Raw genomic sequence first — 51,928 nt, forward strand, 5'->3', positions numbered from 1 at the left:
CGGCCAGAAACAGTTTGGCAATGTTCTGTTCAGTCAGGATGGCATAGATCACCAGCACAACCGAAGGCGGGATGAGGATACCCAATGTGCCACCTGCCGCCAGCGTTGCAGTGGAAAACCCGCCCGCATAGCCATAGCGGCGCAGTTCAGGTAGGGCCACGCGCCCCATCGTGGCAGCCGTTGCCAGTGACGAGCCGCAGATCGCGCCAAACCCGGCGCAGGCACCAATTGCGGCCATCGCAACGCCGCCCCGACGGTGCCCCAGAAACCCCTCGGCCGCTTTGAACAGGGCTGTCGACATGCCGCCGAGGGTCGCGAAATACCCCATTAGCAGGAACATCGGAACGATAGACAGGGAATAGCTGGAAAAGGTCGTATAGGTTTCGGACTTTAGCCGGCCCAGCGGGATATTCAGGTTGCCCGTCACCATTACGATGCCAACCAGCCCGGTCAGGAACATGGCCAGCCCGATCGGCACACGGACAAAGATCAGAAACAGAAGCGCGGGAAAGGACAGCAATCCAATGGCAAGATCGCTCACGGCAGGATTTCCCTTCCGGTGACACATGCGCGGATGCGCATGACTGCCATGTAAATCCCGACGATTGCCGCGACGGCGGCGGCGCAAAAGCTGGCGGCATATCCCCACCAGACGGGGAATTGCAGGATAAAGGTGTTCTCGCCAAAGCGGAACTTGGCCAACATTCCGCCAAACAGCTGTACTGCGATCAGGACCAGAACGGCGGCAAAGACGATCTCGATCACCATCTGCAGTGCGCGGTTGATCCGGGGCGGCAGTTTCTCGGTAAAGATATCAACAACTGCATGGCTGGACGTCAGTTGGCAGAGCGGCAGGAACGCAAAGATAGCAAAAGCCACGCCTGCCTCGACAATCTCGAAGTCACCATTTATCGGGCCAACGCCTAGTTCCAGCGCCCATTCCGAGAAACCGGGCATCACCTGCCCAAGCCACCCGTGCAACAGCGTGTTCAGCGACCGACCCAGAACAGAGACGCAGATCATCACGATCAGCAAGGTCAGCACTAGCCCGCCGAGCAATGCCATGGCCCGTGCCAGTCTTTCGATAAATCGGTGCATTCCCCCTCCGAGACCGACGCCGCGCGACCGCAATCTGCGCCGCGCGGACCGTTTCGGTCAGGTCTTAACTTCCGTAGTCGGCCATAAGCGCCTTGGCCCGGTCAATCAACGCCTGACCGTCAATTCCCTTTTCGGTCATTTCCGCAAGCCAGGTGTCATAGACAGGCTGCGCGGCCTCGGCCCAGGCGGCAGATTGTTCGGCGTCCAGAGTAACCACGTTGTTGCCGCGATCCAGCGCAATTTCGCGCGCCGGTTCGTCATAGGATTGCTGGACTTCGCCTGCGAACATCGAAAATTCCAGTCCGGAATGCTTATCGATAACAGCCTTCAGATCATCCGGCAGAGCGGCGTACTTGTCTTTGTTCATCGCCAGAACAAAGGTAACGGTGTACATCATCGGGCCGGTAAATTCGGTATGGTTATCAACCAGTTCCGGTACCTTCAGAGCTTTTGTCACTTCCCAGGGGATGGTGGTGCCGTCGATCACGCCCTTGGACAGCGCCTCGGGGACGGCTGGTACCGGCATCCCCACTGGGGTTGCGCCCAGAGTGCTGAGCAACGCGTTTACCTGCCGCGATGCACCGCGAATTTTCATGCCATTGAAATCGGCGGGCGTCAGAACCTCTTTGTTGGCGTGGATCATGCCGGGGCCATGTACCCACCCGCCAAGGACTTTGACGTCGGAAAATTCACGCTCGGCGATGTTTTCTTCCAGCAAGGTCCAGAACGCAGCAGATGCGGGCTTGGCATCGTTTACCAGGAAAGGAAGCTCGAACACTTCGGTCGAGGGGAACCGACCGGGGGTATATCCGATCACGTTCCAGGTGATGTCGATGACCCCGTCGATCACCTGATCCAGCAATTCGGGCGGCTTGCCACCCAACTGCATCGATGGGTAGCGCGTGATCTCGATCCGCCCATCGGAATCCGCTTCGATCTTGTCGGCCCAAACATCGATGATCTGCGCCGGGATAGTTGCTTGTGCCGGCAGAAAGCTTTGAAGATTAAATTCGTACTCTGCCGCTGTGGCAGATGTTCCAAAAACAAGGGCCAAAGCGCCAAAGGCACCCTTCAGCGTTGGTGAAATATTCATCATTTCCTCCTCTGCACAGCATTTTGGATGCGATTTAATGCACGATGTGCATAATATCGCAATTATTTTGTTCGGTTCGCTGTGTTTTGCGCGATCACATCATCTCGATTTTGATGCCGGTTCCGGTTCGTGTGCAAGCCCTTGTTTTCGTGGTTTTCGCGGTACGCATCTGGATCATCGACCCACCGCATAAGCTTGCATCAGCCGTGGCGTCGCTGCGGCGCGCAGGGTGCCATCCGCCTCGCGCAGTGCAGCCGTCATGCGACCGACAGACCATGGGTCGGCCACGATCAACTTGTGCCCCCGGGCCCGCAGATCGGCGATGACATCTTGCCCCACATCCGGTTCGATCATCATTTCGCCGGATCTGACTCCGCGCGGAAAGAACGAGCCCTGAAAATGCGTTGTATGGAATAAGGGCGCATCCATGCAGGCCTGCAACCCCATTCCGAAATGCACAAATCGCAGGAACCAGATCAGCTGCCATTGATCCTGCTGATCCCCTCCCGGTGTGCCAAAGACCATGCGGACGCCGTCTTTTTCAGCCAGACTTGGTGACAGGGTAGTTCTGGGCCTGCGACCCGGCTCAAGCGCGTTGGGCAGGCCGTGTTCCAGCCAGAACATCTGCGCACGGGAATTCAGCGGAAAGCCCAGCCCGGGGATAACCGGGTTGCTTTGCAACCAACCCCCTGACGGCGTGGCCGCGACCATGTTGCCCCAGCGGTCGATCACATCCAGATGTACTGTATCGCCACGCTTTTCCGTCAGATGCGACATGGTGGGTTCCTGCGCCGCGACTTGACCAACGCCGAAATCACGCGCGCTGCGCTCGAGATAGGCATCGGCCAGATGCTCATACCCCGGCACGCGGCCCGGTCGCTGTTCCAGTGACGCCTTGGGCGTGATCAGCTTGCGTCGCGCGGCGTTGTAATCCTCGCTCAGCAGCACATCCATCGGAATGTCGCTGTGATCGGGGTCTCCATAGTACGCTTCGCGGTCGGCATAGGCGAGTTTCATGGCCTCGACAACAAGGTGCACGAAATCGGCACCGTTGGGATCCATCGCGGCCAGATCAAAGCCCTTGAGCAGGGCAAGCGCCTGCAACAGCACAGGCCCCTGACCCCAGGCATGGGTCTTTTTGACGGTCCAGCCGTGGTAATCATAGCAAAGAGGTGCCTCATAGCTTGCCCGCCAGTTGGCCAAATCCTCTGGCGCCAATACTGCCGAATGATGCGCATCGGAAACATCCATCACACAGGCATCCTTGAGATAGTCAAAGATGGCATCAGCAACAAAGCCTTCGCGCCACTGACGCCGCGCCTCGTCGATCTGCGCCTCGCGGGTGTCGCCGGTGCTGGCGGCCAACCGGTCATAGGTCGCAGCCAGATCGGGATTGCAAAACAGCGCATGTGGGTCCGGAGCTTCACCGCCCGGCGTCCAGACCTTGGCAGAGCTAGGCCATTCACGGGCAAAGAAATCCGCAAGCCCCGCTATCGTATGCGCAACGCGTGGCAGGACGGGATGACCGTCGCGGGCATAGTCGATGGCGGGCTGCATGACCTCGCGCAAAGACAGGCTGCCATGATCGCGCAGCATCAGCATCCAGCCGTCAAATGCGCCGGGCACCACCGTCGACAGCAGGCCCGATCCGGGGACCAGAGTCAGGCCCTGTGCAGCGTAATGTTCGACCGTCGCAGCGGCTGGCGCCACACCCTGCGCACACAGAACCTGTACCTCATCCCGGTCTGCAGAGTAGAAAATCGCGGGCATATCCCCGGCAGGCCCGTTCAGATGCGGCTCGACCACTTGAAGCGTTAGCGCACAGGCGACAGCCGCATCAAAGGCGTTGCCGCCCTTTTCCAGAATGGACATCCCCACCGCCGAAGCGATCCAGTGGGTCGAGGTAACAACGCCAAAGGTTCCTCGGATCTCGGGGCGGGTCGTGAAGTCAGACATGTTGGGGTTTGCGTTCCTTTGTTTGCTTCAACTAATTCTCAGCTACACAACAGCAAGTCTCAGATCACCAACACCCTGAATATGCCCATGCAGCCGATCCCCACGCGTGACCGGCCCGACACCCGAAGGTGTTCCGGTCAGAATGATGTCTCCTGCCCGCAAGGTGAAAAATTCGGACAGATACGAGATGACTTCGGGCACCTTCCAGATCATCTGGCTCAGATCGCCCTGTTGTCGAACCTCTCCATTAATGCTCAGCGAAATCGCACCCCTGTCCGGGTGCCCGATATCAGCCGTGGGCACCAGCGCACCGCAGGGGGCCGAGTGTTCGAATGCCTTACCAATTTCCCACGGCCTGCCCTGTTTTTTCATCTGGCCTTGCAGATCGCGCCGGGTCATGTCCAACGCGACGCCGTAGCCAAATACGCAGTTTAATGCGTCGCCCAAAGGAATGTTGTCGCCTCCAGACCCCAGCGCCACGGCCAGTTCGATTTCGTGATGCACATCGCCGGTCATCGGCGGATATGGAAAGTCATTGCCCTCGCGCAGAATGTTGTCCGGGTTCTTTTGAAAAAAAAACGGCGGCTCGCGGTTCGGGTCGTAACCCATTTCGATCGCGTGCGCTGCATAATTACGCCCAACACAATAGATCCGATGCACCGGGAACGCCGCATCCGATCCGCTAATCGGAAGCGCTGGCTGCTCGCGCGGAGGGAAAGCATAGTTCATTCTTGCATCTTTCAATTGTTATGGCCGGTATTGATCTGATCATTTGTGGCGCAGTGTGCAACCACTTGCCTGATCTGGCGGAAATGGCAAAGCTCCGCCTATTGGGCCCGGGGCATACAACTAATTAACTAAATCCAACTGGCCAAGCTACCGTGGGTTGTGTCGCGACGAGTCGCATTTCGGCGCGCCGCCGTACTATCGATCAAAAAAGAGAGACTGACATGCCGACTATTTTATCAGCGGGTGATATTGCGTTTACCGGGTTCAATTCTGACAATCCTGATGAGTTCACCTTTGTTGCTTTGACAGATATCGAAGCTGGAACCGAGATCAGATTTACCGACAACGGCTGGCTTGCAGCGGGTGGTTTCCGGAATACCGAAGGCATATTCATCTGGATCGCACCCGCAAATATCGCGGCGGGTACCGTGATTAATCCGGCGTTCTCAGGGCCGTCATTCTCGGCCAGTGGCGATCAGATACATGCCTATCAGGGGGATGAGGCCGCGCCGACTTTTGTTGCGTCTGTTCATTTCAACGGCAATGGGTACGAGGCTGACGCGACCTCGTCGAATACTTCAGCGCTTCCGACGGGCTTGACCGTCGGGACCAGCGCGGTTGCAGTGCCCGAGGCTGACAATGGCGTCTATTCCGGCCCCCTCAGCGGCACCAAGGCCGAGTTGCAAGCAGCCATTAACGATCCGGACAACTGGCAGACCGACAATGTGCGGATAGACGATATCGAACCTGCGTGTTTCACGGTCACGGACGCCACGCCCTCTGCCTCGGTCATCATCAACGATCTCGACCTTGCCGCTGACGAAGGCGGCTTGGCGGATTCCTACGAAGTCACCTTGTCAGTCGCACCAACGCAACCCGTGACGATTACCATCGCAGCAGGCCCGGATCTGGATGTCGTGCCCGCACAGCTAGTGTTTGATGCAAGCAACTTTGACCAACCGCAGCAGGTTGCCGTCACCGCCGTAGACGACGATCTGCCAGAGGCGGCCGAGGTTGCAGATATCGAACATACCGTCACATCCGATGACCCGGCATATGACGGTATCCTTGCCCCTGTTGTCGAGGTCTCAATCTCGGCCAGCGACATCGAAATCGTCGCAATCTACGAGATTCAGGGCGCGGGCCATATGTCGGAATTCGTGTTGCCTGAGGGGCAAACCGTTGCAGAGTTTTTTGATGACCTGCCCGCTGGCCCGTCGAGCATCCTTGGCGCTATGGTGTCGACCAGCGGTATCGTCACGGCGGTTGATTCCAATGGGTTCTATTTGCAGGATCCGGACGGAGACGGGGATGACGCGACTTCGGACGCGATATTCGTGTTCACCGGGTCCAGCCCTACCGTAGCCGTTGGGGACGCCATTACACTTGGCGGAACGGTTGCCGAATTCTTTCCCGGCGGAACGGGCAGTCGGAACCTGCCCACCACTCAGCTGACCAACATCTTCGATCTTGAGGTTCAGTCATCGGGCAACGCCCTGCCCGATGCCGTTCTGATTGGCAATGATCCGGGCGAACGGGCGGTTCCCAATCAAAGCATCGACGATGACGCTTTTGCCTCATTCGATCCCACCCAGGATGGCATCGATTTCTTTGAAAGCCTCGAAGGGATGCGCGTGACGGCGACCGATTTGCTGGCCGTCAGCGGCACCAGCCGGTTTGGCGAGATCTTTGCGGTCGCTGATCAGGGCAGCGACGCCACGGGTCTTTCCGAGCGTGGCACGCTGAACATCTCTCCCGATGATTTCAACCCTGAAAAAATCCAGATCGACGAAGACAGCGGGATATTCAACTTTGACTTTCCGACGGTGAATGTTGGGGACCAGCTTGGCGACGTCACCGGTGTTGTTGGCTATAGCTTTGGCAACTATGAAATCCTGCCAACCGAGGATTTCACGCCAAACATCGTAGCCGCCGGGTTGGAGCCGGAATCGACCGACCTTGCCGGATCAGCCAACGAGCTAACGATTGCCACTTACAATGTTCTCAACCTCGATCCAAACGATGACGACGGCGATCAGGATGTGGCCGATGGCCGGTTCGACGCCATAGCCGCGCATATCACCAACAATCTGGGCCGCCCGGATATCATTGGCCTGCAAGAGGTGCAGGACAACTCGGGCTCGGACAATGACGGAACCGTTTCAGCGTCCGAAACTTTGGCGCAATTGGCGGCGGCCATTCTTGCTGCCGGAGGTCCGGCTTATGAGGTGATCGACAATACCTTCATCGGCGATGGAACCTCGGGCGGTCAGCCGGGGGGCAATATCCGCACGGCCTTTCTGTATAACCCTGACCGCGTGGCGCTGGTTGAAGGATCGGTGCAAACCATCAGCGGACAAGGCCCGGGCGAAGCGTTCGAGGGCGCGCGCCTGCCGCTGGTCGCTGAATTTGCCTTCAACGGCGAGACCGTGACGGTGGTCAACAACCACTTTTCCTCAAAAGGCGGGTCCGCACCCATTCTGGGGACCGAACAGGATTTCACAGCCCGGCAAGAGGATGTCACAGTCAACGGCAGTCTCGATGAGCGGCAAGCCCAGAGTCAGGCCGTACAGGATTTCGTCAACGGTCTGGGCGACGGCGCCAATGCCGTCGTGCTGGGGGATTTCAACGAGTTCGAATTTGTCTCGCCCGTTGCTGATCTTGAAAACAACACCAGCCTCGTCAACCTGACCAACGACGTCCCCGAAGACGAACGCTATACTTTCGAGTTTCAGGGAAACAGCCAGTCACTGGACCATATTCTGGTGTCTGAAGATTTGTATTCCGGTGCGTTGGTGGACATCGTACATGTCAATTCCGAATTCGCGGCCACCAGTTCGCGGGCATCCGACCATGACCCGATGCTGACCAGCCTGTTTCTGCCGGACACGCAGACACTTGCGGTCGAGTTTGAGGCCGGGCGATGGTTCCGAACCGAGGCGATTGAAAGCATCGATGGCGAGGTTGTAGATGTCGACCGGCTTGGTCCTGTGCGCAAAAGCCTCAAGTTCTCGGACGTTGGTATTAAGGTCGATGCGATCGATCCAACGAATTTCGAACTTGTCGCCATCAAGCATGGTGCAATTGGCGTCTATTCGTTTGACGACCCCCTGTTCGGGCGCGCGGCCAGAACGGTCGATGGCGACGAAAGTCTGAGGATTGCGCTTGAAGACTCGGATTTTGAAGCGGTCGAGTTCATCTTCAGCTTTGGCGAAAGTCATGGCAACGGCGAGGTCGAAGTTGCCTTTTACGATGACGGTGATCTTGTGGGAACGATGACCGCGGATGCCGCCGACGGGGATTTCAACGGCTCGCTGGGTCGCACAACTTTTGACTCGGTAGAGCTGTCGGCAAGCGGAGACACCATGTTCACAGTCGATGAATTCGCGTTCGAGGTGATTGATCATAACCTGATTGCATGATGCAGCTCCGACACAGGTTGCGCGGGTTCGGTGTGCCGTCCGCGAAACCCTGCAAAAGGACGGAGGTATCCTGCATGATCTGTCGCTGACGAAGATTGGCCGGTCCTATGTTGCCATCGCATATTATGACCCCAACCGCCCGGTCCGCGCCGCTGAGACTGATCAGCTGACCCGAGCGCTGAATACCGATATCGGGCGTGGTTTGATTGGGGGCGGAACTCTGTCTGGTTGTCGCGTAGACCGACCGCACCGCGCACACGAAGGCCGGGGTATGAGCGATTGGGTTTGGCGAAATCGGAACATTCGCTCTAGGTATGGGGCAATCAATCTTTTTGTTACTCCGGGAACTTTGATGGCCAACCTAAGTGTATCGCGTGTACTGAACGTCACAGTGCCGACTTGCGTCACATCCAGCCATGGCAAGCTGACGACAAAGGTGAATGATGGCCGTGCTTGATGGAATTGCTGGCGCTCCGGGTTTGCTGATCCTACCTGTCGTTGCTTTTTTTGTGGCCGGGGCAGTCAAGGGGACGGTTGGCCTTGGTCTTCCGGCGACAGCATTGGGGATCCTGACGCTGACCGGAAACCCGAGGCAGGCGATTGCCTATGTTCTGGTGCCCATGATCGTGTCGAATGCCTGGCAGGCCTATCGGTCGGGCAAGATGGCGCGAACATTTCGGCGCTATCTGCCCTTTCTTGTCGCCATGTGTATTGGCGTCTGGCTGACCGTCAACCTAACGCAGAGCATCTCTGAACAGACCCTGATGGCCATTCTGGGGGTTGTCGTCGTCGTGTTCGTTTTCTTCAGCGCCCTGGATTGGGCCCCGGTGATCAGGGACGAGGTCGCCCCATACGCGCAGGTCGCATTCGGCGTGCTTGGCGGGATCATGGGCGGGCTCACATCGGTTTGGGCTCCGCCGATTGCAATCTATTTGTCATCGCGGCGGGTCGATAAGACAGAGTTCGTGCGCGCCAGCGGGTTGCTGATCTTCTTTGGCAGCCTGCCGCTGGCAAGCGGCTATATCTCGCAGGGTCTGGCCGACAAAGAGACATTCACGATCTCGACCCTTCTACTGATCCCGACATTTCTGGGGTACCACTTGGGGGAGCGGATCAGAAACCGGGTCGATCAGGACATGTTCCGTAAACTGTTTCTTGCGGCGTTTCTGCTGTTGGGCCTCAACCTGATCCGACGCGCGGTCATGTAGCCGAGGGTGATCGCCTTGCCGCTCTACTGTCAAGATCATCCGCTACATGGATCAGATGCATGAAATAGCTGACTTCAGATCACCTCAAGCAATTCGGAAATGGCGGTTTTGTACCGCGCCAGAATGGTATCGCGGTGGCGGTGCCGTCCTCTCTGAACCATATGCCGCCCTGCCGACCAGGTGTCAGTGACAACCGTGTCGGCTGCGGCAAAGCACAAACCGTCAAGCAATTGATCATCGCGCAAGGCACACAGCGCGGGATGCGCGCGGTCGATGGCCACCAGATCGGCCAGTTTTCCAACCTCGATAACACCCGCGTTACGGCCCAAGGCCTGCGCCCCTCCCATGGCTGCGCCGGTATACAGCGTGCGCCCGACCGACCCCTGATTCGCAACCATGACGTTGCGCGCCATGTCGCGCAGGCGTTGCGAGTATTCCAATGTCCGCAACTCCTCGGTCAGTGAAATACGGATATTCGAATCCGACCCGACACCGAATGCGCCGCCATGCTGCAGATAGGTGGGGCCGTTGAAAATACCGTCGCCAAGATTGGCCTCGGTAATCGGGCAGAGACCCGCCACCGCACCGCTTTTTGCCATGCCTGCGGTTTCTGAGTCGGTCATATGGGTGGCGTGGATCAGGCACCAGCGAGTATCGACCTCGACATTGTCCAGCAGCCATGCCACCGGGCGCTGACCCAGCTTCGCCTTAACATCGGCAACTTCTTTCAGCTGCTCTGAGATATGGATGTGCACCGGCCCCTGAGGTACAGCCTGCAGCACCCGCGCCAGATCGTCGGGCGAGGTCGCACGCAGCGAATGGGGTGCGATGCCGACGGCGGCATCGGCGGGCAGGGTTGCAAGGTTGCCGCGGCACGCTTCGACCAGTGACAGGAACTGGTCCACATCATTAGAAAACCGCATTTGTCCGCCTGCCAAAGGCTCCTGATTCACGCCGCCATAGGTATAGAGCACCGGCAAATGGGTCAGACCGATTCCAGTATGCGCAGCGGCGGTAAAAACCCGGTCGCTAAGCTCTGTCAGGTTTGCATAAGGCATACCGCCCGGTTGGTGATGGACATAGTGGAATTCCCCGACCGAGGCATATCCGGCCTCCTGCATCTCCATGAACACAAGCGCGGCGATGGCCTCGTAGTGTTCGGGTGTCAGGTGATCCAGAAACCGGTACATCAGATCGCGCCATGTCCAGAAGCTTTCTTTACCGGCGGCGCGGAACTCGGTCATTCCGGCCATTGCGCGCTGAAACGTGTGGCTGTGAAGGTTGGGCAGAGATGGCAGCAATACATCAACGGAACAGTCCGCACCCGCGGCACCTGTGCCGGAATCGATCCTGGCAATCCTGCCGTTGGTGCAACTGAGCGTGACGTTCTCCAGCCAGTCCTGCCCCACAAGCGCCCGGTTTGCGTGAATCTTCATCTTGCCCTCAATTTGTGTAGACATTATAATCTATCAACTATACCAAAATATCGAACGCCGCAACTTTGGAAATCTCTGATGAGCCCCAGAACCGTTTACCACCACGCGAATATTGCAACCCTGACCGAAACGGGCGCACCGTATGGGTTGATCCCTGACGCAGCGGTTGTGGTCTCGGAAGAACAAATCGAATGGGTCGGCCCACAGACTAATTTGCCCGCGAAATATCAGGGCGATGCGACCGAAGATCTGGGCGGGCGGCTGGTGACACCGGGGCTGATCGATTGTCACACACATGTGGTGTTTGGCGGTGATCGCGCCGAAGAGTTCGAGATGCGCCTGAACGGGGCAGGATATGAAGAGATCGCGCGCGCCGGGGGCGGCATCAACTCGACCGTCCGCGCCACCCGCGCCGCCGGTGTGGATGAATTGCTTACAACTGCCCTGCCCCGCGTCGATGCGCTGATTGCCGAAGGTCTGACCACCATTGAGATCAAGTCCGGCTATGGTCTGGATACGGAAACCGAGCTGAACATGCTGCGGGCCGCGCGTGAAATCGGCAACCGCCGTCCGATCACGGTGCAGACAACCTTTCTGGGCGCACATGCGACGCCACCCGAATACAAGGGTCGTGATGACGCTTATATCGATGAGGTGGCAATTCCCGCCTTGCGTGCCGCACACGCCGAGGGATTGGTGGACGCGGTGGACGGGTTCTGCGAGGGGATTGCGTTTCAACCTGCTCAGATCGCGCGGGTTTTTGACGTCGCCAAGTCGCTGGGCCTGCGGGTTAAGCTGCACGCAGAACAGCTGTCCAATCTGGGCGGGGCAAAACTGGCCGCGTCTTATGGCGCGCTGTCGGCAGATCATATCGAATATCTGGACGAGGATGGCGTGGCCGCGATGGCGCATGGCGGGACCGTCGGAGTAATCCTGCCGGGGGCGTTTTATACTCTGCGGGAAACTCAGGTTCCGCCGATTGATCTACTGCGCAGACATAATGTGCCGATGGCGCTGGCGACTGATTGTAACCCAGGCTCATCCCCACTGACCTCGCTGCTGCTGACCATGAACATGGGCTGCACCCTGTTCCGCCTGACGCCCGAGGAAACGCTGGCCGGTGTAACACGCAATGCGGCGCGGGCGCTGGGTCTGACGGATCGCGGCACTATCGCGACTGGTATGCGCGCCGATCTCGCGGTCTGGGACGTCGCGCGCCCGGCTGAGCTGTCTTATCGCATCGGATTCAATCCGCTGCACAAACGTATTTTCGGAGGTCACTCGTGACAACGCTCACTCTGGTTCCCGGGCAGGTCACGCTGCCGCAGCTCGAGGATATTTACTGGAACGGCGTGCCCGTCAGGCTGGATACATCCTGCCGCGCCGCCGTTGATCAGGCCGCGGGCCGCATTGCCGACGCCGCATCGGGCGATGTGCCGGTTTATGGCGTCAATACCGGTTTTGGCAAGCTGGCCAGCCTTAAGATTGCAACCGAAGATACCGCCACGCTGCAGCGGAACCTGATCTTCAGCCATTGCTGCGGCGTGGGTGAGGCAATGCCGCGCCGGATGGTTCGGCTGATGATGTCGCTGAAACTGCTTAGCTTTGGGCGCGGTGCGTCCGGCGTCCGCTGGGCATTGATCGAGCTTATGCAGGACATGCTCGACAAAGGCGTCACGCCGGTTGTTCCCGCGCAGGGTTCTGTCGGGGCGTCGGGCGACCTGGCCCCGCTGTCACACATGACCGCCGTGGTGATCGGTGAGGGCGAGGCGGAATATCAGGGTGAGGTTCTGCAGGGTGCACAGGCCTTGGCCAAGGCGGGCTTGTCGCCGATTGAACTGGGCCCCAAGGAAGGTCTGGCGTTTATCAACGGAACCCAGTTTTCCACCGCATACGCACTGGCCGGTCTATTCGAGGGCTGGCGCGCGGCGCAGAATGCACTGGTGATTTCAGCCCTGTCGACGGATGCGATCATGGGCTCTACCGCGCCCTTGCAGCCGGAAATCCACGCCTTGCGAGGCCATCGCGGGCAGATTGAGGCGGCCGAGGCCATGCGCGCGATCCTTGCCGGGTCGGAAATCCGCGAAAGCCATCGCGAGGGCGACACCCGCGTGCAGGACCCCTATTGCATCCGGTGTCAGCCGCAGGTCACAGGCGCGGCGATGGATGTGCTGCGGCAGGCGGCGCAGACCCTGCTGATCGAGGCGAACGCCGCCACCGACAACCCTCTGGTGCTGACCGAGGCAGGATTGATTGTTTCAGGTGGTAACTTCCATGCCGAACCGGTGGGTTTTGCCGCCGACATGATCGCACTGGCCCTGTCCGAAATCGGAGCCATCGCCCAACGCCGGATCGCGCTGATGGTCGACCCGACGCTCAGCTTTGATTTGCCACCCTTCCTGACGCCGGAACCCGGGCTGAACTCGGGCCTGATGATTGCCGAGGTGACAACCGCAGCACTGATGAGCGAGAATAAGCATCTGGCAAACCCGTGTGTGACCGACAGCACGCCGACCTCGGCCAATCAGGAAGATCACGTCTCGATGGCGGCGCATGGTGCGCGGCGGCTGACGCGGATGGTTGAAAATCTAAGCTATATTCTGGGTGTCGAACTGCTCTGTGCTGCGCAAGGGGTCGAATTCCGCGCCCCGCTTGTCACCAGCCCAACGCTGCAAGGGACCATCGCGCGGTTGCGTCAGGATGTTTCGCGCCTTGCGGAGGATCGCTATATGGCCCCGGATCTTGAGGCGGCCAAGGCGCTGGTCGCGGCGGCTGTGTTGCTTGATACGCTGGACGCGCCCTTGCCGGGGCTGGCGTGATGCAGGTCTTTGACGTCAAACCGGGCGACAGCCCCATCGTGCTGGGTCAACCCCATGGCGGCACCCATGTACCCGATGCCATCGCGGCGCGGCTGAATGCGACCGGAGCCGGATTGGCAGACACAGACTGGCACATCACGCGGCTGTATGATGGCTTGCTACCCGGCGCGACCGTGGTGGCGTCCAATGTCCATCGCTATGTGATTGATGCCAATCGCGATCCGGGCGGCGTCTCGCTGTATCCCGGTCAGAACACTACGACGTTGGTGCCGCTGACCGATTTTGACGGTCAACCGATCTGGATCGACGGGCAAGAGCCCTCGACGGATGAGATCGACGCCCGCCGCGTGGCCTATCACGCGCCGTATCATAACGCGCTACGTGCCGAGTTGGAGCGGGTGCGGGCAAAACATGGTGTGGCGATCCTGTTCGATTGTCATTCCATACGGTCCAACATTCCGTTCCTGTTTGATGGCAAGTTGCCGATCTGGAACACGGGCACCAATCTGGGCGCAACCTGTGCGCCGGGGATCGAGGCGGCGGTAGATGCGGTGGCACAGGCCTCGAGGATGGGCGCGGTGTTGAACGGGCGCTTCAAGGGCGGTTGGACCACGCGCCACTATGGCCAGCCTGAAACCGGCATCCATGCAATCCAGATGGAGACCGCGCAACGCGCCTATATGCACGAGACCCCGCCCTGGGATTGGGACGATGCCCGCGCCACCGCAGCCCGGCAGCATCTGCAGACCATGCTTGAAAAACTGAACGACCTCGCCCTGTCGGGCGCCATATGATCTGAAGGGAATGACCCATGAGCGATCCTCGCAAGAACACCCGTGACATCTATCCACCCACCGGCCCCGAACTGAACGCAAAAAGCTGGCTGACCGAGGCGCCGATGCGGATGCTGATGAACAACCTGCACCCGGATGTGGCCGAGAACCCGCATGAACTGGTCGTCTATGGCGGCATTGGTCGCGCCGCGCGGACGTGGAAGGATTTCGATCTGATCGTCGACAGCCTCAAGGGGCTTGAGGCGGACGAAACGCTAGTGGTGCAATCGGGAAAACCGGTGGCCATCGTGCGCACACACAAGGATGCGCCGCGCGTGCTGATTGCCAACTCGAATCTGGTGCCGCATTGGGCGAATTGGGATCATTTCAACGAATTGGATAAGAAAGGTCTTATGATGTACGGCCAGATGACCGCTGGCTCGTGGATCTATATCGGCTCGCAGGGCATCGTTCAGGGTACGTACGAGACCTTTATGGAGGCGGGTCGCCAGCATTATGGCGGCGATCTGAAAGGCCGCTGGATCTTGACCGGTGGTCTGGGCGGCATGGGTGGCGCGCAACCGCTGGCTGCGGTGATGGCGGGGGCCTGCTGTCTGGCGGTGGAATGCGACGAAAAATCCGCCGATTTCCGCCTGCGCACCCGCTATGTGGACGAAAAGACCCATTCGCTGGACGAAGCGCTTGAGATGATCGACCGCTGGACCAAGGCCGGCGAGGCGAAATCCGTTGCACTGATCGGTAATGCGGCCGACTTATTCCCGGAAATCCACAAGCGCGGTGTCAGGCCCGACATTGTGACCGACCAGACCAGCGCGCATGATCCGGTCAATGGCTACCTGCCGCAGGGTTGGACGGTTGCAGAATGGCGCGCCAAGGCCGAAACCGCGCCGAAAGAGGTGGAAAAAGCCGCCCGCGCCTCAATGAAGGTGCAGGTCGAGGCCATGGTGGCCTTCCACAACGACGGTGTGCCCACGGTCGATTACGGCAATAACATCCGCCAGATGGCGCTGGAAGAAGGGCTGGAGGACGCCTTTGCTTTCCCCGGGTTTGTCCCCGCCTATATCCGTCCGCTGTTCTGCCGTGGCATCGGCCCATTCCGCTGGGCGGCCCTATCGGGCGACCCCGAGGACATCTACAAGACCGATCAAAAGGTCAAAGAGCTGCTGCCTGACAACACGCACCTGCACAACTGGCTGGACATGGCGCGCGAACGGATTTCGTTCCAGGGCCTGCCTGCTCGTATCTGCTGGGTCGGTTTGGGGGATCGGCACCGTCTGGGGCTGGCCTTCAACGAAATGGTCAAAAACGGCGAGCTAAGCGCCCCTGTCGTGATCGGGCGCGATCATCTCGATTCAGGCTCGGTCGCGTCGCCGAACCGTGAGACCGAAGCAATGATGGACGGCTCGGACGCCGTGTCCGACTGGCCGCTTCTGAATGCACTGGTCAACACCGCCTCGGGCGCCACATGGGTGTCGCTGCATCATGGCGGTGGCGTCGGCATGGGCTTTTCCCAGCACGCAGGTGTGGTGATCTGCGCCGACGGCTCGGACGATGCCGCCAAACGGCTGGAACGTGTCTTGTGGAACGATCCGGCCTCGGGCGTCTGGCGTCATGCTGATGCAGGGTATGAGCAGGCCAAGGAGTGCGCCCGCGAACATGGGCTGCGCCTGCCGGGGATATTGGGATAACTCCCGCCCTGCCATCCAAACCTCGCGCTGCGTCAGCGCGGGGTCAAAGACACAAGGGCGCAGCAGGCATTATCACTTGCTTCGAACGCAGGCAGCGCTCCCTCGCAGATACAGCTGTCTTCGGTTCGCAACCGGATGCCATTTGCAACAGATACGTGACCTTCACGCAGATGCAGGATGGTCGTTCCCCCGCTGTCACCCGCAAGGTGCCGTATCGCCGGACCGCTGGCAATCGTCACATCAACCTGAACCCGATTTGGGTCAAAGATCAGATTGAAGTTTTCAATCGGGGTGCTGAGGCATTGCCCCTTGATTTCGAGATGCCCGGGAAATCGCACCGGCATAAACGGGCGGGCCTCAAATGTTGCATCGCGGCTGGACAAGCGCATCCCGTCGCCTTTGACGACGGTCAGAATCCGTTCAAAACCTGCAAAGTTCGAAAACGGACCATCGCGATCGACCCGCGCAAGGCCAAGCCGCCAAATCATGTCCTGACCGGTCAGACGGCTTGCGATTTCGCGGGTTGTACCCAAACCGTTTTTCCACGGTTTGCGAAAATAATCGTGGCTCCGGATGATCTGCATATCGCGCTTCACTGCTTTATGGGCATATGTCATATGTGCGCACTAAGGCCAAAGTCTGGGATTGGAAAGCCATATGACGCGACCTCATGACTACATGAGCTATCGGGACATCAAGCAGATCGTCTTAGACCGTATCCAAACCGGGGTCTGGGTTCCCGATTCCATCCTGCCAAGCGAGATGGACCTGGCGGCCGAATTTTCCAGCACCCGTACCACTGTCAACCGGGCGCTGAGAGAGCTGGCGGAAGAGGGCTATCTTGAACGCCGCCGCAAGACCGGGACGCGAGTTCTGAACGCGCCGATCCGCAGGGCCCGCTTTTCCATCCCGCTGGTCCGGGACGAGATCGTCGCATCGGGGGCCGGCTATCGCTATTCACTGGTGGACCGGCAGGAAATGCCCGCGCCCGCATGGCTTGCGGCGCGGCTGGACCTGACAAAGGATCAGACGGTTTTGCACGTGCGCTGTATGCATTACGCCAACAACGCCCCGTTCCAGTACGAGGTCCGGTGGATTGTCGCCGACGTGGTCCCAGAAGTTCTGGCCGAGCCCTTTGACACCTCGGGGCCAAATGACTGGCTGGTGCAGAAAGTGCCGTTCACCAATCTGGAACTCAGCTTTATGGCAACCAAAGCGGACGATACCATCGCAGGTTTCATGGATATGCCGCCGGGAGATCCGATTTTCACAGCCGAGCGCATCACTTGGCTGCGCGGTGCGCCGGTCACATACGCCAAACTGTATTTCGCCCCGGGCTACCGGATGACGACGCATCTGTAGGCACGGGCTGCCTAGAAGATGCTGTCCGGCAGCCAGGTTGCCAATATAGGGAACAGCCAGACCAGCAAAACGCCGACGGCTTGCAGACCGATGAACGGGATGACCCCCTGATATATGTGCCCTGTCGTGACCTCGGCCGGGGCCGCGCCGCGCAGGTAGAACAGGGAAAATCCGAAAGGCGGGGTCAGAAAGCTGGTTTGCAGGTTAATGGCGATAAGAATGCCCAGCCAGATCGGATCGTGCCCCATCACAATCAGCGTCGGCATGACCAAAGGCAGCACGATCACCGAGATTTCCACGAAATCCAGGAAGAACCCCAGCACAAAGATGAACACCATGCAGAACATCAGTGCCCCGGTCGGGCCGCCGGGCATGTTGTCGAGGATGTCCGCCACACGTTCTTCACCGCCAAGGCCGATGAACACTAGCGAGAACATGCCTGCCGCCAGAATGGTGGCAAAGATCATCGCGGTCATGGTGGTGGTGGATGTGACGGCCTCGTGCAGGATGCGTTTGCGCAGGGCGGCGCGCAATGCGACCAGAATGGCGATGCCACCGATAACGACCAGCACGGTATAGAATACTCCCAGCGCCATCTCACCGCTGCTCAGGTCATTGCGCTGCAGGCGGACCGGGGCCAGACCCGATAACACGCCCAACAGGATCAGGGCCGCAGCGCCCAATAGGATAAGCCGCTTTGGACCATGGGATGTCACTCCGGCCATCAGCAGCGCCCCGACCGCCCCGACCGAAGCAGCCTCGGTCGGTGTGGCGACGCCGCCCAGAATTGCACCCAGCACGGCAAAGATCAGCAACACAGGTGGAACTACCGCGCTTAGTATCTCGCGACCGGTGGGACGGGCCAGATCGGGCGGGGCAGAAGGCATGTCCTGCGGGCGCAATGCCCCACGAATGACAATGTAAAGCAGGTAGAGGACCACCAGCGTCAGGCCCGGTATCAGGGCTGCGGCAAAGAACTGGCCGACGGAAAGCGCCTCGACCGAGAACTTTCCTTGTTCATACTGCGCCTGCTGGTAGGCGTTCGACATGACATCGGCGAGGATGATCAGCAATGTCGAGGGCGGGATGATCTGGCCCAACGTCCCGGCGGTGCAAACAATGCCCGAAGCAACGCGCGGGTCATAGCCTGCGCGCAGCATTGTGGGCAGCGCGATCAGCCCCATCGCAACAACCGTCGCCCCGACAATGCCTGTCGAGGCTGCAAGCATCGCACCGACCAGAACCACCGAGATGCCCAGCCCGCCTTTCAACTGGCCGAACAGGCGGCCCATCGTGTCCAACAGATCCTCGGCGATACGGCTTTTTTCCAGCACCGCCCCCATGAACACAAAAAGCGGGATGGCGATCAGGACCTGGTTGCTAAGCAGGCCAAAGACCCGCTGCCCCAGCGCGCCCAGCAGTGTTATGTCCATGACCCCCAGCAGCCAGCCGAGATAGGCAAAGAAAATTGCCACCCCGGCAATGCTGAAAGCAACAGGAAAGCCCAGCAGGATCGCACCCATCAGGGTGCCGAACATGATCAGGTCAAGATAGGCGGTCATTCACGCGGTGTTCCGGTTATCAGACGTATCAGCAACGCCACAGATTGTAGAATGACCAGTATGCAAAAGGCGGGGATCAGGGATTTCATTAGAAACACCGCCTTGATCCCGCCCACCGCGATTGGCCCCTCGAAGATGGCCCAGGAATTGCGGACCGAAGGCCAGGACCAATAAAGCAGCGCGATCATCGCTGGCAGCAACAGAAACAGATGGCCAAACATGTCGATCCGCCGCCGGGCCTTTGCGCTAGCTTTGGCGTAGAACACATCGACACGCACATGTTTGTCGACCTGCAGGGTATAGCCCGCCGCCAGCATGAACAAAGCCGCGTGCATATAAAGGACACTTTCCTGCGCCGCGATCGAATTGACGCCGAATACGAAACGGCCAATCACGATCCCGAACTGGACAAGGACCATCAGCAACGCCAGCCAGCGCACGCCAAGGATCAGACCGCGATTAACGCGGTCAAGCAAGGTGGCGATGTGCTCCATCCGGTTGGTCCCTGCCCTGTTGCTGAACCGCCGTTTAGTACCCCATGACCGCAGCGCGCGAGTTCATCTGGCCATTGTCGGCATAAGACATATAGGTGCCAACAAGATCCCGATGGGCGATGAAGCTTTCGGTAATCCGGCGCACCAATTCATCGTCGTCGTTGCGCAGGTCTTCGATCACTTCTTTTGCGGCCTCGCCCATAGCGGTGATGACGGAGTCGGGGAAGTTCTTGACCTGAACGCCTTCGTCATCGACCAGCTTTCTCAGCGCCAGCGCGTGCTTGGTCGTGTATTCGGTCCAGACCGGGTTGTAGAGGCTTTCACAAGCCAGAGACACCACCTGTTTCAAATCGTCAGGCAGACCGTCATACGCAGCCGCGTTGACGCCGCATTCCTCGGCCGAGGACGGCTCGCCCACGCCGGGCCAGTAGTAGTTTTTGGCAACCTGGAAATAGCCCAGGGCGCTATCAGTCCATGGTCCGATGAATTCACCCGCGTCCAGCGCCCCGGTTTGCAGACCCTGGAACATCGCCGGGCCGCTGGTTGCCTCGGCGGCCATGCCCAGCTTGGTCGCCATTTCCGAGGCCAGACCAGTGGTGCGGAACTTGAGACCTTTCAGATCCTCGACCGAGTTGATTTCGGTTTTGAACCAGCCGCCCCATTGCGGGCCGGAATTGCCACACAGGAACGGCTTGATGCCAAAACGCCCGTACATCTCGTCATAAAGCGCCTGACCGCCGCCGTGATACATCCAGCCAACCTGTTCGTCCGCACGCAGGCCAAAGGGTTGCGAACCGAATAGCAGGATACCCTTGGATTTCGATCCCCAATAGGCCGGCACCGCATGGTACAGCTCGGCCGTGCCTTCGCTGACGGCATCAAACACGCCGCGCCCCGGAACCAGTTCACCTGCAGCAAACAGTTTCACTTCGATCCGGCCACCTGACAGGGTGGTGATGCGATCCGCCAGCATCTGCGCCGCGACACCGGGTCCGGGCAGGTTCTTGGGCCATGCCGTCACCATTTTCCACTGACGAATGTCTTGCGCAATTGCCGGGCTGGCCAATGCCGCCGCGGATGCACCAATGGCCCCTGCTTTCAGGAATTGCCGTCTTTCCATAATACACTCCTCTGTCGGGTCGCTGGCGTTGTCGCCAGAATACATGCCCCGGTTTGGTCGTGACCGGGATCGTTATGACTCTGCTTTATATTGTTATGTGTTGACATATAGGTTGTCAACACTGAGAAAAAGCAAGCTTCATATCGCAGGTGGCTTGAGCAATTTTGGCCCCCGTCCCGCTGTTTGTGATCTCGGTGAAGCCGTGCGCGCACTGCCTGATCGGGGCATCGGCGCAAGGGGCGACCAGCCAAAGCGGAGCTTTGCAACAAGCGATCGTTCAAGCCACACAAGGCTTTTATGAGTTTACAACCGAGCGGCCTTTGGGCAAGAGCTAGGGATCGTTCGTCTTGTGCTGTCTATGGCGAACAGATGAGGCCATGATCTGTGGCCTGTCTAAGCCTTGATCGGAGCTGATTATGAGTATGTGGCGCATTGTTGCTGTTCCAATGCATCCCGAAGGGCGCAAGTTCGTTGCGATCTTCGCGGCGATCAGCCTGTTTCTGGGCTGGCTGTGGGCACCCCTGTTCTTGGTCGGTGCGGGGCTGACGGTCTGGTGTTACTACTTCTTCCGCGACCCGGTCCGGTCTGTGCCGCAGGATGACACGCTGATTGTCTCTCCGGCGGACGGGGTTGTGTCACTGATCACCGAAACGCCTGCCCCGGCTGAGTTGGGTCTGGGGGACGCGCCCCGCATTCGCGTTTCGGTCTTCATGAGTGTGTTCAACTGCCATGTGAACCGGATGCCGATGGCGGGCACGGTGTCCGATATTGTCTATCACAAGGGCAAGTTCGTGAACGCATCGCTGGACAAGGCCAGCGAAAATAACGAGCGTAATCTGCTGGCTATTCGCGCCGAGGCAGGGCACGATATCGCCGTGGTCCAGATCGCCGGTCTGGTCGCACGGCGGATCGTCTGTTTTGTCCGTCCGACCGACCGCCTGAACGCGGGTGAGCGGTTTGGCCTGATCCGGTTTGGCAGCCGGTTGGACGTCTATCTGCCGCCGGGAGTGCAGCCGCTGGTGACTCTGGGTCAGACCACAACAGCCGGAGAGACCATTCTGGCTCAGATGGGCGCGCCTCAGCAGCAACGCCAGGGAAAACCGATATGACGCAACCCAATAAGGGCAATGGACCCGGACGAATTGCCCGCAACATTCCCAACCTGTTGACGGTACTGGCGTTATGTGCGGGTCTGACCTCGATCCGCATGACGCTGGACAACCGGTGGGAGCTTGCCATCTATCTGATCCTGCTGGCTGTCATTCTGGACGGGCTGGATGGTCGCATGGCGCGGTTTCTGGATGCGGCGTCGGATTTCGGCGCCGAACTGGATTCTCTTGCCGATTTCTTGAACTTCGGTATCGCCCCGGCCCTGCTGGTCTATAACCAGATCTATCAAGGCACGCCTTATGCCAATCTGGGCTGGGCGGTGTGTCTATGTCTGGTGGTGTGCTGCATGTTGCGCCTTGCGCGTTTCAACACTGCCGAAGACGACGGCACATGCTCTTACTTTGTCGGGATTCCGGCCCCTGCGCTGGCGTTCCTGGCGTTGTTGCCGATTTATCTGCTGCAAACCCAGTTGGATTTCATTTCGGCCCATGTCGGCTGGATGGCCATCTATCTGCTGTGCGTCGCCGGTTTGGCGATCAGTACGGTCCGGACCGTGTCAATCAAACGCTGGCGACCCAAACCGCATCAGGTGCGGTTGTGCGTTCTGACCGGTGCGCTGGTGCTGATTTCGCTACTGACCTTCCTGTGGTACGCCCTGATCGTGGCCTGCCTTGCCTATTTGATGACCATTGTCCTGTCAGTTTCAATGAAACGGTTCGCCCAGGCTCATTCTGACCGCTGAACTCTGCCGCCGCGATCACACTGCCGTATGGCAATGATGGGTAAGGACGGAGCGATACTTGTATTAAAAAAACACACTGTATCAATATGATACGGAGTGTGAACTATTCGTAGCAAATGTAGCGAACGCGCAACATTTGCACCAAACTCCACGCGCATCCGGTAAATCCTTAAAATGTTAATTTGACGTTAATGTGCGGCCTTGTGCTTACCTTGCGTAAATTTTGAATCGCAAAGGTTACGAGTGAATGATGCAGTTCCGCGCATGGGGTTTCAAATGCAGATCGGCAACAGGTGCGGGTCTGTTTCTTTTGGTTCAGGCGTCGCAGGCTAACGCACAGGCAGTATGTCTGGATCACGATGGCCCAGGTGATCCGGTCAACTTGGCCCCTTGCGTCGTGCCCGACGGCACGACGCTGACACGCGTTGAATCCAGAGGTGATGGATCGACCATTGGCATCGAGGGAGACGTTACCGGCGGCGTTGTCACCTTTGATCCCAATTCTGGGGTAACAAACAACGGCGGTGGCGGGTTCTTCATCGCGACCCTGGGTGACAATTCTGACATCATCAACACCAGCAATACGTTTCCTTTTCGCTTCCCTGACCTCCGAGCGTTCGGCGCAGGATCGGACATTTTTCAACTCTGGGTCAGCCGCATTGCTGGAAAACCGCGGGGCTGGCGGCACCATCATCAACTCGGGCAGCGCGGCGACGGCTCAACTTGGGGCGCAGGACGGCTTGTTCAGGAATACAGGCAGTATTTCCTCGATCACCAATATCTCAGGGCAAAATTCGCGGTTCGAGAACGAGGGCGATGCCAATTTCATCGTCTTTACCGGCGAGGATATTACCTTTGTCAATTCAGGCACCACCGCCGCGCTGGAAGCCATCCCATTGGCCAACAATCTGCGGATCGAAAACACCAATCTGATTTCGGGTGATGTAGATCTGGATGGTGACGTAACCGTCGTTGAAAACGCAGGTACAATTGATGGGTCTGTGACCAGTATCGGAGACGATTTCGAGCTTATCAACTCGGGCACGATCTTCGGTTCTGTTGACACTTCTGGCGATAATACCCGGATTGTTAATAGCGACAGCATTGGCAGTTTTACCATCGCCCGAGGGGCCAATGCGAGGTTAACAAACTCGGGCACCGCAACACAGTTCAACGCGTTTGGCGACAATTCCATTGTCGAGAACTCCGGTACGGTGACAAGCATCGTCACGCGCGGCGTCAACTCAACCGTCAACAACGAGGGTCTGGTGACAGACTTCATCACCACCTTTGACGAAAACGGGATCGTGACAAATTCCGGTACGGTCAATCAGGGTATACAGACAAGTGCAGAGAATGCGGATATCATCAACAGCGGGAATGTTGGCCTCAATATTCTGACATTTGGCCGGAACGCTGACGTGACCAACACCGGATCGGTTTCGGACACGGTCTTCTCGTTGGGTGACAATGCTGTCGTCGACAACTCTGGCACGGTTGGCGCGAATATCCTGACTACTGGCGACAGCACCCAAGTCGTCAATTCGGGCCAAGTGTCCGGACAGATTGATGTGCGGGGCGAAAACACACGCATCAACAACTCGGGAGCAGCGGATTCAATCCTGGTGTCATCTGCAGCGACTGGGTCCAGCGTCGATAACACGGGCACAGTTGCGAACGACATATTTGTCGAAGCCAGCGGGGTCACGGTTGACAATTCCGGCACTGTCGGCGGCGCAATCGAGATGACGGCAGACAACGCCACCATCACCAATTCAGGCAGGGCAACCGCGCTGATTGCCGATGGAGCCGGTTCCGAGATTGTAAATTCGGGCATCGTTACCGAACTGGTGCGTGCCGATGGAAACGGCGCGCGTTTTATCAATAGTGGTCGCGCCGGGTCGTTTGTTGGTGCGGGGGAAAACACATCCATCGACAACTCGGGCCGGATCGATCTGATCGGCACCTCGGGCGACAATGTGCGTGTTCTCAATTCGGGTCGCATTGGCGGCGGTAACAGTGGCGACGGCATTGAATTTCTGGGTGCGAATGCGCGCCTGGAACTGCGGCGCGGCTCGGTGATCGAGGGCCAGATTTCGTTTCAGGGCGGCGGAACGCAAACGCTGGAAATCGGTGATCTGGGAGAGGTCAATTATACCTTCGACGGCACCCCGAACCGGGTTGTGACCAATGGTGCGCCTTATGTTCTGTCGGGCAACCGTTTGTCCATCATCAATACCACGGCGCTGTCCACGCAGGATGAACAACTTGCCAATCTGACAGGAGGTATTTCATCCGTCCTGGATGGCCGGTTTCAGGCACTGCGATCCCCTGCCCCCGACGCGGTGACACGAAACCGTGCCGCGTTCCCGTTTGCTGAACCGCAGGCCGACCATTCGGTCTGGCTGGACACGTTTGGATCGTATCGCAATCAGGACGCGGATGGGCAGGTCGCTGAAAATACCCAATGGGTTGGTGGGGTGCTTGCCGGCGTTGATGCGGTGGATATCAACGGGCTTGAAACCGGTTTCTTCATTGGTGGATCGCGCGGAGGCGTCGATGCCGATGACGTGTCGCAATCAGTTGACAACAAAAGTTATTTCCTGGGCTCTTATGCCTCGACCCGTTGGGGTGGAACGCTGATCGATATGGCCCTGACGCTTGGGTATTCCGAATTTGATCAGGAACGGCAGGCGGCCAACAACACCGTCAGCGGCGGGCGCGAGACGATCAGCGCGGATTTTGACGGTTGGTTTGTATCGCCCGCCGTGACGTTCACCCGACCCACGCAAATTGCCGGGCGCCAATTCGAAAGCAGCCTTGGCCTGCGATATGCCGGTCTGTTTCTGGACAGCTATACCGAGACTGGAACGACGTCTCCTCAAACGATAGACAGCCGCACGGTTCACGTGGGCGTTGCCCGGCTTCAGATCGCAGCCCCGCATCAAAGGATCACGGCAAGCGGATCGCTGTTGAAGTACCGCGTGCAAGGGGGGCTTGAGGCTCGGACGAATTTCGGCGGTGACAGTGTTGATGGCGTTCTGCTGGGTCAGGACATCCGCTTTGACACCGGAGGCGATGACAACGTGCTGGGTGGTTTCGTCAACCTGTCGGGCGAATACCAGACCCGGAACGGCCTGATCGTGAGCGCCGGGACCGAGGCGATTTACGAGACCTCGGGATCGTATCAGCTCTCAGCCCGCGCAGGGCTTGAGTTTCGGTTCTAAGCTTGGCGCCTTTCCGCGTCGCGGCTTGTAGGGCGTAGTTCAGAGGGTCAGGATCTCTGCTGTGTTGTGGCCCGATCGGGCAGTAGGTCCATAGCGGAGCGGGCACTGGCGCGCAGAGAGTCGGCAAAGCGGGTCACATCGATATCGGTGGCGATGAATGTGACGCCAAGATCGAGGCATTCCCGCTGCATCCCCGGGTCAAGGGTCAGTATGCCCGCTGCCTTGCCCGCCGCCACGATGCGCTGGATCGCGTCCAGAATAGCGGCCTTGACCTGCGGGTGGCTGGATTGGCCGACATATCCCATATCCGCTGCCAAATCGGCAGGGCCGATAAAAACGCCGTCCACATCGGTCGCCAGAATGTCATCCAGCGCTGCCATCCCAGCACGGTTTTCGACCTGGACCAGCAGACAGATCTGATCGTCGGCAGTGGTCAAATAGTCAGATACGCCCCCAAATCGTGAGGCTCGCGCCAGCGACGCTCCAACCCCGCGCAGCCCGTCCGGCGGGTACCGCACGGCGCGAACCATTTGCTCTGCCTGTGCGCCACTTTCGACCATCGGGATCAGAAGGCTCTGCACCCCGGCATCAAGGTATTGCTTGACCATCCAGACCTCGCCAATCGGCAGTCGGGCAACTGGCGCGCTGTTTGACGCCTCGATCACCCGGATCTGCGCCAGGGTAGACCGCAGATCGTTCGGGGCGTGTTCGCCATCAACCAGCAGCCAGTCGAATCCGGCGGTTGCCGTGATCTCGGCGGCATAGTCGTTCGCCAGACCGACCCAGCAGCCAATTTGCGGCCGCCCCTCGGCTAGCACCTGTTTGAAACGGTTAATTGGTGCAGGCATGATATGTCCTTACGCAAAGCTGATGTCGACCGACCCGAATGGGCCGAAATCGGCGTGAATGTCAGTACCGGGTGGGCATTCGATGGGGCGGATGAAACTGCCCGACAGGATGATCTGACCCGGTTCGACGGCCTGACCATACTGCGCCATGCGCCGTGCAAGCCAGACCACACTTTCGACCGGATCGTTCAGCACCCCTGCCCCAAGGCCCGTTTCCTCGATCTCGCCATCGCGAAAGGTCAGCGCCCCGACCCAGCGCAGATCAAAGGCGTCAACCGCATGGCGTTCGGGCCCCAGCACAACCCCGGCATTGGCGGCGTTGTCACTGATGGTGTCAAACACGGTGCGCGCCTTGCCGGTTTGCGGATCGACGCGTTGAATGCGCGTATCAAGGATCTCTATTGAAGGCGCCACATAGTCGGTCGCATCGATCACGTCCTTACGGCTCACATCAGTGCCACCAATGGGGTCTTTCATGACAAAAGCAATCTCGGCCTCGATCCGGGGTTGGATGAAACGGCCCGCAGGCACGGTATCGCCCGATCCGAAGGCCATGTCGTCAAACAGGATGCCGCTGTCAGGGATGTCGATGTTCAGCGCATATTGCATCGCCTTGCTGGTCAGCCCGATCTTCCACCCGATGACGTTGCGACCCCGGGCCAGCTTCTGCCGATAAATCGCGTTTTGCACGGCATAGGCGTCATCCATATCCATTTCCGGGTGGCGCAGGCTTAGCAAACCGATCTGTTTGCGGCTGGCCTCGGCCTCTAACAGGTCAGACGCCGCCTGAGTATGGTCTTCGGGTGTCATGAAACCTCATCCTTGATGCCATTGCGCAGGGTGCCGATGCCGTCGACTTCGATCTCGACCATATCTCCGGGTTTTAGGTAACGGGGCGGATCGAACCGAGCACCCGCGCCGGTAGGGGTGCCGGTGACGATGATGTCACCGGGCTGAAGGGTCATGAAGGTCGAGATATATTCGATCTCGCGCCGGATCGGGAACATCATGCGCGACAGCAAATCGTCCTGCCGGACCTCACCATTCACCCGTGTGACAATCCTGGCATCATCCAGCTGAGTGGCATCCGTAAACGGCACCAGCCACGGCCCCATCGCGCCCGAGCAGTCCCAGTTCTTGCCCTGCGTGACGTTGAACTTGGCATGGCGCACCCAGTCGCGGATCGTGCCTTCGTTGCACAAGGTCAGTGCTGCAATATGGTCATAGGCGTCAGCCTGCGGTATACGGCGGCCCGCTTTGCCGATGACAATGGCGACCTCGCCCTCATAGTCCAGTGTGTGGTTTTCCGGTGGCCGGATCAGGGGCTGTCCGTGCCCGGTAAACCCGCTGGCAAAACGGGGAAACAGCGACATGTATTTCGGCTGTGCGCTGCCATCTTTGTATTCGGCATTGCGGTCTGGAAAGTTCACGCCAACACAAAGAATGCGTCGGGCGTCGGGCATCACCATTTCATAGGTGAAGTTCGTATGAGTTACGGATTTGCCCGCTGCTGCTGCGGCCAGTTCGCTGAACCGTCCGGCTGCGATCACTTCATAAAGTGTCGCGCAATCGGGAAAGTCACCGTTCAGGGCGATCATGCCGTCATCGGTCACGGCCCCGTAGAAATTCTCGCCCGAAGCAGTGTAAGTTGCAAAACGCATCATCTTCTCCGGTTAGGGCGCAATGATCGGGCTGGCGGCGATGTCCGAGTCACTGGTTTCTACCCCGACAAACGGCGTGCCGTGTTCGAACCAGCTGCGTGGTGCCGGTGCGCCCCACAAGGTCTGGCGTTGGGGGTCTTTCAGATCCCATTTGATCGGCTCGAGATCGGGATCGACAGTCTGGTAGTCTGAACAATAAATCTCGATGCGGTGGCCATCCGGGTCAAGGATATAAAGGAAAAACGCGTTCGAGATGCCATGCCGCCCCGGCCCGCGTTCGATATTGTCGACATAGCCAGTGGTCGCCATCAGATCGAGCAGATCGATGATGTTCAATGGGGTCGGCACCCAAAAAGCAACGTGGTGCATCCTCGGTCCGGTCCCGTTGGTAAAGGCCATGTCATGCACCCCACCCTTGCGGTGCAGCCATGCCGCCCACAGACGCTTGCTGTCCTCATCCTCGGTATATTCCGTGACCCGGAACCCGAAGTCGGAATAGAAAGCCACGCTGTCATCCACATTGGGCGAAAAACAGTTGAAATGGTCGATCCGCAGCGGTTTGACCCCGCGATACAGCGCGTATTTCTGATGGATCGGCTCAAGCCTGTCCATCTTGTGATAAAATTCCAGCGGGATCCCGATATTGTCCGAGGTCAAAAGCGTCCGGCCCTGATAGGGGCGTTCAACCCATTGGGTGGGTCGATCCTTGGCTCTGAAATAGCTCTCGGCGCGGTTCAGGTCATCCTCGTCAAAGGTTTTGAACCCCATCACCTCGACAGTACCAGGCTGGTCGGATTTCTGCAGAATTACACAGTGATGCCCACGCTCTTCCATCGCGCGCAGATAGATGCGGCTGTCGCTTTCATCGCTCACTTGCAGGCCCAGTATATCGACATAGAACCTGCGCGAGGCGGCCAGATCGCTGACGTTCAGGCAAACATGGCTCAGCCGGATTGTGTTGAAGTCCGGATAAAGGTTCGGAGCGGGAACAGGCATTGGTTTCTCCTACTGAACTGGGGCGCGCGATTTCGATAAGTCGGGTCTTATGCGCCGAGGCGCATGATCTTGTGCTGACCGGTGGCAAAGCCAATGTGCTTTTGTTCCATGTAGAACTCAAAGCTCCAGTCGCCGCCGTCCCGACCGATGCCGCTGGACTTGACGCCTCCAAAGGGGGTGGGCAGATGGCGCACGTTTTCCGAGTTCACCCAGATCATCCCGGCCTCAAGCTGATCGGTAAAGCGCAGCGCCCGGGTCAGATCGTTGGTCCAGACATATCCGGTCAGCCCGTATGGGGTGTCATTGGCCAGTTCCAGCGCCTCGTCTTCGGACGAGAACGGGATCGAGGTCAGGACAGGGCCAAAGATCTCCTCGCGCGCGATGCGCATTTGGTTTGTGGCATTGGTGAACAGGGTCGGGCGAACAAAGTATCCGTCATCACCCAGTGTGACCCCGCCAGCCGCAACCGTCGCCCCATCCTCTTGGGCGATGTCGAAATAGCTGGTGACCTTGTTATAGTGCTCTTCGGTCACAAGCGGGCCGATCTCGGTCGCCGGGTCCAGCGGATGGCCGACCTTGATGTTGTTCACTCGTTCAATCAGCTTGGCTTCGAATTCTTCCTTGATCGTATCTTGCACAAGCAGCCGCGAGGATGACGTGCAGCGCTCGCCATTGATCGAATAGATCATGAAGATCACCGCATCCAGCGCCCGATCAAGATCCGCGTCATCAAAGACCACCACCGGGTTCTTCCCGCCCAGTTCCAGATGCATCCGCTTTAGCGTGTCAGCACCCTGTTTGGTAATCATGCTGCCTGTTCGGCTTTCGCCGACAAACGCAATGGCGCGGATCAGAGGGTGTTCGGTCAGGCGTTTGCCCGCATCGTGACCGTAGCCGTTGACGGTGTTCAAAACACCCGGCGGCAGCCCTGCTTCTTCGGCGATCTCAATCAGCAGACGCGCGGTCAGGGGGCCGTCTTCGGCGGGTTTGTGAACCACGGTACAACCCGCCGCCAAAGCCGGAGCGATTTTCCACGTCGAAAGCATGAATGGGGTGTTCCACGGCGTAATCACGCCAACCGGGCCAATCGGAACGCGGGTAGTGATGTTCATCAAAGTGGGCGATTTCAGATGCTGTCCGTCCCGTGCCTGCACCACTTGATCAGCAAAATAGCGAAAATTTTCAGCCCCGCGCAAGGCTGCCTTGGACATGAACCGCCAGGTTTGGCCAGTATCCCAGCATTCGCACAGGGCGATTTCTTCGGCGCGTGCCTCAATGGCTTCGGCGATGTTCAGCAGGATTTTCCGGCGCTCGACGGCAGGTAAGTCGCGCCAGGCCGGAAAGGCATCATGCGCGGCGTTCGCTGCGGTGTCCACATCGGCTTCGGAACTGCGCGCCACATCACAGATGACGCTTTTGTCTACCGGGCTGATGGACTGAAACACACCACCCGCACCGGGTTGATCCTGACCTGCTATCCGGTTCGGAATGCCGCCATTGCGAAACTGTTCCAGCAGACGGCCAAGTTTTTCAAGATTTGCGTCCAGTACGCTCATGTTCACGTCTCCAGATGGGCGCGGATGCTGCCAGTTTTGGGGGAAAGCTCAGGATCGATATCCCGCATTTCAAGCGACAATGCGACCGACCGGCTGTCCAGAGCGGGAGTAAGGAATTTGCGGGCAGCCTCGAAGATGCGCTGGGTGGCGTCAGCTTTGACCTTAGGTGCACGGCCGCCGCGCAATCGGATCGAGATATCAATGAAGCCGTGCTTCGGATCGCCATCGGCAATTGCATAGTGATCCACCCGTACCGCACGGACCCGAATGCCCGCCATCGGGAAAGTCTCAATCTTGGTCGCAGCCTCTCGGATGCAATCACACAGCGCCCCCATATCAACGGCATCTTCAAGATTGCCAGAATAGTCGATCTGGAAATGCGGCATCATCTAACCTTATCATGTTAACCAATATGACCCTATTAGATCGCGTCAAGTTGTGTCAACTAATATAATTAACATAGCAAGCAAAACCTGGTCACACTCGTCACTCGACATCGTCGTTCTTGACGAAAACCCCGCCGTGCGGCATGTGGTTTGCCGGGGGGAATGGCATATCCGCAAGGGAAATTGCCCAAAGCGAATGTGTGAACAGGTTCAAGCGTCTGCGCGGTTCTGCGTGACCGGGCGCATCAGCACCGGAAGGTAGTCAAGTCATGTGCCCTGCACCCGTTGATGCAGAGACCCCGCGCGGGTTCATCATTCCGATTGGCGGCGGTGAGGACCGCGTCAAGGAAATGCAGATTCACCGCAAATTCGTGGAACTGTCGGGCGGTGCGGAAGCCGATATCGTGGTAATCCCCACCGCCTCGATGCTGGAAGAAACCGGGCCAGATTATCATCGCATCTTTTCCGAGCTTGGCGCTGGTAAGGTCGAGTTTCTGCCAATTTCGCGCCGCGCCGATTGCGACAACCCCGACTATGCCGACGTTTTGGACCGTGCCACCGGGATTTTCATGACCGGCGGGAACCAACTGCGGCTTTCTGCGATTCTGGGCGGTACGCTTGTGGCGCAGAAAATTCGCCGCCGGAACGCGGCGGGCGTGCCGGTGGCCGGAACCTCGGCGGGCGCTTCAATCATGTCGGAACACATGGTAGGCGGCGGCAGCAGCAACGCGGCCCCGGCCGAAGGCAATATCACGCTGGCCCCCGGCATGGGTTTGACCAATGCCGTGATCATCGATCAGCATTTTACTCAGCGCAACCGGTTGGGTCGGCTGCTGACCGCATCGTCGTTCAACCCGTTTCTGATCGGATTGGGCATCGACGAGGATACCGCAGCCTTCATTGGGCCGGACAATGTTCTTGAAGTTGTTGGCAGCGGTACGGTCACGGTGGTCGATGCCAGCCAGCTGACCCATTCGTCGATGTGGGACGCGCGCGCGGGAGAAGCGCTGAGCTTGCTTGGACTTCGGCTTGACGTTCTGGGCGAAGGATGCCGTTATGATCTGACCGCGCGTCAGGCTTTTCCGCCGGACGAGCATCTGGCGTTCTGCACCTTGCCGGACCTGTCCGCAGACGAGGCCGCCAGCGGGGGGGAATAACTAAGCTATCCAACGGGGAGCCTCATGAAAATAATCTCGACCAATGTCTTTGTCGGCCCCAATGTCTGGGCAAGTTTTCCAGTCATTCGCCACGTTATCGATCTGGGCATATTGGAAGAGTGGCCCTCGGCAAAGATAGGTTCCGAGTTCATAGACGCGCTGATCGAGGCGTTGCCCGGGCTGGCGGAACATGGCTGTTCCTATCGCGAACCTGGTGGTTTCATCCGCCGGCTGCGCGAGGATGAAGGCACCTGGCTGGGTCATGTACTGGAACATTGCGCCATCGAGGTGCAGAATGTAGCCGGATCCGATGTGACCTTTGGCCGGACACGGGGAACAGGTGTGCCGGGTCAGTACAACATGGTCTATGAATACCGCCAGCGCGACGTTGGTCTGGATGCGGGAAAGCTGGCGCTAAGATTGCTGATGCATCTGCTTCCACAATCCCTCAAGGATCAGGTGGATTACGATTTCGATCCGGATTTCAACTGGGACGAAGAATTGCGCAGCTTTGTCCTGCGCGCGCAGCGCAGGGAGTTTGGCCCATCGACCGGGTCACTGGTCAAGGCGGCGCAAGAGCGCGATATTCCGTGGATCCGGCTGAATTCAGGCTCGCTTGTGCAGTTCGGGCACGGCAAGTTCCAAAAACGTATTCAGGCGACGATTACGTCCGAGACCAAACATATCTCGGTCGAGATCTCCTGTGACAAGGAAGACACCCACAATCTGCTTAATGATCTGGGCCTGCCGGTTCCGCAGCAGCGCATGGTCTATTCCGCGCGCGAGGCCGTTAGGGCAGCTGGTCGCATTGGATTTCCAGTGGTCGTCAAACCGCTCAACGCCAATCACGGGCGCGGGGTCTCGATCAATCTTAATTCGGACGCCGAAGTTGAAGCCGGTTTTGCCGAAGCCAAAGAGCATTCGCGCAGCCGGGCCATTCTGGTGGAAAGCTTCATCACCGGCTTTGATCACAGGATGCTGGTGGTTGATAACAAACTGGTTGCGGTGGCTAAGCGGGTTCCGGGCCATGTGGTTGGCGACGGAAAGCACACGATCGCTGAACTGGTCGACATCGTGAACCAAGACCCGCGTCGCGGGATTGGCCACGAGAAAGTGCTGACCATGCTTGAGATAGATAATCAGGCAAAGCGGTTGATGGAAAATGCAGGCGTGACTGATGAAACTGTCTTGCCGGACGGAGAAGTGTTCTATCTGCGCTCGACTGCGAACCTGTCCACTGGCGGCACAGCGATTGACCTGACCGATGTTGTGCATCCCGACAACCGCGATATGGCTGAACGTGCCATCATGGCCGTTGGGCTGGATGTGGGCGGTGTCGATTTCCTGATCGACGATATCACCAAGTCCTACAAAGACATTGGCGGCGCAATTGTCGAGGTGAACGCAGCCCCCGGATTCCGGATGCACGTCGCGCCGTCGGAAGGTCAGCCTCGTGATGTGGCTGGCAAAGTGATCGACATGCTGTTCCCTGCCAACGAGGAAACCCGCATCCCGATTGCAGCAATCACAGGGACAAATGGCAAGACCACGACGTCTCGGATGCTGGGCCATATCATGAAGACCAGCGGCAAAACCGTCGGGATGACGTCAACCGATGGGGTCTATGTGGATGGCAAGCTAAGCGTCAAAGGTGACATGACCGGGCCCAAATCAGCCCAGATCGTGCTGCGCGATCCGATGGTGGATTTTGCGGTGATGGAAACCGCACGCGGCGGGCTGGTGCGGTCGGGTCTGGGATATCAACGCTCGGACGTGGCCGCGTGTCTGAATGTTTCGGCAGATCATCTGGGTCTTGGCGGCATCAACACGGTCGAGGAACTGGCCGTGGTCAAACGTGTGGTTGTTGAAAGCGCCACAGACACGGCGGTACTGAACGCCGATGACATAAACTGTTTGAAAATGGCTGATTACGCGGATGCCAATCAGATCTTTTATGTCACGACAAACCCCGGCCACGCTCTGGTGAAAGAACACATAAAGGCCGGCGGCAAAGCCATCGTGCTGGAAAAGGGCATGAATGGCGACATGCTGACCATCTATGACAACGGGCTTCACATCCCGGTTCTGTGGTCGCATCTGATCCCTGCGGCGCTTGAGGGCAAGGCGATCTTCAACGTGCAGAACGCGATGTTCGCAGCCGCAATGGCCTATAGTTTCGGGGTCGATCTGGACAATATCCGGCACGGGCTGCGAACCTTCGACACCAGCTATTTCCAGGCACCGGGGCGTATGAATGTTTATGACGAACATCCTTTCAAAGTCATCCTGGACTACGGCCACAACCCTGCCGCTCTGAAAGCACTGGCGTCGCTGGCCGATCACCTAGAGGTCAAGGGCCGCAGGCTGTGCGTTGCATCGATGCCAGGTGACCGGCGGGACGAGGATATAGCCGATGCCGGTGCCGCGCTGGCCGGTCATTTCGACCATTTCATCTGCAAAGCTGACGATCGCCGTCGTGGGCGTGGGCATGACGAGGTGCCACAAATGCTGCGGCAGGCGCTGATCAACAATGGCACGCCCGAGGAGACGATCTCGATCATTCCCGATGAGGTTGAAGCGGTGAAAAGCGCGCTTGAAATGGCTGCGCCGGGCGATCTGTTGGTCATTTTCGGCGACGATACTGCGCGATGCTGGAAACAGATCGTCTATTTCAACTCGGACGGCGACGCGCCCAAACCCGAGGCTGCCCCCGCAGCCAGCCCCGAAGACCCGTCATTCGAAGATATGTTCGAAATTGATCAGAACCTGGTCCGAGACGCGCGCGGTGTGCGTCTGGCACGTGACGTCAGCGAAGACGCGGACTAGGTGGGGGCCCCGGAATGGACCGGATCGAAGAGCTTGAAACCGCACTGACAATCGAAAGCGCGACCGCTGAACATATCCGCGTGGATGATGCCCGACGCCTGACCGGCCCCGGCCTGCTATGGGATAAGCCCGGCGCGGTGATGGACGTGTTTTTCACCGATATTGACACCGCGCAGGTGACGACGCTGTGGGAGATCCATGCCCGCAGGGTCCTGGACGCGCTTGGCTGGCAAGATCAGAGCCTGACCCACCGCACCTTTACCGGTGGGGTCAATCTGGCCATTTCTGCCCCGATGGACCAGCTTTATTCCGCGATCTTTGCCGCGCAGACCGCTTGGCACTTTTGTGCTGCCCAATTGGTGGGTGCCAGCCACGGCGACTTTGGTCAGATGGTTGCGGATGTCAAATCCGTCATGGCGAAAGAGGCCAATCCGGCGCTGATCACGCTGATCGCGGCGGCCGATGCGCATGGCGTGGACATCCTGTGTGACGATGATGAGGTCTCGATCGGGCACGGCACCGGCAGTCAGGTCTGGTCGGTCGATGCCCTTCCCGCCCCTGAAGATGTGGACTGGTCGCGGCTTCACAATATCCCGGTTGCCTTCATAACGGGTACAAATGGCAAAACCACCACGACGCGGTTGCTTGAGGCGATTGCGCGTGCCTCGGGCAAAGTTGCGGGTCTGACCTCGACCGAGTTTGTGCGGGTGGGCGATGACATTCTGGATCGTGGCGATTACTCGGGGCCCGGCGGTGGGCGGATGCTGCTGCGCGACAAGCGGCTAGAGATCGCGTGCCTCGAAGTAGCGCGGGGAGGTATCCTGCGTCGGGGTTTGCCGACCCGCGCAGCCACGGCGGCGGCTGTGACCAATGTGGCGAATGATCATCTGGGCCAGTATGGCGTCAACACGGTGCCGGAACTGGCGCAGGCCAAATTCGCGGTTCACCGTACCTTGGCCAAAGGCGGAGTTTTGGCCCTGAACGCGGACGATGCCTATGTCCGGGATGAGGCTGAGCACACCGAGGCAAATATCTGGTGGTTCTCTCTGGATGCACAGAACGACTTGATCCTTCAGGCGCACGCTGCTGGCCGGTGCTGCGCCTATGTGCAGCACGAGAATATCGTCTTTTTCGACGGCACTACCGAGCAGGTGGTAATCCCTGTTGCCGACGTGCCCCTGACCATGAACGGGGCCGCAAAGTACAACATCCAGAACGCACTGGCAGCCCTGTGCCTCGCGTTTGCGTTGAACGTGCCGGAACACGCAGTGCAGAAAGGTCTGGCCGGGTTCAAACCGGATGCCAAGGACAATCCGGGCCGCTGCAACGAGTTCAGCTATAACGGTGCGCGGGTCTTTGTCGATTTCGCCCATAACCCGCATTCGATCTCGGCGGTCTGCGAGGCGCTGTCCGGTTTGCCCGCAAAGCGGCGGTTGATCATGCTTAGCCATGCGGGGGACCGGTCTGATCAGGATATTCGGGACGTCACGGCAACCGCTATGGCGTTCCAGCCTGACGTCATCGTAGCTGCCGAATTGGAAGGCTATCTGAGGGGCCGCGCGTTGGGTGAGATCCCGGATCTGATCGAACAGACCGCGTCGGCGCAGGGTCTGGACCCCAAAAAGGTGCTGCGCGCATCTTCCCCGTCCCGTGCGGCTGCGATGATCCTTGAGACGCTTCAGCCGGGGGATCTGGCGCTGCTGCTGGTTCTGTCCGAACGCGACGCAGTGCTTGAGATGTTGGGTGGGTGATCAGGGCTAGGCCTGAAGATCACCAACCGGCATCAGGATTTTGCGCGCGCTCTCACCGAAATCATCCAGCGAGAGATCCCATGACGCGCCGGGCCACAACAGTTGCAGCTGTTTTTTGGCCGGCCGGTAAACGGCGGTATAAAGCGTTCCGAACCCTGACGAGAATGCGGTCGAATAAAGCGGTGGGCGAAGGAAAGCGTCGATGAACCGCTTTTCGCTTTCAGGATGCTGGTTCAGGCGATTCAGCAGAAACCGCTCCCGTTCGACGGTTGCCGTAAACCGCGCGTGTTTGGACCATTCGACATGGCCCTGATGGTTTGTCGCCACCGGCACGTCCGAGATTTGCGGGTGCCGGTCGGGGGCAAGGTAAACCGTGCTGTGGTTGTATTTGGCGTCCAGTACGGTGACATTATAGCTCATGTGGCAGGGGATGCGGCACAGGGCGTCAACCGCTTCTGCGGTGGTGCTGCAGGTTTGCAGGACATAGCGCAGGATCAGCGGTACACCAAAGCCTTCGCCCACCGCGCGCCGCCCGCCAAAGGTCAGGGATACGGTCAAACCGGCATCGTTAATCCCGTCCAGCAAGCCCAGAATGCCATCACTCATCCCAATCACGCCGCGCCCGTCCCAGCGTGTTTTCAGCAGGGCGGCGTCAAAGGTTTTCGGATGGTAGTCATAGTTGCGTACCAAAATCGGTGTCTTGCCGCGCCAGATCGCCTGGCTGCAGCCCGACAGGTACTTCGGCGGGCAATAAAAGCTGAGAAATCGCGCCTGGCTGTCGGTACCGCCCACAAGCTCGACCACCTCTTCGTATAGCGGCAAAATTTCGGGCATGTGGCGTTCCAGAGCCCGCAGGCACTCACGATAAGTCGGGCGCGCCGAATACCCCTCTTTCGCCCACCATTTCCGGTAGGCGGGCCAGTATTCGGCAAACAGCCCGGCCAGCTTGGGACCGGGCTGTTCCTCGTCAATTGAGCGAAAAACAAGCGCCATGGGGCTTTCTACATGATTTTGAACGCGGGGTCTTCCATCGGCTGCGCTGCGGGCAAGGCTTCGGCCTCATAGGCAGACGTGATGCCGTGGATCCACTTCTTCGAGTTTTCAGTCAGCTTGAAGCCCTTGGTCATCGACCGACCACGCGTCACCAGAATACCCAGATCGGCCCCTTCATAGCGATAATCACCCACATCCGAGATGCGCAGGAAGAACGCCTCATTATCACCCACGGCGCGGCGGTGATAGTCAAACCTGTCGAACACGACGCGGCCATCTTCAAGCATTTTGTAGATGCCCGATTGCGGGGCCTTGGTGATGCGGTCGACGCTGTCGTCGGTGTGCTTGATCACCATCTGCGACCAGCTGTCGATCATGTCCGGGTCGGCCCAGCGGGCGTTCAGCTCTTCGACATCCAGCTTGAAGGGTTTCTTGGTGAATTCCAGCAGGTGGAACAGGAACAATGGCGCATCCGCGTGGGCAAAGGCTGCATGGTTGGTCATGGAACTGGCCCCGGTGATCCGGGGGTTCAATTCACCCAGCCACAGCTCTCCGGTCTTTTTGTCGATCAGGAAGTCGAGCTCGAAATAGCCGCGATAGCCGGATTTGCGCAGTTCTTCACCGAACTGGAAGGTCAGTTGCCGCGCCTGTTCGCGGGCTTTGGGCGGGAATGCGGTCGAGAAGATCTCGTTCCCGCACCAGCCGCCGCGATAGGGCGTGAGTTCCTTGAAGCCCACAAGCTCGGTCATTAGCGGGCCCACGATGGTGCCCTCCGAGGTCGCACAGGCCTCGATCGCCGCACCGCGACAATCGATCCGCTTCATGATCTTGATCTCGCCCTCGCCGATGATCTCATCCTTGTGCTTGTTGAAATCGGCCTCGGATTTGATGAAGAATGTGGTGTGGCCGCTGTCGCCAAAGGCCGATTGCAGAACCAGATCATGCCCCAGCCCGGCCTTGTCGCAGATTTTCTTCAGATGATCATAGCTTTTGACCACGCTCAGCGTGTTGGGCACCGACGGCACGCCCGCCTTGTTGCCGATGCGCACGGTTTCGATCTTGTTGTCGCATTTGGTGCGCAGTTTAGCCTTGGGGAACCACAACTGACCGCCCAGTTCCTTGACCAGCTTCTCGGTCGTCTCGTCGAACATCAGGAAGACAAACTTGGGCTTGCCGCCGCGCCGTTTGACCAGATCAATGACCTCTTTGTGCTGCAGCAGATAGTTGTTGATGTCTTCGATGGACTGAAACTCGTCATGCGGCATTTCAGAGGGCACGAACACGTTCGGATGCCGCCCGTCAAAGCAATCCATGTAGCAGATATAGGTAAAGTTCATCACCCATTCATCCAGCCCCAACAGGTTGAAATTGGTCGCCGATACAAAATAGATCGGGTCCTTGTTGGTGTGGAAATACCGGCGGATTTCCGAGATGTTCTTGAGCACCTTCTTTGGCATGATTGTTGTCCTCCCTGACCCCTTAGGGGTTCTTGACTGATTTCAAAGCGTCTTCGGTAAAAATGCGCAGGCCCAGATCAGCGCGGAAACCGTGTATTTCCGAAACGTCCAGCTCTTGCATGAATTTCAGGATTTCCGGGCTGATCACCTGCCCTGGCACCAGAATGGGGAAGCCCGGCGGATAAGGGATCACAAACGTGGCCGAGACCATTTCTTCGCCCGCTTCCAACCGGTCCAGCATGTCCTTGTCGGGTTCCACATAGTCGCAATTGTCCTCGTCATACGACAGGAAGAACGCCGTACGGATATCACCCGCTTCGGTGCCCTCTTCGCTTAGGAACGCGTCATGGAAACGGCTGAAATCGGGTAGCGGCGGAACGTGCTCGCTCAGGTTTCTGACGCGTTTGTCAAAGGCCAGTTTTTCCATCTTGGACGCGTCGTCCATCAGATCGTCCAATTCCTTGGCGATCTCGACCAGAACCTCGATCAGATAGGCGACCGAGCTGCGCGTGGTGCCTATATTGGTCATGAACAACACCGTATTGCGCGAGGTCTTGTTGATCTGAATGCCGTATTTGTCCATCAGGATCTTGGTCTTGAACGTATCACCGTCCCAGCCCGTTGCGCCCACATGCAGGGTGATACGGGTGGCATCTAGAACAAATTCGTCCTTGGCCCAGCAATCCCAGACGTCGGCCCAACCTTGATCCGGGTCAAAATAGCTGGTCATGCCGCTTTCGCGATATTCTTCGGGGATCATGTCGCCCGCAGTGACCAGTCGGAAGTATTTCTTGAGCAATGGATGCGTCGTCACCGCCCGGCGGATCGCCATGGCGCTTTCAACTTGTCGCTGGACGAACTCATACCCTTCGATCTCGACCTGTCTGCGGCCCACATCCAGAGAGGCGATGATCTGATAATTGGGCGAGGTCGAGGTGTGGGTCATATAAGCCTCGTGAAAGGCCTCTTCCACCGCGCCTTTGAACTGCTGATCGTTGACGTGGATCATCGAGCCTTGCCGAAGAGCCGTCAGCGTTTTGTGCGTCGATTGCGTGGCATAGACCCGCACCCGCGCATCCGGCGGCGCGATCAGGCGTGTGTTCAGCAGCGTTTCGTCATCCGCGCCTTCCAGTTCGGCTTGCTGGGCGGCATAGGCTTCGGCATGTTCGGGGGTGCGGAACTGTTCGCGCAGCAAATTGGCCGAGCGCATCGCCGTGCGCACGCGGGTGTTGGGGGCAAAGCGGGCATAGCCGAACCAGGCCTCATCCCACAGGAACACAAGGTCTTTCTTGATCGCCAGACATTCCTGCATCACGCGCTGCACGTTGTAGACGATGCCGTCAAAGGTGCAGTTGGTCAGCAACACCATGCGCACGCGGTCCAGCTTGCCTGCGGCTTTCAGGGCCAGCAGCTTGTGCTTGATTTCACGGATCGGGACGGCACCGTACATCGAGTAATCGTGCAGCGGATAGCTGTCCATATAGACCACGCTCGCCCCCGCCAGCACCATGCCATAGTGGTGCGACTTGTGGCAGTCGCGGTCGACCAGCACGATATCCCCGGGGCGCACAAGCGCCTGCACGACGATCTTGTTGCAGGTCGACGTACCATTGGTGGCAAAGAACGTTTGTTTCGAGCCGAACGCGCGGGCAGCAGCCTCTTGCGCCTCTTTGATCGGCCCCCTTGGCTCTAGCAATGAATCCAGTCCGCCCGAGGTGGCCGAAGTTTCGGCCATGAAGATGTTCGAGCCGTAGAACGCCCCCATGTCCTGGATCCAATGGCTGCGGCTGATCGACTTGCCACGGCTGATCGGCATCGCATGAAACACGCCGGTGGGCTGCTTGGAATATTCTTTCAGCGCGGTGAAGAACGGCGTTTTGTACCGTCGCTGCACACCGCGCAGGATGTTCAGGTGCAGTTCCAGAAAGTCTTCCTGATTGTAGAACACCCGCCGGCACAGACCCAGATCAAGGCCCGCGATATCCTCGGCCGAGCGATCGGTGATCAGATAAGCGTCCAACTCGGGTCGCAGCTTGCCGATGCGGCGACAGGTCTCGGGGCCGTATTCCGAGGGTGACAGAGCATCCAGGTCGGCACCTTCGCCATACAGGCTGACATAGCGGCCCAACACATTGGATTCGTTCTTGGATTTCAGGCTGAGCCCCGGGCGGACGATAACGGCCTGGACATTCTGGTTGAACAGAACACCAATCAGCGCGTCCTCGACGCTGGGCACCACGACGGTTTCATAGATAAATTGATCTTCGCTGCGGCGCATCCGTTGCAGGCTGGATTGCAAGAATCGTTCCTGATGCTCGTTGACGTTGTCGACGATCATCACCTCGAAGTAAGGCCGCCCCAACGCGCGAGCCTCATGGCTTTGGGCCGCTTCATCCTCGAACTCGTCGCCTTCGGTTTCATCCGCGATCAGAGGGATCGACCGGCGACGATAGGCCCCCGAGGTCAGCGCCCGCGACACCCGCCGCACAGCGGTCGAGAAATCAGCGAAATTGCCGTGGTCCAGCAGACGGCGTAGGTAGTCGAAGGCCGACCCGCCGGGGAAAGCGAAGTACATCTCGATTGGGGCCAGCGCCTGCAGCAATTGACGCGCGCGGTCCCGATCGGTGTCACTTCCGCTCTGGTCCAGCGACTCGGCTGTTTCCCGCAGCGCGCTCCATCGGTCGGCCCGCAGCTGAGAGGCGCTGTAGTAATCCGAAATTGAGTGGAGCTTTTCGCTGTCGGAAATGCCATGCATGGATTTTTGTCCTTTCTGCCGATATCGAAAAGCTGACCCGATATCAGTCTGTGCCTGAGCGCCCTTTGTAGAGATACAGATTATCGGGCTTGTTCGCGGCGTCTTCGCTGTATCCAAGCGCCGTTCTGGGATCGGTTGCGGCAACCCCGGCGGCGTCGCCCTTCTGCGGGATGCGCAGCGGGCCAAGCGTGTGCAGATAGGCATCTGCGCCGCTGGAGCGGTCGTAGACCGGGAAATCCGCCTCGCGGTCGCGGAAGCTTTTGAGGACCTGCCCCAGACCTTTCATCCCGACCTCACGCTGTCGGCGAACCTGATCAAGGTCGATCTCGATGGGGAAGATATCCTCCTGCCCTGCCGATTGGTGCAGCACGGTGGCCGAGGGATCAATCACCAGCGAGCGGCCCACGCCCCCGGCGGCCAGTCCGTTCACGTCGAATACGTAGCATTGGAACTGCGCGGCGGTGGCCTTGGCAATCGACAGCTCGGCCTCGCGGTCGGTGGTGCCGGTCAGCACAGGGTGCAACAGCACCTCGACGCCCTGGCTGGTCAGGTGACGGGTGGTTTCGGGGAACCAGATATCATAGCAGATCGACAATCCGAACCGGCCCACCTCCGGGACATCAAAGATGCAAAAATCAGTGCCCGAGGCGATGTTCTGCTCATAAGGTTTGAACGGGAACATCTTGGAGTATTTCTTGACGATCTCACCATCAGGATTGATCACCACAGAGGTGTTGAAAATCCGCCCGTCCTCGCGCTTTTCGAACATCGAGCCCGGGATCAGCCAGATGCCATAGCGGCGCGCGGCGTCCTGAAAGCGAGACAGGTCATCATTGGGAAAGGGCTGGGCAAAGCGATCAAGAGGGCCGTAAGGGGCCAGTTCGCTGAACAGCGCCATCTGTGTCCACGGGAACCGCGCCATCATCACTTCGATCCGATGCAGCATCGCCTCGACATTCGAATGCAACGCACCCACATGCATCTGGATTCCGGTTATCGCAAAGGGGGTCATTTTTTTGTTTCTTCTCTTTTTTTGCCGATTGCGACCGCCGGTGTGATCTGGCGTTCTTCATCGGAACATAAAACCGCGTGTTCGCGCAAGCCCACTGTTCGCAGGCCGCTGATTTATCCAGTCTCTTCCTCGGCAAGCTCCTCGCCGAGCGTTTCCACAAAGTCGATATCGTTGCGCACCCAGAAGAACCGGAAGCCGCAACTGCGCAACCACTTCTCCAGCCGGTCCAGACTGGACCATTCCCGACGCAGCCCGCGCGTGGATTCAACCAGCGCCCATTGGCCGTCGACCAGAAAGTAGACTGTCCAGGTGTTTGGGTGCGCCGACTGATTGGCAAAACCGCCGCTAACCACCTCGCGCGCGGTGCGCACGGCAACCGGATAGTCTCCGATCCGGTTTTCAGCGGAGAGGATGGCCAGGTCATTCTGGCGGATCGTGAAAGTAGGAAGGGGTGCGTCGTTCATGATTTGCCTGTTAAAGAACACACCCATTTCGGTACCTCACGATCCACCCGTTGTTCAACCTCTGACGGGATCACGCGGCCTCGGTTTGTTCGGTGACTTCGGCGGTTTCGACAACCGCTTCGGCATCCTGATCCTGAATCGCGCGGAACAGAGCCTTGCGGCGCTCGCTGATGTCTTCGGACTTGAGGTTTTCGACGCGTGTCGCCAGCGTCCAGATATGGCCGAACGGGTCCGCGACGGTGGCACAACGCTCGCCCCAATAGGTGTCGTTTGCGTCCGCAATCAGGGTCGCGCCGTTTTCCAGCGCAGTCGCCAGCGCCACATCGGTATCTTCAACATACATGTGATGGCCAACCGGGATAACGGTGCCAGGAACGGACGGGACATGCGTGCCCCAGCCAGCGGTTACAAACAACATCGAGTTGCCGATCTTGATGGCAGCAAAGCCGGGGGCCTCGACCGCGTCATAGGCCTGAATCTTGGCACCAAAGGCATTTTCATAAAAGTGCAGCGCGGCAGGAACGTCAGCAACGGCAAGCGATGCTGTGCAGGTGCGATAGCCGCGGGGCAAGGTGGCAGGCTTCTTTTTCATATCCATAATCTCCAAATTGGGCGGGGGTCGCCCGTTGAGACATGCGAGGAATTTCCCGCACTATGCATCATACTGTGGAACATTGCAGTAGATTTGGCAACACTATGATGCATAGTGCCGAAATTTGTGTCGCCGCAGCCACAAAATTCCAAGCGACTTCAGGCACCTTGGACGGTTTCCCGCGCCGATCCTGCCCGTTCCGCCGATTGACTGAAAAGGAGTAACGTAGCCCGGATGATGCATCAGGGGTCAGAATCAAAAGGCAGGGCGGCGACCCCGATCAAAGGTCTTTCTTTACGCAGAAAGCGATGCTCGACATCGCCGCCGACCCGCCATCTAAAATGTCGGTGGGGTGCAGGCGCTGACGATCCGGCATTTTTCCGGGCCCACTTGCCGGAACCGATGCGGTGTACGGCTGTCGAAATAATAGGCATCCCCCGGCCCTAGCACTTTGCGCTGATCGCCCACGGTGACCTCGACACGGCCCGTGATCACGATACCGCCCTCTTCGGCCTCGTGCCCATACATCACACGGCCCGTGTCCGCGCCCAGATCATAGGTTTCCTGCAGGATCATCATCGCGCGTCCATGCAGGTTAGAGCCGACCTGACGCAGTGACAGCCCGCCCTTGCCGATCTCGGTCAGGTCTTCAGCGGCATAGAACACGGTCTGCTCGGTCTCGATCTCGAAGGAAAAGAAGTCGGACATGCCGATTGGAATGCCATGCAGAATCCGCTGGAGAGCCCCGACAGAAGGGTTCATCTTGCCCGACTCGATCAGCGAGATAGTCGAATTTGGTACGTCCGATTTCTTGGCCAGCGCCCGCTGCGACAGGCCTGCGCGTTCGCGCAGCGTCCGTAGGCGCAATCCAAGGGTTAGATCATCCTGATTGGCGTTCTTCATGTTCACTATCCGCATCATCTGAAGGGTGCCGGGACCGTAAATCAACGGCTTACGATTCACAAGAAACAGGCTTTCGCTCAGGCCTGTGCGCATTACAGTCGCGCGGTCAGATTTCCGGGCGCCCGCGCCCGATAACCCGAAAGGACGCATGATGCTGAATGCTCAGATTGCTGAACGCCGCAACACCTCGATCGCACAAGGCGTGGGGATGCAGACGCAGGTCTATGTCGATCGCGCCGCGAACTCCGAGGTCTGGGACGTCGAAGGCAAGCGCTATATCGATTTCGCTGCAGGCATCGCCGTTGTGAATACCGGGCATTGCCACCCCAAGGTGATGGAGGCGGTGCAAAAGCAGGCCGCGAACTTCACCCATACCTGCCATCAGGTTCTGCCTTATGAGACCTATATTCGTCTGGCCGAGCGTCTGAACGAAAAGGTACCGGGCGATTTCACCAAGAAGACTGTCTTTGTGACTACCGGTGCCGAAGCGGTTGAGAACGCCGTCAAAATCGCCCGCGCCGCCACCGGACGCCCTGCCGTGATCGCCTTTGGCGGCGGTTTCCATGGCCGGACCTTTATGGGCATGTCGCTGACCGGCAAGGTGCAACCCTACAAGGCTGGCTTCGGCGCGATGATGCCCGACACCTATCACGTCCCCTTCCCGGTTGAACTGCACGGCACCTCGACCGAGGATTCGCTGGGAGCGCTGACCAAGTTGTTCAAGGCCGATCTGGACCCGGGCCGTGTGGCCGCGATTATCATCGAGCCTGTTCAGGGCGAAGGCGGCTTCTACCCTGCCCCGGCTGAACTGATGCGTGGCCTGCGCGCGCTGTGCGATGAACATGGCATCGTGCTGATCGCTGATGAGGTGCAGACCGGTTTCGCCCGCACTGGTAATCTGTTTGCGATGGCCGCTTATGATGTCTCCGCCGACATCACCACCATGGCCAAGGGTCTGGCGGGCGGTCTGCCGCTGGCTGCTGTCACGGGCCGCGCTGATCTGATGGACGCCGCGCAACCGGGTGGTCTGGGTGGCACTTATGGTGGCAACCCGCTGGGCATCGCTGCGGCCCACGCGGTTATGGACGTGATCGAAGAAGAAGACCTGTGCGCCCGCGCCAACGAACTGGGCTCGCGCCTGAAACAGCGCCTGGAATCGATCCGTGCCCGCACGCCTGAAATCGTCGACATTCGTGGCCCCGGTTTCATGATCGCGGCCGAGTTCAACACCACCGATGGCAGCGCCCCGAACCCCGACATGGCGAACGCTGTGCGCGCCGAGGCGCTCAGGCGTGGATTGATCCTGCTGACATGCGGCGTATATGGGAACGTAATCCGTTTCCTCGCGCCGCTGACGGTGCAGGACGAGATCTTCGCCGAGGCGATGGATATCCTCGAAGCCTCGATCGACGCTGTCAAAGGAGCCTGAACATGCTGGATACCAAAGTGACCAAGCTGGAGCTGAATGATCCCAGCCTTCTGGAAACCCGCGCCTATATCAACGGCGAATGGGTCGAGGGCGAGGCGACGTTCCCCGTCCACAACCCCGCCACGGGTGATCTGATCGCCAACGTGATCGATGTCAGCATCGAAGGTACTGCACAGACCGTGGATGCGGCTTACGCGGCCAAGAAAGAATGGGCCGCACAAACCGGTAAGGAGCGCGCCGCAATCCTGCGCAAATGGTTCGATCTGATGGTCGAAAACGCCGACGATCTGGCCACCATCCTGACCGCTGAGATGGGCAAGCCCTGGGCCGAAGCGCGCGGCGAAATCCTGTATGGTGCGTCCTTCATCGAGTGGTTCTCGGAAGAGGCCAAGCGCGTCTACGGCGACGTCATCCCCGGCCACCAGCGCGACAAGCGCATCGTGGTGCTGAAACAGCCCGTTGGCGTGGTGGGCTCGATCACCCCATGGAACTTCCCCAACGCGATGATCGCCCGCAAGGTAGGCCCGGCGCTGGCGGTGGGCTGCACCTTTGTGGCGCGTCCCGCGACGCTGACGCCGCTGTCCGCACTGGCGATGGCTGTGCTGGGCGAACGTGCAGGCATCCCGGCGGGTGTGTTCAACGTCATCCCCGGCACCGACAGCTCGGGCGTCGGAAATGAGCTTTGCACCAATGACAAGGTGGCCAAGATCACCTTTACCGGGTCCACCCGCGTGGGTCAGATCCTGATGCGTCAGGCGGCGGGCACAATCAAGAAGATGAGCCTCGAACTGGGTGGCAACGCCCCCTTCATCGTGTTCGACGACGCCGACGTGGATGCGGCTGTGGACGGTGCGATGATCGCCAAGTTTCGCAACAACGGCCAGACCTGCGTTTGCGCCAACCGCATCTATGTTCAGGCGGGCGTCTATGACGAGTTCGCGGCCAAACTGGCCGAAAAGACCAAAAGCTTGAACATTGGTGACGGGTTTGCTGACGGTGTAACCACTGGCCCGCTGATCAACGACGCCGCAGTCGCCAAGGTCGAGGAACATATCGCGGACGCGGTTTCGAAAGGCGCGACCGTCACGCTGGGCGGCAAGCGATCAGATCTGGGCGGCACGTTCTTCGAGCCCACTGTCCTCACCGGCGTCACACCGGACATGGTCGTGGCAAAGGATGAAACCTTCGGCCCCGTCGCGCCCCTGTTCAAGTTCGAAGAAGAGGACGATGTCGTCGCCATGGCCAATGACAGCGAGTTCGGTCTGGCCTCATACTTCTACAGCCGCGATCTGGCCCGCGTCTGGCGCGTGGCTGAAGGGCTTGAATCGGGCATGGTGGGTATCAACACCGGCCTGATCTCGACCGAAGTTGCGCCGTTCGGCGGTGTCAAACAATCCGGTCTGGGCCGCGAAGGGTCGAAATACGGGACCGAGGATTTCCTTGAGATCAAATATCTCTGCATGGGCGAGATTTCCTGACCCCCCGGCGTTGGGGTCTGACCCCAATCGCCACGTAAAGGACCGGGCTTCGCACAGCCCGGTCCTTTTTTATGACATATTCGAGACGACTTCGCTGAGCGTTTCGGCGCGGCGGATCAGTTCGATCGACAGCTCGCCTGACTTGGTGCTGACGCCATAAACGGCGATGCGCGGCAGGCTGTTATAGTCGAAATGGTTGCTGAAGTAATACGCGCCGGTGTCGTAGATCGCCACATAGTCATTGGGATCAAGGCGCGGGATCAGCACATCTTTGGCCACCAGATCAGCCGCGAAACAGCAGGGTCCAGCCACGTCGGTCTGCACCTTGTCTTCGGTTTTGAGCACGCCATCCGGTGTAAAACCTTCCACCCGGATCGGCCATGCGGCGGGCAGAAACGCCGTGCGTGTCATGATCTGCGCACCCGCATGGGTGGTCGCGATATGCCGCCCTCCGGCATTTTTGGTGTATTCCACCCGCGTCGCCATGAACCCGTTCTTGGCGGCAATCGCGCGGCCGAACTCGGTTTTCACGCTGTATTTGCCGGTGAACAACAGCGGCACATGCTGACGCAGAACCTCGGCATATTCGGCAAAGGTCGGTTTCACCTCGGGCGAGGCGAAGTTGACCGGCAGCCCGCCCCCGATATCCAGCCGGGTGATCTGCTGCTCGCCCTTGCGAGTGTTGATCTCTTCGGCCACGGCCACCAGTTCACCGATACCCTGTGCCATCAGCTCCAGCGGGCAGCCCTGCGAACCGGCATGGGTGTGGATCGAGGTCAGCCATGGGTATTTCAGGTAATACTCGATCAGCTTCTCGCGATTGCCCGCATCCCCGATGGGATAGCCGAATTTCGACGTGTTGGTCGCGGTACTGGTTGATGAGATTGCACCCGAACCGATCTGCGGGTTGATGCGGAAACCGATGATGGCCTCGGAATTGGGATAGTCCTCGATCATCCCGGCGACGCGCTCCAGTTCCTGTTCATTGTCCAGATTGAACGCAATCGAGTGCTTCAGGCACTGGCGCAGATCGTCCATCGTCTTGGCCGGGGAATCGAAGATGATCTTGCGGATGTCGAAGCCTGCCGATTGCGCCATCGACAGCTCTCCGGGGCTGGCCACTTCGGCGCCGATGCCGCAATGCGAGATCTTCATCAGCACATGACGCAGTGAGTTCGCCTTGACGGCAAAGGTGTGCTGGAAATTGTCGGGAAAGGCCGCAATCAGATCATCGATGGATTTGGCCAGACCGTCCAGATCCATGAAGCCCAATACGGTCGTTTCATTGTCCAGAAGCCGGTCTTCAATGGCGCGTTGCAGGATGTGATGTTCTCGGTTCATGAAAGCCTCCGGGGATGGGTAGGAATGGCTGTCGTCAAAATGAAAGCGGCGGCTCAGTTGAGCCGCCGCGAGTTAGTTTATGTAGGTTACTGACCCAGTGCCACACCTTCGCGGCGGGGGTCGGCAGCACCGATCAGCTGACCATCCTTGATCAGGATCGCGTGCAGGCCCGAGTTCAGGTCGACCGTCTTGACCTCATGGCCCTTGGCGGTTAGCGCCTCGGCAAAATCAGCCGCCGCGGTTTCCTGTTCGACATCCATGCTGGATCCGTTGCGGTGCACGAAGTGACCGGTCTCGATGGCGTCCTGCGGGTCCATGTCCCAGTCGAGGATCGCGATGATGGTCTTGGCCACATAGTTGATGATGCGGCTGCCACCGGGCGAACCGATAAGCAGGTAGGGCTCACCATCCTTCATCACGATGGTCGGCGACATCGAGCTGCGCGGACGCTTGCCGCCCTCGACCCGGTTGGCCACCAGACGATCACCATCCTTGGGCGCGCGGTCAAAGTCGGTCAACTCGTTGTTCAGCAGGAAACCCCGTACGAAGACACGGCTGCCAAAGAAGGTCTCGATGGTCGTGGTCATCGACAGCGCGTTGCCATACTGGTCGCGGATCACGATATGGCTGGTGCCGGGACGATCCGGGTTCTGCGACGGCGCGAACAGCGCGGTGTGATCGCGCGGCGGCTCACCGGCTTTACGCTTTTCGCTGGCCGCAGCCGGGTCGATCATTTCCGAACGCAGTTTCAGGTAATCCTTGTCCAGCAGACCTTTGACCGGCACGTCAACGAAATCGCTGTCAGCCATGTAAAGCGCGCGGTCGGCATAGGCCAGCTTGGCGGCTTCGGCATAAAGGTGCGCCAGTTCAGCGTTCCAGCCAGTGCCTTTGAGGTCAAAGTTGTTCAGGATACCCAGAATCTGACCGACGGTCAGACCACCCGAGGTCGGCGGGCCCATGCCGCAGACGTCATAGCCGCGATAATCGGCGCAGACGGCGGGTCGAACCTTGACGCGATAGGCAGCCATGTCTTCCAGCGTGATGTTGTTTTCCACCTTGGACGTAGAGTCTACCGCAGCCACGATATCCTCGGCAATCGGGCCGTGATAGAACGCATTCGCGCCCTGATCGGCCAGAATACGCAGCGTCTCGGCAAAGGCGGGGTTCTTCAGCAGCGTGCCTTCGGCCAGCGGGCTGCCATCTTCGTTGAAGAAGTATTCCTTGGCACCTGGGAAGACGTCCAGATAACGCTCGCGATCGATGGTCGACTGGATCGAGTTTGCCATGCGCGGCGATACTTCGAACCCGTTTTCGGCCTGCTCAATGGTCGACTGGAACAGCGAGGCCCAGTCTTTCTTGCCATAGAGGTTATGGGTCACTTCCATCAGACGGAGAATGCCGGGCACGCCAACGGCCTGCCCTCCCGAGATCGCCTCGGCAAACGGGATCTTTTCGCCTTCGGCGTTCAGGAAACGCTCGGGCTTGGCTTTGGCAGGCGCTTTTTCGCGCGCGTCAAAGGTGGTCAGCGTTTCAGACTCAGCGTCCCAATACAGCATGAACGCACCGCCGCCGATGCCCGACGATTGCGGCTCGACTAGGTTCAGCATGAGCTGCACGGCGATCATCGCATCGGCAGCAGTGCCGCCAGCGGCCAGCACGTCATAGCCTGCTTTGGCGGCAATCGGGTTGGCGGCTGAGACCATGAACTCGGTGCCGGTGACCGAATCCTTGTCCTCCCATCCATAGCCGTATTCCGGCGCGGGGTCTTGCGCGCTGGCCGCGCCTGCAAAGACCCCAAGGGCCAGCGCGGCACTGGTTCTTAAAAGTGTTCTCATCACAAGTTCCTCCGTTTGATGAGGGGTTTTCCAAAACTGTTTGTTACTAGAACCTTGAACACGTTCGTCTTCCGCAATCGCCGTGGCCTAACGGACGACGTAAACTGAAACATCCGAGTGTCTGACCACCCGCGCTGCGTTGGGTCCCAGCAGATAGTCCTTAAGGTCGGGCCGATGCGCCCCGATGACGATCAAATCGCTTCCGGCCTCTTTGGCCGTGTGCAGAATTTCCTGATAGGCCGTGCCGGTGGCCACCACATGACGGACCTTGGCATTGCGCTCTTCACCCAGAACTGACTTGCCAAGTGCCTCAAGCGCGTCTTGCGCCTTGGCGACGGCCTGTTCATGATGTTCGGGTTCAAAAAAGCTGCCGACAAAGGATTCCCCAAAATCCGGTAGCACCGTGACAACATCCAGCTGTGCATTGTCGAGTTCCGCCAGACGCCCGGCCTGACGCAGAACTTCGGCATCCGTTTCCGGTTTCCCGGCATCCACGGCACACAAAACGGCTTTGATCATGGTGTTACCTCTTGTTCGTTGGAGCGTGCGGCGCGGGTTTTTTGCAGGAAGGCGATGAGGGCCAGAAGCAGGAGCGCCGGGATGAACATCAGCTCTTTGGGGGGCTGGT

General features: G+C 58.9%; 43 protein-coding genes (1 of these 43 running past the window's edge). 16 read left to right on the forward strand and 27 right to left on the reverse strand.

Translation table 11 applies throughout. The features are described 5' to 3' along the window. The 5 genes from ACR0FG_RS15795 to ACR0FG_RS15815 all read right to left on the reverse strand — a co-directional run. On the reverse strand, positions 1-541 hold the start of the coding sequence (locus tag ACR0FG_RS15795; protein ID WP_480893985.1) for a TRAP transporter large permease. The gene continues 956 nt to the left of window position 1, outside the view; only the first 541 of its 1,497 coding nucleotides appear in the window; its start codon is at positions 539-541; its stop codon lies off the left edge, out of view. Further along, entirely contained in the window at positions 538-1,098 is a 561-nt protein-coding gene (locus ACR0FG_RS15800) for a TRAP transporter small permease (protein WP_480893986.1), read from the reverse strand. Before ACR0FG_RS15800 ends, ACR0FG_RS15795 begins: the two co-directional genes overlap by 4 nt. A gap of 64 nt (positions 1,099-1,162) precedes the next feature. Continuing rightward, positions 1,163-2,191 (reverse strand): TRAP transporter substrate-binding protein, encoded by a 1,029-nt coding sequence (locus ACR0FG_RS15805; protein WP_480893987.1) that lies wholly within the window; start codon positions 2,189-2,191, stop codon positions 1,163-1,165. Between the two features lie 174 nt (positions 2,192-2,365). Further along, on the reverse strand, positions 2,366-4,147 hold the full coding sequence (locus tag ACR0FG_RS15810; protein WP_170712026.1) for a gamma-glutamyltransferase family protein: 1,782 nt from the start codon (positions 4,145-4,147) through the stop codon (positions 2,366-2,368). Between the two features lie 42 nt (positions 4,148-4,189). Further along, the gene (locus ACR0FG_RS15815) at positions 4,190-4,876 is read right to left on the reverse strand and encodes a fumarylacetoacetate hydrolase family protein (RefSeq protein ID WP_480893988.1); all 687 of its coding nucleotides are present in this window, start codon (positions 4,874-4,876) and stop codon (positions 4,190-4,192) included. Positions 4,877-5,097: 221 nt separating this feature from the next. Between ACR0FG_RS15815 and ACR0FG_RS15820 the strand changes: the two genes are divergently transcribed. Genes ACR0FG_RS15820 through ACR0FG_RS15830 form a run of 3 tightly spaced genes read left to right on the forward strand, consistent with a single transcriptional unit; the run spans position 5,098 to position 9,506 of the window. After that, positions 5,098-8,298: an endonuclease/exonuclease/phosphatase family protein gene (locus ACR0FG_RS15820; protein ID WP_480893989.1), complete on the forward strand. Its 3,201-nt coding sequence runs from the start codon at positions 5,098-5,100 to the stop codon at positions 8,296-8,298. After that, the gene (locus ACR0FG_RS15825) at positions 8,291-8,755 is read left to right on the forward strand and encodes a hypothetical protein (RefSeq protein WP_480893990.1); all 465 of its coding nucleotides are present in this window, start codon (positions 8,291-8,293) and stop codon (positions 8,753-8,755) included. The genes ACR0FG_RS15820 and ACR0FG_RS15825 overlap by 8 nt, the downstream gene beginning before the upstream one ends. Further along, the gene (locus tag ACR0FG_RS15830) at positions 8,739-9,506 is read left to right on the forward strand and encodes a sulfite exporter TauE/SafE family protein (RefSeq protein WP_480893991.1); all 768 of its coding nucleotides are present in this window, start codon (positions 8,739-8,741) and stop codon (positions 9,504-9,506) included. Before ACR0FG_RS15825 ends, ACR0FG_RS15830 begins: the two co-directional genes overlap by 17 nt. A gap of 74 nt (positions 9,507-9,580) precedes the next feature. Here ACR0FG_RS15830 and ACR0FG_RS15835 read toward each other — a convergent pair whose 3' ends face one another. Next, a complete protein-coding gene (locus tag ACR0FG_RS15835; protein WP_480893992.1) occupies positions 9,581-10,942 on the reverse strand; it encodes a formimidoylglutamate deiminase in 1,362 nt (453 codons plus the stop codon). A gap of 78 nt (positions 10,943-11,020) precedes the next feature. On the opposite strand from ACR0FG_RS15835, the gene hutI reads away from it, so the two are divergent. From hutI to hutU, 4 genes are read left to right on the forward strand one after another with little or no spacing between them, the layout of a single operon-like run. Further along, entirely contained in the window at positions 11,021-12,229 is a 1,209-nt protein-coding gene (gene hutI / locus ACR0FG_RS15840; protein WP_480893993.1) for an imidazolonepropionase, read from the forward strand. Then, positions 12,226-13,761 carry a histidine ammonia-lyase gene (gene hutH / locus ACR0FG_RS15845; RefSeq protein WP_480893994.1) on the forward strand — a complete coding sequence of 512 codons (1,536 nt, stop codon included), beginning with the start codon at positions 12,226-12,228 and terminating at the stop codon, positions 13,759-13,761. Before hutI ends, hutH begins: the two co-directional genes overlap by 4 nt. Then, the gene (hutG, locus tag ACR0FG_RS15850; RefSeq protein ID WP_480893995.1) at positions 13,761-14,555 is read left to right on the forward strand and encodes an N-formylglutamate deformylase; all 795 of its coding nucleotides are present in this window, start codon (positions 13,761-13,763) and stop codon (positions 14,553-14,555) included. Before hutH ends, hutG begins: the two co-directional genes overlap by 1 nt. A gap of 17 nt (positions 14,556-14,572) precedes the next feature. Beyond that, positions 14,573-16,243 carry a urocanate hydratase gene (gene hutU, locus ACR0FG_RS15855; protein WP_480893996.1) on the forward strand — a complete coding sequence of 557 codons (1,671 nt, stop codon included), beginning with the start codon at positions 14,573-14,575 and terminating at the stop codon, positions 16,241-16,243. Positions 16,244-16,275: 32 nt separating this feature from the next. Here hutU and ACR0FG_RS15860 read toward each other — a convergent pair whose 3' ends face one another. Beyond that, a complete protein-coding gene (locus ACR0FG_RS15860; RefSeq protein WP_480893997.1) occupies positions 16,276-16,827 on the reverse strand; it encodes a HutD/Ves family protein in 552 nt (183 codons plus the stop codon). Positions 16,828-16,900: 73 nt separating this feature from the next. Here ACR0FG_RS15860 and ACR0FG_RS15865 point away from each other — a divergent pair, with 73 nt between their 5' ends. Next, on the forward strand, positions 16,901-17,605 hold the full coding sequence (locus ACR0FG_RS15865; protein WP_480893998.1) for a GntR family transcriptional regulator: 705 nt from the start codon (positions 16,901-16,903) through the stop codon (positions 17,603-17,605). A gap of 11 nt (positions 17,606-17,616) precedes the next feature. Here ACR0FG_RS15865 and ACR0FG_RS15870 read toward each other — a convergent pair whose 3' ends face one another. From ACR0FG_RS15870 to ACR0FG_RS15880, 3 genes are read right to left on the reverse strand one after another with little or no spacing between them, the layout of a single operon-like run. Then, positions 17,617-19,167, reverse strand: a complete 1,551-nt coding sequence (locus tag ACR0FG_RS15870; protein ID WP_480893999.1) for a TRAP transporter large permease — start codon at positions 19,165-19,167, stop codon at positions 17,617-17,619. Continuing rightward, positions 19,164-19,661 (reverse strand): TRAP transporter small permease subunit, encoded by a 498-nt coding sequence (locus ACR0FG_RS15875; protein ID WP_480894000.1) that lies wholly within the window; start codon positions 19,659-19,661, stop codon positions 19,164-19,166. Before ACR0FG_RS15875 ends, ACR0FG_RS15870 begins: the two co-directional genes overlap by 4 nt. A 34-nt stretch (positions 19,662-19,695) precedes the next feature. After that, positions 19,696-20,781 (reverse strand): TRAP transporter substrate-binding protein, encoded by a 1,086-nt coding sequence (locus ACR0FG_RS15880; RefSeq protein WP_480894001.1) that lies wholly within the window; start codon positions 20,779-20,781, stop codon positions 19,696-19,698. Between the two features lie 410 nt (positions 20,782-21,191). Here ACR0FG_RS15880 and ACR0FG_RS15885 point away from each other — a divergent pair, with 410 nt between their 5' ends. Together ACR0FG_RS15885 and pssA are read left to right on the forward strand one after the other, a co-directional pair. Next, complete coding sequence (locus ACR0FG_RS15885) at positions 21,192-21,890, forward strand: phosphatidylserine decarboxylase (protein WP_480894025.1); 699 nt, start codon at positions 21,192-21,194, stop codon at positions 21,888-21,890. Next, positions 21,887-22,633, forward strand: coding sequence for a CDP-diacylglycerol--serine O-phosphatidyltransferase (gene pssA / locus ACR0FG_RS15890; RefSeq protein WP_480894002.1), 747 nt, complete (start codon positions 21,887-21,889; stop codon positions 22,631-22,633). Before ACR0FG_RS15885 ends, pssA begins: the two co-directional genes overlap by 4 nt. A 169-nt stretch (positions 22,634-22,802) precedes the next feature. On the opposite strand, the gene ACR0FG_RS15895 is transcribed toward pssA, so the two are convergent. Next, entirely contained in the window at positions 22,803-23,276 is a 474-nt protein-coding gene (locus ACR0FG_RS15895) for a hypothetical protein (protein WP_480894003.1), read from the reverse strand. A gap of 16 nt (positions 23,277-23,292) precedes the next feature. Here ACR0FG_RS15895 and ACR0FG_RS15900 point away from each other — a divergent pair, with 16 nt between their 5' ends. Further along, the gene (locus ACR0FG_RS15900; RefSeq protein ID WP_480894004.1) at positions 23,293-25,860 is read left to right on the forward strand and encodes an autotransporter outer membrane beta-barrel domain-containing protein; all 2,568 of its coding nucleotides are present in this window, start codon (positions 23,293-23,295) and stop codon (positions 25,858-25,860) included. Between the two features lie 47 nt (positions 25,861-25,907). On the opposite strand, the gene ACR0FG_RS15905 is transcribed toward ACR0FG_RS15900, so the two are convergent. From ACR0FG_RS15905 to ACR0FG_RS15930, 6 genes are read right to left on the reverse strand one after another with little or no spacing between them, the layout of a single operon-like run. Continuing rightward, entirely contained in the window at positions 25,908-26,708 is an 801-nt protein-coding gene (locus tag ACR0FG_RS15905) for an aldolase/citrate lyase family protein (RefSeq protein ID WP_480894005.1), read from the reverse strand. Positions 26,709-26,717: 9 nt separating this feature from the next. After that, on the reverse strand, positions 26,718-27,518 hold the full coding sequence (gene hpaH / locus ACR0FG_RS15910; RefSeq protein ID WP_480894006.1) for a 2-oxo-hept-4-ene-1,7-dioate hydratase: 801 nt from the start codon (positions 27,516-27,518) through the stop codon (positions 26,718-26,720). Continuing rightward, positions 27,515-28,369, reverse strand: coding sequence for a fumarylacetoacetate hydrolase family protein (locus ACR0FG_RS15915; protein WP_480894007.1), 855 nt, complete (start codon positions 28,367-28,369; stop codon positions 27,515-27,517). The genes hpaH and ACR0FG_RS15915 overlap by 4 nt, the downstream gene beginning before the upstream one ends. 12 nt (positions 28,370-28,381) lie before the next feature. Further along, a complete protein-coding gene (gene hpaD / locus ACR0FG_RS15920; protein ID WP_480894008.1) occupies positions 28,382-29,365 on the reverse strand; it encodes a 3,4-dihydroxyphenylacetate 2,3-dioxygenase in 984 nt (327 codons plus the stop codon). A 47-nt stretch (positions 29,366-29,412) separates the two neighbouring features. Beyond that, the gene (gene hpaE / locus ACR0FG_RS15925) at positions 29,413-30,921 is read right to left on the reverse strand and encodes a 5-carboxymethyl-2-hydroxymuconate semialdehyde dehydrogenase (protein WP_480894009.1); all 1,509 of its coding nucleotides are present in this window, start codon (positions 30,919-30,921) and stop codon (positions 29,413-29,415) included. A 2-nt stretch (positions 30,922-30,923) separates the two neighbouring features. Next, a complete protein-coding gene (locus ACR0FG_RS15930; protein ID WP_480894026.1) occupies positions 30,924-31,307 on the reverse strand; it encodes a 5-carboxymethyl-2-hydroxymuconate Delta-isomerase in 384 nt (127 codons plus the stop codon). A 269-nt stretch (positions 31,308-31,576) separates the two neighbouring features. On the opposite strand from ACR0FG_RS15930, the gene ACR0FG_RS15935 reads away from it, so the two are divergent. The 3 genes from ACR0FG_RS15935 to ACR0FG_RS15945 are packed head-to-tail and all read left to right on the forward strand — an operon-like array spanning position 31,577 to position 37,041. Beyond that, on the forward strand, positions 31,577-32,464 hold the full coding sequence (locus ACR0FG_RS15935) for a cyanophycinase (protein ID WP_480894010.1): 888 nt from the start codon (positions 31,577-31,579) through the stop codon (positions 32,462-32,464). A gap of 24 nt (positions 32,465-32,488) precedes the next feature. Further along, positions 32,489-35,290: a cyanophycin synthetase gene (gene cphA / locus ACR0FG_RS15940; protein WP_480894011.1), complete on the forward strand. Its 2,802-nt coding sequence runs from the start codon at positions 32,489-32,491 to the stop codon at positions 35,288-35,290. A gap of 14 nt (positions 35,291-35,304) precedes the next feature. Then, positions 35,305-37,041 (forward strand): Mur ligase family protein, encoded by a 1,737-nt coding sequence (locus ACR0FG_RS15945; RefSeq protein WP_480894012.1) that lies wholly within the window; start codon positions 35,305-35,307, stop codon positions 37,039-37,041. A gap of 6 nt (positions 37,042-37,047) precedes the next feature. On the opposite strand, the gene ACR0FG_RS15950 is transcribed toward ACR0FG_RS15945, so the two are convergent. The 7 genes from ACR0FG_RS15950 to ACR0FG_RS15980 form a co-directional block, all read right to left on the reverse strand. Beyond that, complete coding sequence (locus ACR0FG_RS15950) at positions 37,048-38,034, reverse strand: C45 family autoproteolytic acyltransferase/hydolase (protein ID WP_480894013.1); 987 nt, start codon at positions 38,032-38,034, stop codon at positions 37,048-37,050. Between the two features lie 8 nt (positions 38,035-38,042). Continuing rightward, complete coding sequence (locus ACR0FG_RS15955; RefSeq protein WP_480894014.1) at positions 38,043-39,491, reverse strand: biotin carboxylase; 1,449 nt, start codon at positions 39,489-39,491, stop codon at positions 38,043-38,045. A gap of 22 nt (positions 39,492-39,513) precedes the next feature. Beyond that, a complete protein-coding gene (locus ACR0FG_RS15960) occupies positions 39,514-42,246 on the reverse strand; it encodes an aminotransferase class I/II-fold pyridoxal phosphate-dependent enzyme (RefSeq protein WP_480894015.1) in 2,733 nt (910 codons plus the stop codon). Between the two features lie 43 nt (positions 42,247-42,289). Then, positions 42,290-43,258, reverse strand: coding sequence for a carbon-nitrogen hydrolase family protein (locus ACR0FG_RS15965; RefSeq protein WP_480894016.1), 969 nt, complete (start codon positions 43,256-43,258; stop codon positions 42,290-42,292). A gap of 113 nt (positions 43,259-43,371) precedes the next feature. After that, positions 43,372-43,722 (reverse strand): hypothetical protein, encoded by a 351-nt coding sequence (locus ACR0FG_RS15970; RefSeq protein ID WP_170711964.1) that lies wholly within the window; start codon positions 43,720-43,722, stop codon positions 43,372-43,374. Positions 43,723-43,792: 70 nt separating this feature from the next. Continuing rightward, positions 43,793-44,314 carry a VOC family protein gene (locus ACR0FG_RS15975; protein ID WP_170711962.1) on the reverse strand — a complete coding sequence of 174 codons (522 nt, stop codon included), beginning with the start codon at positions 44,312-44,314 and terminating at the stop codon, positions 43,793-43,795. 336 nt (positions 44,315-44,650) lie between these two features. Beyond that, entirely contained in the window at positions 44,651-45,217 is a 567-nt protein-coding gene (locus tag ACR0FG_RS15980; RefSeq protein ID WP_480894017.1) for a cupin domain-containing protein, read from the reverse strand. Between the two features lie 151 nt (positions 45,218-45,368). Between ACR0FG_RS15980 and ACR0FG_RS15985 the strand changes: the two genes are divergently transcribed. Then, positions 45,369-46,646 carry a 4-aminobutyrate--2-oxoglutarate transaminase gene (locus ACR0FG_RS15985; RefSeq protein ID WP_480894027.1) on the forward strand — a complete coding sequence of 426 codons (1,278 nt, stop codon included), beginning with the start codon at positions 45,369-45,371 and terminating at the stop codon, positions 46,644-46,646. A gap of 2 nt (positions 46,647-46,648) precedes the next feature. Next, on the forward strand, positions 46,649-48,124 hold the full coding sequence (locus ACR0FG_RS15990; protein ID WP_480894018.1) for an NAD-dependent succinate-semialdehyde dehydrogenase: 1,476 nt from the start codon (positions 46,649-46,651) through the stop codon (positions 48,122-48,124). Between the two features lie 69 nt (positions 48,125-48,193). On the opposite strand, the gene ACR0FG_RS15995 is transcribed toward ACR0FG_RS15990, so the two are convergent. From ACR0FG_RS15995 to ACR0FG_RS16005, 3 genes are all read right to left on the reverse strand, one after another. Then, the gene (locus ACR0FG_RS15995) at positions 48,194-49,465 is read right to left on the reverse strand and encodes a type III PLP-dependent enzyme domain-containing protein (protein WP_480894019.1); all 1,272 of its coding nucleotides are present in this window, start codon (positions 49,463-49,465) and stop codon (positions 48,194-48,196) included. 86 nt (positions 49,466-49,551) lie between these two features. Next, on the reverse strand, positions 49,552-51,300 hold the full coding sequence (ggt, locus tag ACR0FG_RS16000; protein WP_480894020.1) for a gamma-glutamyltransferase: 1,749 nt from the start codon (positions 51,298-51,300) through the stop codon (positions 49,552-49,554). An 87-nt stretch (positions 51,301-51,387) separates the two neighbouring features. Further along, complete coding sequence (locus ACR0FG_RS16005; RefSeq protein WP_480894021.1) at positions 51,388-51,819, reverse strand: universal stress protein; 432 nt, start codon at positions 51,817-51,819, stop codon at positions 51,388-51,390. Between the last annotated feature and the right edge of the window lie 109 nt (positions 51,820-51,928).

This window comes from Ruegeria sp. E1 (assembly GCF_056534225.1).

Excerpts from the sequence above, each read along its gene's own strand:
- cphA (WP_480894011.1), top strand. The coding sequence starts at position 32,489 with ATGAAAATAATCTCGACCAATGTCTTTGTCGGCCCCAATGTCTGGGCA.
- ACR0FG_RS15985 (WP_480894027.1), top strand. The coding sequence starts at position 45,369 with ATGCTGAATGCTCAGATTGCTGAACGCCGCAACACCTCGATCGCACAA.
- ACR0FG_RS16005 (WP_480894021.1), bottom strand. The coding sequence starts at position 51,819 with ATGATCAAAGCCGTTTTGTGTGCCGTGGATGCCGGGAAACCGGAAACG.
- hpaD (WP_480894008.1), bottom strand. The coding sequence starts at position 29,365 with ATGCCTGTTCCCGCTCCGAACCTTTATCCGGACTTCAACACAATCCGG.
- ACR0FG_RS15870 (WP_480893999.1), bottom strand. The coding sequence starts at position 19,167 with ATGACCGCCTATCTTGACCTGATCATGTTCGGCACCCTGATGGGTGCG.
- ACR0FG_RS15860 (WP_480893997.1), bottom strand. The coding sequence starts at position 16,827 with ATGCAGATCATCCGGAGCCACGATTATTTTCGCAAACCGTGGAAAAAC.
- hutI (WP_480893993.1), top strand. The coding sequence starts at position 11,021 with ATGAGCCCCAGAACCGTTTACCACCACGCGAATATTGCAACCCTGACC.
- pssA (WP_480894002.1), top strand. The coding sequence starts at position 21,887 with ATGACGCAACCCAATAAGGGCAATGGACCCGGACGAATTGCCCGCAAC.
- ACR0FG_RS15805 (WP_480893987.1), bottom strand. The coding sequence starts at position 2,191 with ATGAATATTTCACCAACGCTGAAGGGTGCCTTTGGCGCTTTGGCCCTT.
- ACR0FG_RS15955 (WP_480894014.1), bottom strand. The coding sequence starts at position 39,491 with ATGCCAAAGAAGGTGCTCAAGAACATCTCGGAAATCCGCCGGTATTTC.
- ACR0FG_RS15800 (WP_480893986.1), bottom strand. The coding sequence starts at position 1,098 with ATGCACCGATTTATCGAAAGACTGGCACGGGCCATGGCATTGCTCGGC.
- ACR0FG_RS15835 (WP_480893992.1), bottom strand. The coding sequence starts at position 10,942 with ATGAAGATTCACGCAAACCGGGCGCTTGTGGGGCAGGACTGGCTGGAG.
- ACR0FG_RS15960 (WP_480894015.1), bottom strand. The coding sequence starts at position 42,246 with ATGCATGGCATTTCCGACAGCGAAAAGCTCCACTCAATTTCGGATTAC.
- ACR0FG_RS15965 (WP_480894016.1), bottom strand. The coding sequence starts at position 43,258 with ATGACCCCCTTTGCGATAACCGGAATCCAGATGCATGTGGGTGCGTTG.
- ACR0FG_RS15950 (WP_480894013.1), bottom strand. The coding sequence starts at position 38,034 with ATGGCGCTTGTTTTTCGCTCAATTGACGAGGAACAGCCCGGTCCCAAG.
- ACR0FG_RS15980 (WP_480894017.1), bottom strand. The coding sequence starts at position 45,217 with ATGAAGAACGCCAATCAGGATGATCTAACCCTTGGATTGCGCCTACGG.
- ACR0FG_RS15945 (WP_480894012.1), top strand. The coding sequence starts at position 35,305 with ATGGACCGGATCGAAGAGCTTGAAACCGCACTGACAATCGAAAGCGCG.
- ACR0FG_RS15905 (WP_480894005.1), bottom strand. The coding sequence starts at position 26,708 with ATGCCTGCACCAATTAACCGTTTCAAACAGGTGCTAGCCGAGGGGCGG.
- ACR0FG_RS15970 (WP_170711964.1), bottom strand. The coding sequence starts at position 43,722 with ATGAACGACGCACCCCTTCCTACTTTCACGATCCGCCAGAATGACCTG.
- ggt (WP_480894020.1), bottom strand. The coding sequence starts at position 51,300 with ATGAGAACACTTTTAAGAACCAGTGCCGCGCTGGCCCTTGGGGTCTTT.
- ACR0FG_RS15995 (WP_480894019.1), bottom strand. The coding sequence starts at position 49,465 with ATGAACCGAGAACATCACATCCTGCAACGCGCCATTGAAGACCGGCTT.
- ACR0FG_RS15930 (WP_480894026.1), bottom strand. The coding sequence starts at position 31,307 with ATGCCGCATTTCCAGATCGACTATTCTGGCAATCTTGAAGATGCCGTT.
- ACR0FG_RS15875 (WP_480894000.1), bottom strand. The coding sequence starts at position 19,661 with ATGGAGCACATCGCCACCTTGCTTGACCGCGTTAATCGCGGTCTGATC.
- hpaE (WP_480894009.1), bottom strand. The coding sequence starts at position 30,921 with ATGAGCGTACTGGACGCAAATCTTGAAAAACTTGGCCGTCTGCTGGAA.
- ACR0FG_RS15865 (WP_480893998.1), top strand. The coding sequence starts at position 16,901 with ATGACGCGACCTCATGACTACATGAGCTATCGGGACATCAAGCAGATC.
- ACR0FG_RS15830 (WP_480893991.1), top strand. The coding sequence starts at position 8,739 with ATGATGGCCGTGCTTGATGGAATTGCTGGCGCTCCGGGTTTGCTGATC.
- hutU (WP_480893996.1), top strand. The coding sequence starts at position 14,573 with ATGAGCGATCCTCGCAAGAACACCCGTGACATCTATCCACCCACCGGC.
- ACR0FG_RS15990 (WP_480894018.1), top strand. The coding sequence starts at position 46,649 with ATGCTGGATACCAAAGTGACCAAGCTGGAGCTGAATGATCCCAGCCTT.
- ACR0FG_RS15810 (WP_170712026.1), bottom strand. The coding sequence starts at position 4,147 with ATGTCTGACTTCACGACCCGCCCCGAGATCCGAGGAACCTTTGGCGTT.
- ACR0FG_RS15820 (WP_480893989.1), top strand. The coding sequence starts at position 5,098 with ATGCCGACTATTTTATCAGCGGGTGATATTGCGTTTACCGGGTTCAAT.
- ACR0FG_RS15935 (WP_480894010.1), top strand. The coding sequence starts at position 31,577 with ATGTGCCCTGCACCCGTTGATGCAGAGACCCCGCGCGGGTTCATCATT.
- hutG (WP_480893995.1), top strand. The coding sequence starts at position 13,761 with ATGCAGGTCTTTGACGTCAAACCGGGCGACAGCCCCATCGTGCTGGGT.
- hpaH (WP_480894006.1), bottom strand. The coding sequence starts at position 27,518 with ATGACACCCGAAGACCATACTCAGGCGGCGTCTGACCTGTTAGAGGCC.
- ACR0FG_RS15880 (WP_480894001.1), bottom strand. The coding sequence starts at position 20,781 with ATGGAAAGACGGCAATTCCTGAAAGCAGGGGCCATTGGTGCATCCGCG.
- ACR0FG_RS15915 (WP_480894007.1), bottom strand. The coding sequence starts at position 28,369 with ATGCGTTTTGCAACTTACACTGCTTCGGGCGAGAATTTCTACGGGGCC.
- ACR0FG_RS15815 (WP_480893988.1), bottom strand. The coding sequence starts at position 4,876 with ATGAACTATGCTTTCCCTCCGCGCGAGCAGCCAGCGCTTCCGATTAGC.
- ACR0FG_RS15975 (WP_170711962.1), bottom strand. The coding sequence starts at position 44,314 with ATGAAAAAGAAGCCTGCCACCTTGCCCCGCGGCTATCGCACCTGCACA.